Source organism: Frondihabitans sp. PhB188 (assembly GCF_003752365.1).
GTDB lineage: Bacteria > Actinomycetota > Actinomycetes > Actinomycetales > Microbacteriaceae > Frondihabitans.
Map to the genome: position 1 here is coordinate 1 of NZ_RJUO01000005.1, position 55,786 is coordinate 55,786.

Sequence of the window (55,786 nt, forward strand, 5' to 3'; positions counted from 1 at the left end):
GATCGGTGTTCGTTGGGCGTTTGCCCGATGTCATGTATTCGCCACCCTCCCCGGGAGGGTTTGGTCCGGGTGCCCTCCGTTACCCGTTCGTGACCATCGGCCCTCGACGTGGCAGGGTTGACGGACAGCCACACCGAATCGAGGACGATATGACGACGCTGCCCACCCCGACCGACACGACGGAGCTCCGAGTGGGGGTGGTGGGGCTCGGCTTCGCGGGCACCACCCACCTCGACGCCTACACGGCCCTGCCGGGAGCGCGCGTCGTCGCCCTCGCCGGCCAGGAGGCCGGCCGCCTGGCCGAGCTCGCCGAGACCCGCGGCGTGGAGGCGACGTACGCCGACTGGCAGGACCTCGTGGCGCGCGACGACCTCGACATCGTGTCGATCGGCGTGCCCAACGACCTCCACCATCCGATCGCCATGGCCGCGCTCGAATCGGGCAAGCACGTCTTCTGCGAGAAGCCGCTGGCCACGACGGGCGACCTCGCCGCCGAGATGGTGGCGGCGGCCCGGGCGGCCGACCGCGTGCTGGAGGTGGCGTACAACCACCGGAGGCGCGCCGACGTGCAGTTCCTGCGCCGCGAGCTCGACGAGAACCCCATCGGACGCGTCTACCACGCGCGGGCCAGCTGGCTGCGGCGGTCGGGGGTACCCGGCATCGACTCGTGGTTCACCAGCAAGGCCGCGGCGGGCGGCGGGCCCCTGATCGACCTCGGGTCGCACGTGCTCGACATCGCGCTCTACCTGATGGGCGAGCCGACGGTCACCGCGGTCTCGGCCGTGGCCTACAACGAGCTCGGCCGCGCCGGCCGGGGCGGCAGCACGCGCGGCGGGCCCGTCTCGGCGCGCGGAGGGCACGCGTTCGACGTCGAGGACTTCGCGAACGCGCTGCTCCGCTTCGCCGACGGCTCGAGCCTGCAGCTGCAGGCGTCGTGGGCGTCGTACTCGAAGGCCCACGAGGACATCGAGGTCGAGCTGCTCGGCGCCGAGGGCGGCGTGCGGCTGCACGTCGACGACTACAGCACCGACGGGACGGTGACGCTGTACTCGGACGTCGCGGGCGCTCCGACGGTGTCGCGGCCCGACGTGCACGTTCCTGCGGGGCACCACCAGAGCGTGATCGAGGAGTTCCTGGCGACCATCCGCGAGGGTGCGGACGGTGCGGCTCCCCGGTACGCCGGCCACCACGGCGAGTACGCGCTGCACCGCTCGCGGGTGGTCGACGCCGTGTACGAGTCGGCGGCCGCCGGTCGCGAAGTGTCGGTCGAGAGCACCGAGGCGGTGGCCCGATGACCCGGATCGTGGTGTGGAACGAGTACGTCCACGAGACACGCGGCGACGAGGTGGTGCTCGGCAACTACCCCGACGGCATCCACGCGGTCGTCGCCGACGGGCTCCGCGAGCTGCTCGGCGCCGACGCCGACGTCACGACGGCGACCCTGCAGGAGCCCGAGCACGGCCTCACCGAGGAGCGCCTCGCGGCCACCGACGTGCTGTTCTGGTGGGGGCACATCGCGCACGACCAGGTCTCGGACGAGGTCGTCGACCGCGTGGTACGCCACGTGCACGCGGGCATGGGGCTCGTGGTGCTGCACTCCGGGCACTACTCGAAGCCGTTCACCCGGCTGATGGGCACGACCTGCTCGCTCAAGTGGCGCAACGACGGCGAGCGCGAGCTCGTCTGGACGATCGCGCCCGACCACCCCATCGCCCAGGGCGTGCCGCACCCGATCGTCATCGACCGCCAGGAGATGTACGGCGAGCAGTTCGACATCCCCCGGCCCGACGAGGAGGTGTTCCTGTCGACGTTCGACGGCGGCGAGGTCTTCCGCTCGGGCGTCGCGTATCGCCGCGGTCTCGGGAAGGTGTTCTACTTCTCGCCCGGCGATCAGGAGTACCCCGTCTACCACCACCCCGACATCCGCCGGGTGCTGGCCAACGCCGCCGAATGGGCCGCGCCGACCGCGCCGCGCCGCGACCTGACGGCCGATCAGCACCCGCGCGACTGGTTCCTGAACCGGTAGTCGCCCGGCGAGCCCGGTGAGGAGTCGCTCGTTGCTCGGGGCGGGCGGGGTCTCGACAACCAGCGACTCCTCACCGGGCTTTGGGGGGGGCTGGGGGAGGGGAGGGTAGGGAGGGAGGGAGGGAGGGACAGGGGGGCTAGAGGGCCTGGAGGTGGCGCTCGGCGAGGATGCCCCGGATGTTGGCGACGTCGGCGGCGATCTGCGCGACGAGCGCGTCGAGCCCCTCGAAGCGGACGTTGCCGCGGACGCGCCTCACGAAGTGCACCGAGATCTCGCGGTCGTACAGGTCGAGCGAGGCGTCGAGGATGTGCGCCTCGATCTGCCGCTCGGGGACGCCTTCGAACGTCGGGTTGTTGCCGACCGAGACGGCACCTCCGAAGACGCGGCCGTCGATGACGACCCAGGCGGCGTAGACGCCGTCGGCGGGCGTCACGCCCTCGGCCTTCGGGTCGAGGTTCGCGGTCGGGAACCCGAGTTCACGGCCGCGCATCTCGCCGTGCACGACCCGACCGGTGACCGTCGGGTACAGAGCGAGCCGCGCCGCCTCCGGGGAGTCGACGAGGGGCTCGCCGAGGAAGGCGGTTGCGGTGTTCGCGGGCAGTGCTCCCATTACGCGTCCTGTCAGTCGAATAGCTGTCTGTTCGAACGACCCCGGCGTCGTTCTCCTGACGCTAGTCAACGCGCGGCGTATTGCGCCTATTCGTACGCAGTGTTACGAGTTCATTGCGCCTGCGACGACGCCGCGACTCCCCCGGCGTTCCGGGGCAGTCGCGGCGTCACGCTGCCGATGAAGAGGCTGAGAGCGCCTAGACGGCGGAGTCGTTCTGCTTCAGCCAGGCGAGCGACGAGGCGATTCCCTCGAAGACGTCTCCGCTGTAGCCGTCGAACTCGACGACGCGGAGGGCCTGCGGGGCCGCCGCGAGGATGCCTGCGACGTCGACGTCGCCCTGGCCGGCGGGCGTCTGGTTCTCGAAGGCGGCCTTCAGCGCCTCGGGAACGACGAGAGCCGACTCGCTGCTGGGCAGCGCGTCGCGGATGTCGCCCGAGATCTTGCCGTCTTTCACGTGGATGGCGACGGCTCGGTCGCCGAGGGCCTTCAGCACGGCCGGGGTGTCGGCGCCGCCGACGGTCGCCCAGAACGTGTCGAGCTCGAGGACGACCGCGTCGGAGAGCTGCGAGACGAAGAGCTCGTAGACGGTCTGGCCGTCGACCTTGTTCGTGAACTCCCACTGGTGATTGTGGTAGCCGAAGCGCAGGCCGAACGACTTGGCGGCCTCGGCGAGCTCGTTGACGCGCGCCGAGAGGCGGGCCACGTCGTCGGCGGTCTGCCAGCGGTCGGTCGGGATGAACGGGTCGATCACCGTCTCGATGCCGAGGCGGGCCGCGGCGTCGAAGACCACGGAAGGGTCGTCGACGTCGATGACCGGAGCGTGGCCGGACGGCGCGGCGAGGCCCGTCGCGGCGAACGCGCGCTCGTAGTCGGCGACGCGCTCGGGGAAGGAGTACGGCTCGACGAGCTCGAAGCCGATCTCGCGGACCCGCGCCAGCGCCGAGTCGAGGTCGGCAGCGACGGCGTCGCGCAGGGTGTACAGCTGGACGGAAGGGGTCGTCATTGAGGGTCCTTTGAGTTGCCGAACGGTGGTAGGTTTCTCGATCAGCCTAGTCACGGCTGCTGTGCACGAGCCAACTCGCTCAGCCTAGAACCTCGAGCGACGCTGGAACCTCGATCGGCCTCAGACCCCGGGCCAGCTCCTCGCCTTGGCGAGCGGCGCGGCGAACGACTCGACCTTGCTCGTCGTCAGCCCCTGCCGAACGAGGGTCTCGACCATGGCGGCCGCGGCGGCGACCCCGTCGATGACCGGGACCGGCAGACGGTCGCGGACGTGCACCTCGAGACCGGCCATGCCCGCGCAGCCGAGGCAGATGACCTCGGCGCCCTTGGCGATAGCGCGCTGACCGGCCTCGACGAACGCCTCGGCTGTGGCGAAGGCGTCCTCCTCGAGCTCGAGCACGCCGAGCCCCGTGTCTTCGATGGCTGCGCACTTGGCGATGAGGCCGGCGTTCGTCAGGCTGTCCTCGATCTGCCCGACGGCACGCCGCACGGTCGTGACGACGCCGAAACGGCGGCCGAGCGGCATGGCCAGATGCGCGGCGGCCTCGGTGATGTCGACCACGGGTATGGACAGCAGCTCGCGCGCTCCCTCCCGGCCGTGCTCGCCGAAGCCGGCCATGACCACGCCGTCGATGTCGGCGGGCAGCGTCTCGAGCGTCTGCAGCACGGCGGCCGCGCTGATGAAGCTGTCGTACCAGCCCTCGGCCGATGCGACTCCCCAGCTCGGGGTGACCGCGACGATCTCGACGCCGGGCCCGACCGCCAGGCGGGCGCGCGCGGCGGCCGTCTCGGTCATCGACTCGGTGGTGTTGCAGTTGACGACGGCGATGCGGATCATGCGGGCACCGCCCCCGAGACGCGCGCGAGGGCGACGGCCTGGCCGACTCCGCGCTCGGCGGCGAGGTCGATCACTCGGGCGGCGACGGCGAGGTCCTGGGCGGCGAGCCCCACGGAGTCGAAGACCGTGATGTCGTCGGGTGCGGTGCGGCCGGCCGCAGTTCCTGCGATGACCTCGCCCAGCTCGCTGAATCGCGTGTCGGCCGACAGCGCCCCCTCGGCGATCGCCTCGAGCAGGTCGCCGGACTTCGAGAAGGCGGTGGCGCGGCTGTCGACGATCACCGTGCCGCGGGCCATGGCCTCGCCGTCGAGCTCGCGGTGCGTCGGACGGGGCCGGGCGCCGACCGCGTTGACGTGCTGGCCCTCGTGCAGCCAGGCGCCCAGGACGACGGGGTCGATCGACGGGGTCAGCGTGCAGAGCACGTCGGCCTGCTCGACGACCTCGCGGGGGCTCGACGCGATGACGCAGCCGCCGGGGAGGTCGAAGCCGACGCCCTCCAGGAAGGCGTCGACCGTGGACCTCGACCGCGACCAGACGACGATGCGCTCGAAGGGCATGGTCTCGGCGAACGCCCTGGCGTGCTCGATCGCGAGGTTGCCCGCGCCGATGAGGCCCAGGGTGCGGCCCCCGGGTGCGGCCAGGTGCCTCGTGGCGACGACCGAGGTCGCGGCCGTGCGGACGCGGGTGATGGAGGCGCCGTCGAGGATGGCGACGCACTCCCCCGTGACCGCCGACGACACGACGATGGTCGAGCGCTGCGTCGGCAGGCCGCGCTCGGCGTTGGCGGGGATGTCGGCCATCAGCTTCACGGCGACGAGGCCGAGGCGGTCGGAGCGCGAGGTCATCGGAAGGAAGATGGCCTCGTCGGCCCCGGTCAGGGCGCCCGGCGCGAGCTGCGTCATGGCACCCGAGCCGAGGTCGCGGTGGATGGCCTCGACGGCGTCGACGGCGTCGACCGAGGTGATCAGCGAGCCGATCTCGCTCGCACCGAGGACGACCGTCACGAGGCGGCGCCGACCGGAGCCGCGGCGCCCTGGAGCTCCTCGAGGGTGGGCACGTGCGCGAGCAGGCCGCCCTCGTCGAGGATGCGCATCCAGCGGTCCGACGCGTCGCGGTCGATGACTGCGGAGTCCCAGACGCCGCCCTCGGCCATCTCGGTCGCGGCGGAGCGGAGCAGCGCGTGGTCCTTGTCGGGCCAGCGGGCGGCCAGGACCGCGTCGATCTCGGCGTCGGCCTGCTTCGAGGTGATCTTCTCCATGGCTGTCGCGATGCCGTCCATGAAGCGGCCGAGGCGGTCGCCCAGCTCGTCGACGCGCTCGGAGAGGCAGTAGTAGACGCTGTTCGGCATGATGCCGCCGGCCTCGAGGTGCTGGAAGACGATGGTGCCGAAGCCGTCGGCGACGACCTCCTTGGCCGAGATCAGGTCGAGGATGATCGCGTCGCCGAGGCCGCCCTTGTAGAGCTCGATCAGCATGGCGGTCGAGAGGTCGCGGACGAAGCGGGTGGCCGAGACGTCGAAGCCGGCCTCGCGGATCAGGCCCGCGGTGAACTCGTAGGGGGCGCTGCCGCCGGCCCCGGGTGCCAGGACGACCTTGCCGGCGAGCTGGCCGAGGCTGATCGGAGCGGTCTCGGTGCGCGACACGATCGTCATCGGGAACCTGTGGTTGAGCTGGCCCACGACCGACAAACTGCGGTCCATGCCGGCGTACATGGCCGGGACCCAGAGTCCGCCGAGGGCCACGTCGGCTGCGCCCGACTCGATGTCGTCGAGGACGCCCGTCCACGGGTCGCGGGCCACGGCGGTGACCTGGAGGTCGTTCGCGGCGAAGATGCCGCCCTGCGCCGCGACGTACTCGGGCAGGTAGTTGAGGCCGTTGGCGGTCGCGGTGATCTTCAGGGTGTCCATGTGTTCCTCCAGGGAATCGGTTGCGGTGGGGCGGAGGCGGGGCCGGTGGTCACCGGCCCCGCCGGGTGGTCAGGAAGCGAGCACGTTCTCGTTGACGTCTTCGAGCGAGCGGCCGCGGGACTCCGGGGCGAAGCGCGAGGCGATGACGAGGATGGCGTACATGACTGCGGCGAGGCCGAAGACGCCGGCGAAGGCGAAGTGGCCGTAGAGGGCGATCGCGAGGAACGGCATGACCGCTCCGGCGATGTTGCCGATGCCGTTGACGATCGAGGCGCCGGAGGCGCGGATCGCGGTCGGGTAGACCTCGGCGGTCCAGGCGGCGAGCGTGGTGTTGGTCACCATGGTGAAGAACTGGAACAGGGCGCCGAGCACCAGGATCGCGCCGGTCGCGTTGCCGAAGCCGGCGAAGGCGAGGGCGGTGAGGCAGCCGAGGATCCCGGCCGTCGTGACCAGGGGTCGGCGGCCGACGCGGTTGGCGAGCAGCGCGGCCGCTGTGCAGCCGAGGAGCGAGCCCACGTTCATGATCATCGTGTACAGGAGGCTCTGCGAGACGGTGTAGCCGCGCTCGACGAGCAGGGTCGGCATGAGGAAGTTCAGCGTGACCTGCGAGCCGAAGGCCATCCACGAGGCGATGCCGATCGAGATGGTGCGACGGAGCACGAGCGGGTGGAAGACGGCGGCCGGCGACGAGTGCAGCGCGACCGGGGGCAGGTCGGCGGCGGTCAGCGTGAGGGGCGGCTTGACGTCGGCCGAGGGGCGGAGCGAGTTCGAGGCGAGGATGGCCAGCGAGCGGTTCGCCTCGTCGATGCGGCCCTTGGAGAGCAGCCAGCGCGGGGTCTCGGGCAGACGGCGGCGGTAGAGCACGACCAGCAGGGCCGGGAGGGCGAGGATCACGAAGGTCCAGCGCCAGACGTGGTCGTCGCCGCCCAGCGGGATGGCCAGGGGGCCGAGGAGCAGCAGGAAGAGGCCGTACGAGATGAAGTTGCCGATGCCTCCGGCGCCCACGTTGATCGTGGCGATGAGCCCGCCCCGGAAGCGGGTCGCGACCATCTCGGAGAGCATCGCGATGCCGATCATGAACTCGCCGCCGACGCCGATGCCGACGATGAAGCGGCTGACGAGGAGCATGTCGTAGTTGAACGAGATCGCCGACAGCAGGCCGCCGAGCGTGTAGATGAGGAGGTTGAGGCCGAGCGAGAAGCGGCGGCCGTACCGGTCGGCGAGGAAGCCGGCGAGGAGGCGGCCGACGAGGCCGCCCAGCACGGTGGCGGTGTTGATCGTGGTCAGCTGCACGTCGCCGATCTGGAGCGACGCCTTGATGTTGGTGGCCATGGCGCCGACCGAGTTCTGCTCGAGCGTGTCGAAGAACTCGCCGGCGAGGATCAGCATGAGCACCCAGAACTGGGCGCGGGTGAAGCCGATCGAGTCGAGGGCGGAGGCGACGCCGTTGCCGGTGGCGGACTTCGTGGGAGGGGTCGTGGTGCCGGTGGAAGCTGTGGAGCGGGTTACAGCAGTCATTCGAGACTCCAGCGGGAAAAGAGGTGGCGGCGCCAGATTCATTCTGCACCGTGCGGACACTCTTTTGTATACGAAAACGTGTTTCCGGCTGGTTTCGGGGAAGAAACGCTTGATTACGGGCGCCTGAGTAGCCCGACAATTAAACGATTTCAGCGCCTGACACGCCCGAAAAATCTACTTTTCGTATACGTTCAGTCGCGAAATGCAGGCTCGAGGGCAGCGAAGATCGCCTCGTCGCGCCGCAGGTGCTCCTCCATCAGGAGCCCGGCCTGAACCACTGAGCCGCGCAGGATCGCGTTGGCGACGGCCGCATGGTCGCCGCCGCTGGACGCCACCTCGTCCTGCGTCACCCGCTCGAACGCCCACGATGTCTGGTGCACGAGGCGCTCGATCATCTGGTCGAGCCGGGCGTTGCCCGAGGCGGCTGCCACCAGGCGGTGGAAGGTGAACCGCGGCGACTGCACCTCGACCTCCTGGTCGGAGCGCTCCTCGTTCACCACTGCGCGCAGCAGGTCGGCGCTCTCGCCGCCGCGACGCCCGGCGGCGAGCTGAGCCGCAAGCACCTCGAGACCGCGGCGGATCTGCATCAGCTCCACGACGGCCTCCGGCGACGAGTCGGCGACGCTGACGCCCTTGAACTTCTCGGCGACGACGAAGCCCTCGGTCTCCAGCTGGCGCAGGGCCTCGCGCACCGGCACCCGCGAGACGCCGAAGCGCTCCGCGAGCTGGTCTTCCTTCAGGCGCGTGCCCCGGGGCAGCGTGCCGGCGATGATCTCGGCGCGAAGGGCTCGGAGGACGGACGCGGGCTTGGACTCCACGAGGCCGATCGTATCGGTCGGGGCGCAGGAACTCCTGGCGGGCGCCTCAGTCGACCCAGACGACCGTGCCGTTGAGCTCGTTCACGAGAGCCGCCACCCCGGCCCGCAGGGCGCGTCCGGCCCGCTCCGGCGTGAACGAGTCGGGGTCGTAGTGCGTCGGCGGCAGTCACGTTCGCGGTCGGGTCCGGTGAGGAGTCGCTCGTTGTCGCCCAGCTCGCTGGCCGGGACAACGAGCGACTTCTCACCATCCCGGCCGGAGCAGTTGACTTCAAGCGCTCGAGGTGTGGTTCTGTGACGACATGACCACGATGACCATTCAGGACGCATCGCGCCGGACCAGGCTCAGCGAGCCGACCCTGCGCTATTACGAGGAGGTCGGGCTCGTCGGCCCGATCCTCCGCGACGACCGCAGCGGGCACCGCCGCTACCGAGAGACCGACGTCGACGACCTGCAGATTCTCGCCTGCCTGCGCGCCATGGGGATGGGCATCGACGAGATGCGCACGTACCTGGCCAACCGAGCCCTCGGAAATGCCGCGGCCGGCGAGCAGCGCGACATCCTGACGAAGCACGCCACGCGGATCGAGGGCGAGATCGCGACCCTGCACATCCACCTCGAGTACCTGAGCGCGAAGGCGGCCCTGTGGGATGCCCGCGACAAGGGCGACGTCGCGCTCGAGGCCGAGGCCAAGACCCGCGTCGACGCGATCCTGCCGCAGCTCGAGGGGGCGCTCCGATGACGCGGGTGCTGGTGACCGGCGGCTCGGGCTACCTCGGCAGCCGGCTCGTCGCCGACCTGCTGCGCGCGGGGGTCGAGGTCCGCACCACGGTCCGCTCGCTCGACAGCGAACCCGAGCTGCGCGAGGCCGTGCGCTGCGGTGGGGCCGACGACTCGGGGCTGGAGGTCGTGACCGCGACGCTCACCGAAGACGACGGCTGGGCCGCGGCCGCCACCGGCATGGACGGCGTCTACCACGTCGCCTCGCCGATGATCCTCGCGACCGAGCCCGACGAGGTCGTGATCCCAGCGCGCGACGGCAGCCTGCGGGTGCTCCGCGCCGCCCGCGACGCCGGCGTGCCCCGGGTCGTCCTGACGTCGTCGTTCGCCGCTGTCGGCTACTCGCCCAAGCGCGTCCGCGACTACACCGAAGACGACTGGACCGACCCTTCGACCCCCGGGCTCCCGGCGTACCCGCTGTCGAAGGCGGTGGCCGAGCGTGCGGCCTGGGACTTCATCGAGGCAGAAGGTGCAGGAACTGAGCTGGTCACCGTCAACCCCACCTGGATCGCCGGACCCACCCTCACCCGCACCGCCCGCTCGTCGCTCCAGGTGTTCACGGCGATGATCGGCGGACACATGCCCGTGACGCCCCGTCAGCTGTTCGGGATCGCCGACGTGCGCGACGTGTCGCAGCTGCACATCGCCGCGATGACGACCGCGGCCGCTGCGGGCCGCCGCTACCTCGCCCTGGCCGACGGCCCGACGACGACGTTCCTCGCGGTTGCGACCGTGCTCCGCGAGCACTTCCCGGTGCTCGCCGAGAAGGCGCCGACCGAGGAGGCCCCGGGCGACGACCTCCCGCCGCTCGTGATCCACAACGAGCGGGCCAAGGCCGAGCTGGGCTTCCACCCGCGGCCCGTCGAGGCGACTCTGGTCGAGACCGTCTAGAGCCTGGTCGAGCTCGGACTCGTCGGCTAGGGCCGGCGGGTGTAGCTCGTCACGGTCACGCCCGAGGGCAGCACGCGCACCTCGCCCTGGGCCAGCCTGGTGACGGGGAAGCCGTCGGAGAAGAGCCGCTTGCCGGTGCCCAGCACGACGGGGTAGGTCACGAGGCGGTACTCGTCGACCAGGTCGTGCTCGGCCAGGGTGCGGATGAGGCGGGTGCTGCCCCACACACGCAGCTCCCCGTCGGTCTCGTCGCGGACCCGGCGCACCTCGGCGGGCAGGTCGGCGCCGAGAAGGTGAGAGTTGGTCCAGCCCAGCTCGGTGAGGGTCGTCGAAGCGACGTACTTCGGCACGCGGTTGTAGCGGCGCGTGAACTCGCCCATGAACCCGGGGGCGTCCTCGGGCCAGACTCCCCACGCGCCCGCCCAGATGTCGTACGTCTTGCGCCCGAGCAGCAGGGCCGCTGTCTTGGCCTCCCAGTCGGTGACGACGTCTCCCAGGTCGGCGTCGTCCTGCCAGCCGCCATGGCTGAAGCCGCCCTCGGTGTCCTCGTCCGAGCCGCCCGGCCCCTGCGCGACGCCATCGAGGGTGAGGAAGGTCTGCACGACGAGGGGGCTCATGCGCGCGAGGCTACGCCGTGCACCGGCTCTTCCGTGCGAATCCGACGATTTGCCGCTACTGTCGCGGAAGTCATCGATACTCCGCCCGGCGCCTCACCAGGCCGTGCGCAGCATCGCCGCCCGAGGGCGGCGCCGACCGGATCAGGACCACGCATGCTCGACTCCCTCCGCCGACTCCTCGCGCGCCCCCTCGTCGCGCTCTGGCTCGCCTTCAGCCGCCACTCCTGGCGACGCCGCGTCCTCCCCCGTGACTCGCCGCACGTGCGCGCGCCGGGCACGAACCCCGATCGAGTCCTGATCGTGGGCGACGGCGCCGCCGCGGGGCGCGGCGTCCTGACTCACGATCTCGGTCTTCCCGGCTTCCTGGCCCGCAGCCTGACGGAGCGGACCGGCCGCGCCACCGACGTCGACGTCCTCGTCGACGACGAGATGGACACCGTCGCCTGTGTCGACGCACTGGCCGACGTCGACCTCTCCCAGTACGACATCGTGCTGCTCTCGACCGGCGCCCACGAGGCGCTCACACTTCTGGCGCCCGCCGAGTGGGAGGCATCGGTCGCGGCCCTCGTCGGCTTCGTACGGCAGCGGACACCGAGCGCCTCGCTCGTCTTCGTGCTGGCGGTGCCCCAGTTCGGCGTGAACCCGCACTTCCCGAGACGACTGGCCGACATCGTCGACTTCCACGTCGGACTGATGAACACCATCACCGAAGACCTGGCCACCCCGCGGTCGGGCATCGTCTTCGTGCCCGAGTCGAAGGGGCACGTCTACGAGACGGCCGAGGCCCGCGTCTACGAGCGCTGGGCCGACTCGATCGCCCAGCGCATCCACGAGAACCTCGATCCGAGCCGCCCCGCCGCTGCCGACACCTCGGAGGCCGATGAGCAGGAACGCCAGCACGCGTTCGAGGAGGTCGAGGCCGCGCTGCAGGCCGCCGACCCCGATCCCGTCCTCGACGGCCTCGCCGCCGACACCCGGCGCGCGCTGGGCACCGAGTTCGCCGCAGTCACCCTCGTCGGGCGCGACACGCAGAGCACGATGGCCAGCAGCGGCATCGATCTGGCGACCGTGCCGCGTGGGCAGTCGCTGTGCGACCTGACCGTGCGGCGAAGCAGCCACTTCGCCGTCGAGGACGCCAGCCGGGACTCCCGCTACGCCTGGTACTCGATGATCGCCGGGGAGCCGGGCATCCGCTTCTACGCCGGCTACCCGCTCGAGTCGCCGACGGGCCAGCGAATCGGCGCCCTCTGCGTCATGGACTCGAAGCCGCGGCGCTTCACCCCCGACGACGCAGCGGCCCTCCGCACGCTGGCGTCGAAGGTGCAGCAGCGCATCTACGAGGTCGCGTCATAGGGAGCGCTCACTCGTCGGGAGACGCTGCTCCCAGGGCGGAGGCGATGACGCGGAAGTCGGCCTCGGGGAGGGACGTCTCGCCGCGGGCTACGCCGGGTAGTCGCCCGCCCGCAGGTCGTCGAGCAGCACGGGGTGCGACGGCGCCCAGCCGAAGGTGTCGCGCGTCCAGGCGCTCGACGCGGGCTGGTCGATGCCGAAGATGATGCCGAGAGGACCGAAGCTCTCGACCGGGACCTGCTGCACGGGAACGCCGAGCTGCTCGCCGATGACCGTGGCGATCTCGAGCATGGTGTCGCCCTCGGAGCTGACGGCGTTCACCGCGGTCCCGGCCTCCGCGGTCTCGAGCGCGAGGCGGAACAGCGAGGCGGCGTCGCGGCGGTGCACCGCGGGCCAGCGCTGGCTGCCGTCGCCGACGTACGCCGAGAACCCCGACTGGCGTGCCGCACCGATCAGGATGCCCGCGAACCCGTAGGCCGCGTACCGCTCGTGGACGGAGCGCGGCAGGCGGACGGCCGACGTGCGGACTCCCTGATCGGAGAGCGCCAGGATGCGGTCGACGTTGATGCCGCGGCCGCCGACGGGGCCGTCGTGCGGCAGAGGGTCGTGCTCCGTCGCGAGCCGGCCTTCGACCCAGGTCGTGCCCGAGACGATGGTGAACGGCTTGCCCGTGCCTACGAGGGCGGCGCCGATGGCGTCCATGGCGAGGCCCTCCTCGGCGATGCTGGCCTCGAGGTCGCCGAAGTCGTTGCTGAACGCGAGGTGGATCGCGCCGTCGGCCTCCGTGGCCGCGTTCGTCAGCACGTCGAGGTCGCCGAGACCGCCGAGCATGGGCGTGCCCCCGGCGGCGACGACCTTCTGCGCCGACGACTCCGAACGGGCGAGGCCGAGCACCTCGTGGCCGTGGGCGACGAGCTCCTCTGTGACGACGGCACCGATGTGGCCGGATGCTCCGGTGATGAATACGCGCATTGCATGCTCCCTGGGTCGATGATGATGCGACTGATGTCCCATCACCGTAGCACCGTGATGGGACTCGTGTCGCATCGCTAGGATGAACCCATGCCTCGATGGGAACCAGACGCACGCGAGCGCTTTGTGACGGCAGCCCTCGAGCTCTTCACCGACCAGGGCTACGACGAGACCACGGTCGCCCAGATCGCCGACCGGGCAGGGTTGACGCGCAGCACGTTCTTCCGCCACTTCTCCGACAAGCGCGAGGTGCTCGCCGCAGGCCAGGCCACCCTGTCGCGCCTCTTCGCGGAGGGCATCGCGTCAGCCCCCGCCGAGGCGACGCCCCTCGAGGCCGTCGCCTCAGGGCTCGCCACCGCCGCCGCGTCGATGACCCCGTTCAACCGCGAGCTCGGCCCGCGGCTCGAGGCCGTCATCGCGACCAGCGCCGAGCTGCGCGACCGGGCCCTCCTCAAGCAGGTGGGCATGGCCGCCGCGATGGCCGACGCCCTCCGCGCCCGCGGAGTCGTCGACCCCGTCGCGGCCACCGCGGCCGAGCTCGGCGTGCTCGCCTTCCACGACGCGTTCTCGGAGTGGATCGCCGACGCCGACGCCCCGCCCCTCGCCGACCTGCTGCAGACGGCTCTCGGTCGGCTCCGCGCCGCGGTGGCCCAGCTGGGCTGATCGGCGGCCACCCGCCGCCGGGCCCCACCGGGGGCTCCCGCCACGCTCGGCCCCCGCGTTAGGAAACCGTCAGGATCCTGCGAGCGCCCGCACGGGTCCTGTTAGGACCGCCGTCGCAGCCCCGCAGCGGGTGTCTGATCGGATCCGTGATCGTCTTCAGCCTCATCGCGGCCGCCCTCGGGGTCGCCGCCCTCGTCTATCTCGTCGTCGCGCTCGTGAAACCCGAGCGGTTCTGATGACGATGCCCGACTCCGTCGCCGGCCTGCTCCAGATCATGACCGTCCTGGTCGTTCTGGTCGCCCTCCACCGTCCGATGGGCGCCTACCTCGCCTGGGTCTACAGCGCCCGTCGCGACTGGCGCCTCGAGCGCGGCTTCTACCGCGTGATCGGAGTCGACCCGTCGCGCGAGCAGTCGAGCGGCGCCTACCTGCGCGGCATCCTCGTCTTCTCGACCGTCGGCATCGCCTTCGTGTTCGCGTTGCAGAAGCTGCAGGCGCTCCTCCCCTACTCGCTCGGCTTCGGCTCGATCCCGAACGCGCTCAGCTTCAACACGGCGGTGTCGTTCGTGACGAACACGAACTGGCAGTCGTACTCCCCCGACGTCACCATGGGCTACGCCGTGCAGCTCGGCGGGCTGGTCGTGCAGAACTTCGTGTCGGCCGCCGTCGGCATGGCCGTCGCGGTCGCGCTGATCCGGGGCCTCGCGCGGGTCCGCTCGGGCACGCTCGGCAACTTCTGGGTCGACCTGACCCGCGGCCTCGCCCGCGTGCTGGTGCCGATGGCCGTCGTCGCGGCGGTGGTGCTCCTCGCGGGTGGCGTGATCCAGAACTTCGGCGGCTTCGAGCACGTCACGACCCTCACCGGCGGCAGCGCCGTGATCCCGGGCGGACCGGTGGCGTCCCAGGAGGCCATCAAGATGCTCGGTACGAACGGCGGCGGCTTCTTCAACGCGAACTCCGCCCACCCGTTCGAGAACCCGAACGCCTTCACCAACCTGTTCGAGATCGTCCTGATGCTGATCATCCCGTTCTCGATGCCGCGCCTGTTCGGCCGCCTGGTCGGCGACACCCGCCAGGGCACCGCGATCGCGGCCGTCATGGCGACGATCTTCGCCGCCTCCCTCACCGCGATGACCATCTTCGAGACGCACGGCGCGACGGGCGCGATGGAGGGCAAGGAGACCCGCTTCGGCGTCTGGTCGTCGACCCTGTTCGCGACCGCGACGACCTCGACGTCGACCGGCGCGGTGAACTCGGCGCACGACTCGTACTCCGCGCTCGGCGGCATGATGGCGCTGCTCGACATGATGTTCGGCGAGATCTCGCCGGGCGGCGTCGGCTCGGGCCTCTACGGCATGCTCGTGCTCGCGATCATCACCGTGTTCATCGCGGGCCTGCTCGTCGGCCGCACGCCCGAGTACCTCGGCAAGAAGATCGGCCCGCGCCAGATCACGCTCGCCTCCCTCTACATCCTGGTCACGCCGACGCTCGCCCTGGCCGGCACGGCCCTGAGCTTCGCGCTGCCGGGAGTCCGCGACAGCGTCATCTCGACATCGATCTTCAACCCGGGCCTGCACGGGGTCACCGAGGTGCTCTACGCGTACACCTCCGCCGCCAACAACAACGGCTCGGCGTTCGCCGGCCTGACTGCGAACACCGACTGGATGAACATCTCGCTCGCCGTGGTCATGCTGCTCGGCCGCTTCGTGCCCATCGCGTTCGTCCTGGCGCTCGCGTCGTCGTTCGCGGCTCAAGACAAGGTGCCCGCCACGGCCGGCACGCTCCCCACCCACCGGCCGCAGTTCGTCGGCCTCCTCCTCGGCGTGTCGATCGTCGTGACCGCCCTCACCTACTTCCCCGTGCTCGCACTGGGACCCCTCGCCGAAGGACTCAACTGACATGACCACCCTCGAGACCCCCGATCGGGCGCAGGAACTCGCGCCCACCCCGTCGAAGAAGACCGCCTTCTCCGCCGCCCAGCTCGTCGAGGCCCTCCCCGGCGCCCTCCGCAAGCTCGATCCCCGCCTGATGTGGCGCAACCCGGTCATGTTCCTCGTCGAGGTCGGCGCCGCGTACACGACCGTCCTCGCCGTCGCCGAGCCGTTCACCGGCGGGCCCGGCGAGTCCGGCGGCTCGGTCGTCCCCGGCTCGTTCACCTGGGCGATCGCGGCGTGGCTGTGGCTGACCGTCGTCTTCGCCAACCTCGCCGAGTCGGTGGCGGAGGGCCGCGGCAAGGCGCAGGCCGAGACGCTCCGCAAGACCAGGACCTCGACGAGCGCCGTCCGGGTGCTCGACTACGACGCGTCGGGCGACCCGGACGCGTCGACGTCGGCCACCGACGAGATCTCGTCGGCCGACCTCACCCTCGGCGACACGGTCGTCGTGGTGGCCGGCGAGCTGGTCCCCGGCGACGGCGACATCGTCTGGGGCATCGCCAGCGTCGACGAGTCGGCCATCACGGGCGAGTCGGCCCCGGTCATCCGCGAGTCGGGAGGCGACCGCTCGGCCGTCACCGGCGGCACGCGGGTGCTGTCCGACAGGATCGTCGTCCGCATCACGTCAAAGCCCGGCGAGACCTTCGTCGACCGGATGATCTCGCTGGTCGAGGGGGCCGCCCGGCAGAAGACCCCGAACGAGATCGCGCTGAACATCCTGCTCGCGTCTCTCTCGATCGTGTTCGTCGTCGTGGTGCTCACGCTCAACCCGATCGCCTCGCTCAGCGATGCCGCGGCGTCGATCCCGGTTCTGATCGCCCTGCTCGTCTGCCTGATCCCGACGACGATCGGCGCCCTGCTCTCGGCCATCGGCATCGCCGGGATGGACCGCCTCGTGCAGCGGAACGTGCTCGCCATGTCGGGGCGTGCCGTGGAGGCCGCGGGCGACGTGACGACGCTGCTGCTCGACAAGACGGGCACCATCACCTACGGCAACCGCCGCGCCAGCGAGTTCCTGCCCCTGGGCTCGGCGACCGAGGCCGAGCTGACGGAGGCCGCGGCCACGTCGTCGCTGGCCGACCCGACGCCCGAGGGACGCTCGATCGTCGACCTCGCCGTCGAGAACGGGTTCGCCGTGCCGTCGGCCCCGGCGGGCGCCGTCGTGCCGTTCACCGCCCAGACGCGCATGAGCGGCGTCGACTTCGCCGACGGCTCCGCCGTGAGGAAGGGCGCAGGAACCGCCCTCGCCGCCTGGGTCGCCGCCGCCCGCGAGCAGTCCGCCGCCTCCCTCGCGGGGACCGCCGCCGAGCGCGACGCCCTCGACCGGCTGGTCACCGGCGTCTCGAACGCGGGCGGGACCCCGCTCGTCGTGGCCACGCGCTCCGTCGACGGGGCCACCCGCATCCTCGGCGTCGTGCACCTGAAGGACGTCGTGAAGGACGGCCTCGCCGAGCGCTTCGCCGAGCTGCGCCTCATGGGCATCCGCACGGTGATGATCACCGGCGACAACCCGCTGACGGCCCGAGCCATCGCGGCCGAGGCCGGGGTCGACGACTTCCTCGCCGAGGCCACGCCCGAGGACAAGCTCGCTCTGATCAGGAAGGAGCAGGAGGGCGGCAACCTCGTGGCGATGACCGGCGACGGCACCAACGACGCTCCCGCTCTCGCCCAGGCCGACGTCGGCGTCGCCATGAACACCGGCACGTCGGCGGCGAAGGAGGCCGGCAACATGGTCGACCTCGACTCCGATCCGACCAAGCTCATCGACATCGTCCGGATCGGCAAGCAGCTGCTCATCACGCGCGGCGCCCTGACCACGTTCTCGATCGCGAACGACGTGGCCAAGTACTTCGCCATCATCCCGGCCATGTTCGCCGGCATCTTCCCCGGGCTCGGGCTGCTCAACATCATGCAGCTGCACTCGCCCGCGTCGGCGATCCTCTCGGCGATCGTGTTCAATGCGCTCGTCATCGTCGCGCTGATCCCGCTGGCGCTGCGCGGCGTGAAGTACCGCGCGGCGTCGGCATCGTCGATCCTGTCGCGCAACCTCCTGATCTACGGGCTCGGCGGCATCGTCGCCCCGTTCGTCGGGATCAAGCTCATCGACCTCATCGTCTCCTTCCTCCCCGGTTTCTAAGGACCCGTCTCATGTCTGTTCGCACCTCCGCGCGCCCCTGGTGGGTCGCACTCCGCGCCATGCTCGTCTTCACCGTCGTGCTCGGCGTCGCCTACACGGCCCTCCTCACCGGAGTGGGGCAGCTCGTGCTGCCGCACCAGGCGAACGGGTCGACCGTGAGCTCGGGCGGCTCGGTCGTCGGGTCGTCGCTCATCGGGCAGTCGTTCGCCGACGAGGACGGCAAGCCGCTGGCCCGGTGGTTCCAGTCGCGGCCCTCCGCCGCCGGCGACGGGTACGACGCGTCGGCGTCGAGCGCCAGCAACCTGGGGCCGTCGAACGCCGACCTCGCGTCGTCGATCAAGGATCGTCGCGCGGCGATCGCCGCCTTCGAGGGGGTCGCGCCGGCCGCTGTCCCCGACGACGCGCTCACCGCGTCGGGCTCCGGACTCGACCCGGCGATCAGCCCGGCGTACGCGCTGCTCCAGGTGAAGCGGGTCGCGGCCGCCACCGGACTCTCCGACGCGGTTGTCCACAGGCTGGTCGAATCGAGGATCAGCGGCCGCGAGGCCGGATACCTTGGGGAGCCCACGGTAAACGTGCTGGAGCTCAACGTCGCTCTGGCCGCACTGACGAAAGACTGACGCAATGGTTCGAGGGCGGCTCCGCGTGCTGCTCGGCGCCGCGCCCGGGGTGGGCAAGACGTACACGATGCTCGAAGAGGGCGCGCGACTGAAGGCCGAGGGGCGCGATGTCGTCGTGGCCGTCGTCGAGACCCACGGGCGCGCGGCCACGGCGGCCCTCGTGGGCGGCCTCGAGGTGCTGCCGCGGCTGGCCTCGCAGCACCGGGGCGTCGAGCTCACCGAGATGGACGCCGACGGGGTCGTCGCCCGGCGACCCGACATCGCCCTCGTCGACGAGCTCGCCCACACCAACGCGCCCGGCAGCCGCAACGAGAAGCGCTGGCAAGACGTGCTCGACCTGCTCGAGGCCGGGGTCGACGTGATCTCGACGGTCAACGTGCAGCACATCGAGTCGCTGAGCGATGTCGTCGAGCAGATCACCGGCGCTCCCCAGCGCGAGACGATCCCCGACGCGATCCTCCGATCGGCCGACCAGATCGAGGTCGTCGACCTCGCCCCGCAGGCCCTCCGCGACCGGCTGGCCGAGGGCAACGTCTACCCCGCCGCCCGCATCGACGCCGCGCTCTCGAACTACTTCCGCCTGGGCAACCTGACCGCGCTCCGCGAGCTGGCGCTGCTGTGGCTGGCCGACGAGGTCGAGTCGGCGCTCAAGGCCTATCGGGCCGAGAAGGGCATCGACTCGACGTGGGAGGCCCGCGAGCGCGTCGTCGTCGCCCTGACCGGCGGCCCCGAGGGCGAGACGCTCATCAAGCGCGGTGCCCGGATCGCGGCCCGCTCGGCCGGCGGCGACCTGATCGCCGTGCACGTCAGCCGACAGGACGGCCTCGCCGACTCGCACCCCGGCGCCCTCGCAGCCCAGCGCGCGCTCGTCGAGAAGCTCGGCGGCAGCTACCACCAGGTCGTCGGCGACGACGTGCCGCGCTCGCTCGTCGCGTTCGCCAAGTCGATGAACGCCACGCAGCTCGTCCTCGGCGTCAGCCGCCGCTCGCGGCTCGCCGCCCTGCTGACCGGGCCGGGCATCGGGGCGACGGTGATCCGCGAGTCGGGCTCCATCGACGTGCACATCGTGTCGCACTCGCGCGCCGGCGGCCGCTTCACCCTGCCTCGCCCCGGCGGAGCCCTCACGCTCCGCCGGCGAATCGTCGGCCTGGTGCTCGCGCTCGTGCTCGGCCCGCTCGTCACGCTGCTGCTGACGGCCGTCCGCTCGGACGACACCCTCACCAGCGACGTGCTCGTCTACCAGCTGCTGGTCGTGATCGTCGCCCTCGTCGGCGGAATCTGGCCGGCGCTCATCGCGGCCGTCCTCTCGGGGCTCACCCTCGACTTCTTCTTCGTGCAGCCGATCCACAGCGTCACGATCGACCGGCCGCTGCACCTGCTCGCCCTGGCCCTGTACGTGGTCAACGGCCTGCTGGTGTCGTACGTCGTCGACCAGGCCGCACGCCGGTCGCGGTCGGCGGCCCGCGCCCTGGCCGAGTCGGAGCTGCTGGCGACCGTCGCCGGCAGCGTTCTCCGCGGGCAGGACGCCCTGGCGGCGCTGGTGTCGCGCACCCGCGAGGTCTTCGGCCTGACGAGCGTGCGCGTGCTCGCCGAGGGGCGAGTCGTCACCGAGGTGGGTCAGGCCGACCGCGACGACCGGGTGACCACCCTGCCGACGGGCACGCACGGAACGCTCGAGCTGCGCGGCCCCGACCTCGCGGCCGCCGAGCAGCGGCTGCTCGCCGTCATCGCCGCCCAGGTCGACGCGGCGCTCGAGCGCTCCGCCCTGCGGCAGGCCGCCGACGAGGTCGAGCCGCTCGCGCAGGCCGACCAGATGCGCACGGCGCTGCTAGCGGCCGTCGGCCACGACCTCCGCCGCCCGCTCGCCGCGGCCACCGCCGCCGTGACCGGCCTGCGCTCCCCCGGCGTCGAGTGGACCCCCGCCGACCGAGACGAGCTGCTGGCCACCGCCAGCGAGAGCCTCGAGTCGCTCGCGACCCTCGTCACGAACCTCCTCGACGTGTCGCGCGTGCAGGCCGGCGTGCTCGCCGTCTCGCTCGCCGCCGTCGACGTCGACGACGTCATCCTCGGCTCGCTCGACGAGCTCGGCCTCGGGCCCGACGAGGTCGAGCTCGGCCTCGCCTACGCGCTGCCCGCCGCCCTCGCCGACGGCGTGCTGCTGCAGCGCGTCGTCGTGAACCTGCTCGACAACGCGGTGCGGCACTCCCCCGCCGACGTGCGGGTCCGCGTCGCGGCCAGCCACTTCGACGGGCGTGTCGAGCTCCGCGTCGCCGACCACGGTCCCGGGATCGTTGCCGACCGCCGCGACGAGGTGTTCGTGCCGTTCCAGCGGCTCGGCGACACCGACAACACGACGGGTCTCGGCCTCGGCCTCGCTCTGTCGCGCGGCTTCACCGAGGGAATGGGCGGCACGCTCGACGCCGAGGACACCCCGGGCGGCGGGCTGACCATGGTGGTGTCGCTGCCGGTGGCGGGGGTTTCGGTGGCGGGGGTTTCGGTGGCGGGGGCGCCAGTGGCGGCTTCGCCTGATCCTGCGCCGCCCGAGGGGGCCGCCTCGTGAAGATCCTGGTGGCCGACGACGACCCGCAGATCGTCCGCGCCCTGCGCATCACCCTGGGTGCGGCAGGCTATGAGGTCGTGACGGCCGCGGACGGAGCCGCCGCCCTCGCCCAGGCCATCTCGCAGCACCCCGACGTCGTGATGCTCGACCTCGGCATGCCCCACCTCGACGGAGTCCAGGTGGTGCAGGCCCTGCGCGGCTGGTCGCAGGTGCCGATCCTCGTCGTGTCGGGCCGCACCGGAGCCGCCGACAAGGTCGACGCCCTCGACGCCGGCGCCGACGACTACGTCACCAAGCCCTTCGCGATGGACGAGCTGCTCGCCCGCATCCGCGCCCTCACCCGTCGCACCGCCCCGGCGGCCGAGTCGCCCGCCGTCCGCCTCGGCGACGTGACCGTCGACCTGGCCGCGCGCGTCGTCACCGGCCCCGGCGGTCCTGTGCGGCTGACCCCGACGGAGTGGCGCCTCCTCGAGCTCCTCCTCGCCAACCCCGGCCGGCTCATCACGCGCGAGGCGATGCTGACCCAGGTGTGGGGCCCCGCGCACGCCCGCGACACCGGCTACCTCCGCCTCTACCTGGCGCAGCTCCGCAAGAAGCTCGAGCCCGTGCCCGGCGCCCCGCGCTACCTCGTCACCGAGCAGGGCATGGGTTACCGCTACGTCCCCTAGCGCGCCGGCCCGCTTATCCGGGCGCCGCGGACGCCCGCCCCGGGCGGCCGGCGGGCTGGCCCGAACCGGAGGGACTGCGCCGAACCCAAGGGTTCCCCTCTTCGGCGCCGGCGAGGTCTGCGGCTGGGCCCGCCGAATCGGCTCGGCCCCGCCGTCGCGTCGGCGGGTCCGAGCCGAAACGGCGGGGGCCGGGCCCGGGTCGGCGGGGCCGAGCCGAAACGGAGGGCCGCCCGAGCCCGCACTGCCGCAACCTCGCCCACACACCCCGCGTGGGCGGGTGCTGGTCGGTTCGGGCGCGCCCCCGGAGACCCACCCGAACCGACCAGCCCCCGCCCATACACCCCGCCGCCCGCGCCGCGCGAGCCCCGCCGGTACGCTGGCCCCATGACCGACGTCGAGATCCGCACCGTCCAGCTCCGCCGCTACGCCCTGCGCGCCGGAGTGATGGCGGAGTTCCTGCCGTGGTGGCACTCCAAGCTCGTGCCCGTCCGAGAGAAGGCCGGGTTCGCCATCGAGTTCGCCTACGCGATCCCCGAGAGCAACGAGTTCGTCTGGGCCGTCAGCGCTCCCGGCGACGCCGCCGCGTTCGCGCAGATCGAGGCCGCGTACGTGGGCTCGCCCGAGCGCGCCGAGGCCTTCGAGGGCATCGACGGGTGGACCGACTCGCAGGTCATCACGCTCGTGAACGTCGAGGCGTAGACCCGCGCCAGAAGGCCCGGCGCGCACGCGACCGAACCCCGGCAGGGCACTGGGGCGCAGCTGCGACGAGCCCGCCGGGCGCTCCCGCGCGCCCCGGACTCCGCGAGCACGCCGCCGACCTCCGGGGCTACGGCTCGACCCGCGCCCGGAGCTCGTCGCGCTCGGCCCTCGACGTCGCTCCGCCGGTCAGCGTCGGCGCCGAGCCGACGAGCAGGCGGGTGTAGGCGTGCTGCGGCGTGTTGATGATCGACTCGGTGGAGCCCTCCTCGACGATGCGCCCGCGGTAGAGCACGACGACGCGGTCGGTGATGCCGGCCACGGAGCCCAGGTCGTGCGAGATGAACAGGAGCGAGACGGCCGGGCCCGCGAGTTCCTGCATCAGCTCGAGGATCTGCACGCGGTTCGCGGAGTCGAGCGCGCTCACGGGCTCGTCGAGGATCAGCAGCCGGGGCTCCGTGATCAGCGCACGCGCGATGGCGGCCCGCTGGCGCTGGCCTCCCGAGACCTGGCCCGGAAGCCGTGACAGGAGCCCCTCGTCGAGGTGCACCCTGGCGAGGTACGTGCGCACTCGGCGGGCGATCTCGTCGGCGGCCAGCCCTCCCCCGGTGACGAGCGGCTCGGCGATCGACTGCTCGATCGTGAACTCCGGATCGAGGCTCCGCATCGGGTCCTGGAAGACGTACTGCACCTGGCCCGTCCGCCGAAACGCCCGCAGCTGAGCCGGCTTCAGGGTCGTCAGCTCGGTACCGCCGAACCGGACGCTGCCGTCGGAGGGCTCCACGAGTCCGAGGATCGCGCGAGCGAGGGTGGACTTGCCCGATCCGGTCTCGCCGATGAGCCCGACGACCTCGCCGGCTCGGATCCTGAGATCCGCGTCGAAGAGCACCTGCTTCTGCCGTGCGCCGCGGCCGTACGCGACCTGCAGCTTCTCGACGGTGAGGATCGTCTCGGCGGTCATTCGGCGGCTCCTGCCGGTCGGAGGAACCGCTCCAGTCCGAAGCGGTGGTGCTCGTCGAGGAGCAGGCGCGTGTACTCGTGCTCGGGGTCGTGGAGCACGCGCTCGGTCGGCCCCTGCTCGACCACGGCGCCGGAGCGCATCACGAGAACGTCGTCGCAGATCTGCGCGACGACGGCCAGGTCGTGCGAGACGACGATGAGGGCCAGGCCGAGGCGGTCCTTCAGGTCGGTGAGCAGGTCGAGGATCTCGGCCTGGACCGTCACGTCGAGCGCTGTGGTCGCCTCGTCGGCGATGAGCACCGCCGGCTCGCACGCGACGGCGGCCGCGATCAGGACACGCTGCAGCATGCCGCCGGAGAGCTCGAACGGGTACTGGAAGAAGACGTACTCGGCATCGCGGATCCGCACCGTCTCGAGAAGCGAGACGGCGGCCGCTCTCGCCTCGCGGCGCGGCAGCCCCTTCTTGACGCGCAGGATCTCCTCGATCTGCCGCCCGACCGGGATGGACGGGTTGAGGTAGGTCGCGGGGTCCTGGAAGACCGCCGAGATGGTGGTGCCCCGGAGGGCCGTCCACTGCCTGCGGCTGAGCGCCGCCGTGTCGCGGCCGTCGATCTCGATGCGTCCGGCCGTGACCTCGAACAGCTCGGGCAGGACCCCCAGGAGGGCGCGGCACGTGATGGTCTTGCCGCTTCCCGACTCGCCGACGATGCCGAGCGCCTGCCCGGGTCGCAGCGAGAACGAGACGCTCTCGACGGCGACGTCGTCGTGCAGGTGGTTGTAGATGCTGAGGCCGTCCACGGTGATGACGGTACGATCCGCGGTCATTCGACCCTCCCGGCGAGCTGCGGCTGAAGTCGGCGCCCACGGCGCCGGGCCTTGGCGAGCGCGCGCTTCTTCAGCAGGATCCGACCCGCCTCTCCGGAGGTGTCGCGGAGCACGTCGGCGAGCAGGTTGAACGCCCACACGGTGAGCATGATGAGGACGATCGGGTAGGCCGGCGCGTACGGCTGATAGGCCAGGTAGCCGAGGTCGGAGGCGAGCATGCCTCCCCAGGTGGGAGCCGGGGGCTGCACGCCGATGCCGAGGAACGTCAGGCTGGCGACGATGACGAGGCCCACTCCCGCGGCGTTGGCGAAGGCGATGCCGATCGGGGCAAGCACCTTGGGCCCGATGTGGCGGCGCAGGACCCACCCCGTCGAGCCGCCGCTCAGGACCGCCGCTTCGACGTACTGCGAGCTCGACACCGTGAGGGCGGCGGCGCGCGACACCCGGTAGAACATGGGCGACAGCAGGATGCCGACGCTCAGCATGGCCTGGGTGAGGCCGTTGCCGAGAAGAGCGGTCAGCGCCACCGCGAAGACGAGAAAGGGCAGAGCGATCAGCGTGTCCATGATGCGGAGGGTGAGCCACTCGAAGACCCGGCCGAGGTAGACGGACAGCAGGCCGGGGATGGTCCCGACGACCAGCGCGATGGCGGCGACCTCGAAGGCTCCGAGGATCGAGACGCGGGAGCCGGCGAGGAGTCGGCTGAGGACGTCTCGACCGAGGTAGTCGGTTCCCAGCAGGTGCGTCGCCGAGGGTGCCTGGAGGAGCGCGGAGCCGCCCGCGAGCGGGTCGTGCGGCGCGAGGGCCGAGCCGAGGATCCCGAGCAGGAGGACGAGCACCAGGAGCACGGACGCGATCCAGAAGGACGGCAGCCGGCGCAGTCGCGAGTACATGTCAGACGCCTCTCTTCGCGCTCGGCTCGATGCGGTTGAGCGCGATGTTGACGATCAGGTTGAAGGCGACGACGAGGACGATCGACACGACCAGCACGCCCTGGACCGCGGGGACGTCGCCGTGGAGGGCCGACGAGCTGGCGAACACGCCGTAGCCCGCGAGGCCGAACACGGTCTCCGTGACGACGGCGCCGCCGAGCAGGTTCGGCAGGCTCAGGCCCACGAGGGCCAGCGCCGGACCGCCGCCGTTGCGCAGCACGTGGACGAAGAAGATGCGCCTCGGGCTCAGGCCGTGCACGGTGGCTCCGAGCACGTAGTTCTGGCCGTAGGCCGAGACGAGGCCGGCCCGCAGCTGGCGCGCGACGCCCGCGACCATGTCGAAGCTGAGGGCGATGGCGGGGAGGATCACGTGACTGAACCATGGCCAGAGCCCCTGGCTGAGCGAGATGTACCCGGCCGACGGCAGCACCTTGAGCTGCACCGCGAAGATCGCCACGAGGATGATCCCGACCGTGAACGGCGGCATGACCGACATCAGCGAGGTGAATCCCGTGATGGCGCGGTCGACCCAGGTGGTCTGCAGGATCGCGGCCACGCCGCCGAGAGCGGCGCCGACGACGATGCCGATCACGAGGGCGAGCGCGGCGACCGACAGGCTGATGACGATCCGCTGGCCGATGAGGGTCGAGATCGAGATCCCGTCGATCCAGCTCGATCCGAGCGAGCCGTGGAGGAGCGCGCTGAACCAGGTCCAGTACTGAACCAGGAAGGGCTGGTCGAGCCCGTACTGGTGGTTCAGACGGGCCACGGCATCCGGTGTCGCGGCCTCGCCGAGCTGCACGTACGCGGGGTTGAGCCCCGTCAGCGTCCCGAGTAGGAAGGTGATGAACGTGCCGAAGAGGAACACCGGAACGAATACGGCGAAGGGGCGCAGGATCGCGAGTCCGATCCGCTTCCAGCGGAGCGACCCGGCCGTCCGCGCCTCGGTCGGACGCGCCACGCGGGTGCGTCCGACCTCGATCTCGGTTGCGGTGGCCATGCCGTTAGCGTCCGGTGATGGTGACGCCGGTCCAGGTGATGTACGCCGGTATCCTCGGGAGGTCCGAGACCGCCTTCGTCTTGACGAGGATGTTCGGCAGACTGTCCGTGAAGATCAGCCCGGTCGTGGCGAGACCGGCCGCGGTCGCGGCCTGGATGTTCTTCTCGTAGTCGTCCGAGTCGAGCGGCGTGGCGAGGGCGGTGGCGACGGCCTCGTCGAAGGCGCTGCCGGGCTCGGTGCCGGCGGAGTTGAGCGCGCCTGCTGGTCCGAAGTGGGCCTGCAGGGTCTGGATCGGCGAGTCGCGGCCGGTCGTCCCGTAGGTGGTCAGGGCGAGCTTCTTGGCGAAGAACGAGGTGGCCCAGTTCGTGTCGACCTTGAGGGCGGCCGTGATGCCCACCTTCTTCAGCTGCGCCTGGATGAGCTCGTTCGTCGGGGTGTCGGCCGAGACGACGAACTCGACCTCGAGGCCGTCGGCGTAGCCCGCGTCGGCGAGCAGCTGCCTGGCCTTCGTCGGGTCGTACGCGTAGCGCGCCGCCGACGACGGGTCGTAGGCGATGTACCCCTTCGGGAAGGGCTCCGTGGCAGCCGTCCCGTAGCCGAAGTCGATCTGCTTGACGATCGCCTCGCGGTCGATGGCGTAGTTGAGCGCCTGAAGCACCTCCGGCTTGTCGAACGGGGCGATCGTCGTGTTGACGCTGAGGTTGTTGGCGTTGAAGCCCGGCTGCAGCACCACGTCGAGATTGGCGGCCTTCGCCGCCTTGACCTGGCTCGGCGTCAGGTCGGAGAAGTTGTAGACCCCGCTCTGCAGGCCGGAGACGATGCTGGACGCGTCGGCGCCGAACGACACCGTGACGTTCGCGATATGGATGTTGTCGGCGTCCCAGTAGTCCGGGTTCTTGACGAACGTCGCCTTCGATCCTGCGACGATCGTGACAGGGGTGAACGGCCCCGCCCCGTCGGGCTTCTCGTTGAGCTCGGCCGCCGACCTGCTCGGGTTGGTGATCTGCCCCACCCGCTGGGCGAGCACGAGCGGCAGCTGGAAGTCGGGCTGGCTCAGGTTTAGCCTGACGTCGGTGGCGCTCGGCGTCTCCACCGACTCGATCACCGAGATGCCCTCGCCGACCAGCGACGAGTTCTCCTGCGTCTGGGCACGCTCGATGTACTTCTTCACTGCGGTCGAGTCGAGGGCGGTCCCGTCGGCGAACGTGAGTCCCGGACGCAGGTGGAAGGTGACCTTCGTGCCCGCGTCGTTATAGGTCCAGCTCTCGGCGAGCCCGGGCGCCGCCTTGCCGTCCTCGTCGGTGTTGGTGAGCGACGCGTAGGCGAGCGCGGTGATGCGGAACGCCGCCCCGCTGCCGTTGACCACCGGGTCCCAGCTCGACGGGGCGTACGACGAGGCCCAGCTGAGCGTGCCGGTCGCCGCTCCGGCGGCAGTCGACGCGCCGGTTCCGGTCGACGTCGTCGAGCAGCCGGCCAGCACCAGGGCGAGTGAGGCGGCTCCCGTCGTCAGCAGGGTCCTGCGGCCGACGACGTGGTCGAGAATCGGTGGTGTCACGGGTGTTCTCCTGGGGGTTCGGTCGTGAAGGAGCGAGAAGCGAGGTGAGGTCGGGAAGCGGCGGGTCAGGCGTCGACGAGAGCTCCGGAGTAGCGGTTCCGGGGCACCGGGATGCCGAGGTTGCCGCGGAGCGTGGTCGACTCGTAGTCGCGGCGGAACACGCCTCGCTCCTGCAGCAGCGGCACCACCTCGGCGACGAAGCGCCGGAACTGCGAGGGGTGGTCGACGTGGAGGTTGTAGCCGTCGGTGCCGCCGCCCTCGAACCACTCGACGAGCAGATCGGCGACGGTCTCGGAGGATCCGACGAACACCCCGGGCCTGGGCGCCGAGACGCGCTCGACGACCTGACGCAGCGTGAGGCCCTCCGAGAGGGCCGTCTCGGTGATTCGGTCCGCCTGCGTCTTGAAGCTGAGCGCGGCGACGGCGCGGACGTCCGGGAACGCCGCGTCGGCGTCGTACTGCGAGAAGTCGTGCCAGCCGAACGGCCGACCCAGTTCTTTCACCGCCCGGTCGAAGTCGTACTCGATGGCCTGGTACTCGCGCTCGATGCGCCGGGCGTCCGCGTCGGTGTCGCCGAGGTAGACGCTGATGCCGGGCAGGATCTTCACCGAATCGGGGTCGCGGCCCTTCTCGACGGCCCGGCTCCGGATGTCGTCGCGGAAGGCCCTGGCCTGCTCGAGCGAGGAGGCGTGGGTGAAGATGCCCTCGCCGATCGTCGCGCCCAGATCGCGGCCCTGCTCCGAGTCGCCGGCCTGGAAGACGACGGGCTGACCCTGCGGGCTGCGCTCGATGTTCAACGGCCCGACGACGGAGAAGTGCTCGCCGCGGTGGTCGAGCCGGTGCTGCTTCGAGGGGTCGAGGAAGACGCCCGAGGCTCGGTCGCGCGGGAAGGCGTCGTCTTCGTACGAGTCCCAGAGCCCGCGGATCACCTCGACGGACTCCCGCGCCCGCCCGTAGCGCGTGTCGTAGTCGTAGTGCTCGTCGCGACCGTAGTTGCCGGCGGTGCCCGCGTCGCCCGAGGTGACGACGTTCCATCCGGCACGACCTCGGCTGATGAGGTCGAGCGACGCGAAGCGACGGGCGAGGTTGTACGGGTCGTTGTAGGAGGTCGTCGCGGTGCCGACGAGTCCGATGTGCGACGTCGTGACGGCGAGCGCCGAGAGCAGCGTCAGCGGCTCCAGGCGGTTGAGGTAGTGGGGCGGCGAGTCGGGCGTGATGAACTGGCTGTCGACGATGAAGACCAGGTCGAACTTCGCCCGCTCGGCCAGACGCGCGTACTCGATGTACCAGTCGACGTCGACGCTGGAGTCGAGCGGCAGATCGTCGTCGAGCCACGTCTTGGGGTGACCGGGGCCGCCGGCGCCGGTGAGGATGACGCCGAGGTGAAGCTTCGTCGAATCGGTCATCAGATGCTCCTGAGTCCGTGGTCGGGGGTGCGGAGCCGCTCGGCGAACTGCACGATCTGCGCAGCCACCGACCGGTGAGAGAGGTCGTTCAAGACGTCGTGCAGTCCGCCCTCGAGGCCGAACGCGCGCACGTCGGGCAGGGCCCGGTAGACCGCCACGGCCGCATCGATGTCGCTCACGCCGTCGACCTCGCCGTGGAAGGCGAGCACGGGCGCAGGAACTCGCCCGGCCAGCGCCGCATCCACCTCGTCGGCGGCGCCGTGGCTCGCCAGGGCACCCCTCTCGAGGACGCCGTCGATGCCGAGGCGGCCGCGGTGCACCGGGCATGCGGTCCGCTCCGCGATCTCGGCGTCGCCCCCGACGTCATGGGAGCCCGAGGCGGTCAGCGCTCCGGCGACGACGAGACCGTCGACGACCAGGTCGCCGTCGGCCACGGCACGCCAGGCGGCGGCCACGCCCGAGTCGGAGGCGACGACGATGCGCGGCCCGGCCTCGGTGCGGTCGAGCTCGGCTCGTGCGGCCTCGACGGTCCCGGGCTCGACAGCGCCGAACGCGACCACCCGGTAGCCGTCGGCGGCGAGCCGGTCGGCGAGCCGGCGATAGACCTCGGGGGTCTCGCCGCGGCCGCCGAAGACGACCGCGGTTCCTCGGGCCGCTGCCACTGGCAGGGCTTCGATTCGGGCGGTGGTGGTTGATGTGGGCATGGTCCGATGCTCGTGCGGATCAGCCGAACGAACCAGTTCGTGACGTCGTTCGACAGTGTGTTACGTCGCGAGTCAGGCCTCTTCGGCAGACTCGAAAGGTGAGTTCATCAGCCGAGTCCCCCAAGCCCCGCACCGCCACGACGCAGATCCACGGAGGCGTTCTGCCGCCGGTGGCGCAGAACACCGTCGCGACGCCGATCTACCAGACGGCGGCCTACGAGTTCGACGACCTGGCGAGCGCTCAGGCGATCTTCGCCCTCGAGAAGACGGGCAACCTGTACAGCCGCAACGGCAACCCGACGCAGTCGGTCTTCGAGCGTCGGCTCGCCGCCCTCGAGGGCGGCGTCGCGGCGCTCGGCACCGCGTCCGGGCAGGCGGCGGTCGCCATCACGCTGCTGTCGCTGGTCCGCACCGGGCAGCACGTCGTCGCGCCCGCCCAGCTCTACGGCGGCACGATCGACCTCCTCACCGACGCCTTCGCCGACTTCGGCATCGAGGTTACCCTCGTCGATCAAGACGACCTCGACGCCTGGCGCGCCGCCGTGCGCCCGACGACGCGCGCGTTCTTCGCCGAGGGGATCGGCAACCCGACCGCCACGGTGCTCCCGATGGCCGAGGTGGCGGCGATCGCGCACGAGGCCGGGGTGCCTCTCGTCATCGACTCGACGCTGGCGACCCCGGTGCTGCAGCGGCCGAAGGAGTTCGGGGCGGACTTCGTGGTGCACTCGGCCACGAAGTTCCTGGGCGGTCACGGCTCGTCTCTCGCGGGCGTCATCGTCGACCTCGGCACCTTCGACTTCGGCGCCGAGCCCGAGAAGTGGCCGCAGTTCACCCAGCCGTACAAGCGGGTCGGCGGCGTCGTGCTGTGGGAGCGGTTCGGCCGTGAGGGCAGCGCCTTCCTGGTCTACGCGAAGACGAAGTGGGTGCACGACCTGGGGCCGTCGCTGTCGCCGTTCAACAGCTTCCAGATCTTGCAGGGGGTCGAGACGCTCGAGCTGCGGGTCGCTCGGCAGACGCAGAGCGCGCTGGCGGTCGCGGAGTTCCTGAGCGCGCATCCCGCGGTGTCGAGGGTCAACCACCCGGGCCTCGCCTCGAGCCCATACCACGAGCTCGCCCGGCGGTACCTTCCCGACGGCGCCGGCGCCGTCTTCTCGTTCGACCTCGCTGCGGGCGAGAGCGCGGTCGCCCGGGTGATCGACTCGCTCGAGGTCTTCTCGCTCGTCGCCAACATCGGCGACGTCCGGAGCCTCGTCATCCAGCCGGCGACCACGACGCACAGCCACCTGAAGCCGCAGCAGCTCGAGGAGGCCGGATTCTCGCGGGCCACGATCCGCCTCTCGATCGGCCTCGAGGACGTCCGCGACCTGATCGCCGACCTCGACAGCTCGCTCACCGCCGTCATCCCCGCGGACGCGCTCGCGACGGAGGCGATCTGACCGTGCACTTCGGCTACTGGACACCGGTCTACGGCGGCTTCCTCCGCAACGTCGGCGACGAGGGCATGCCCGCCGCCTGGGACTACATCAAGCGGATCTCTACCCAGGCCGACCGCCTCGGCTTCCACACGACGCTCGTGCCCGAGCTGTACCTCAACGACCGCAAGGGCATCGACGCCCCGTCGCTCGAAGCCTGGTCGCTGTCCACGGCGATCCTCGCCGTCACCGAGCGGCTCCGGGTGATGACCGCCGTGAGGCCCGGTTTCCACTACCCGGGCGTCATCGCGAAGGCGACCGCGACGATCACTGACATCGCCGGGCTCGGCCCGGACGCCGCCTCCCGGTTCGCCCTCAACGTCGTCGCCGCCTGGTGGGCGGAGGAGGCGAAGCAGTACGGCGGGGTCTTCACCACGCATGACCGCCGCTACGACCAGGCGACGGAGTTCGTCGAGATCCTCCGCGGGATGTGGACCGAGGAGCGCTTCACGCGGGCAGGCGACTTCTACAGCGTGGCCGACGCCATCCTGTCGCCCAAGCCCGAGGCGCTCCCCGCGATCTTCGCCGGCGGCGAGAGCGACGCTGGCCGCGAGGCCATCGCCGGGTTCGCCGACTCGTACGTTCTCCACGGCGGCACCGTCGACGAGGTGCGCGCGAAGGTCGCCGACATGAACGGGCGCCGCCTCCGCCTGCACGGCGAGCCGTTCCGCGAGTTCGGCATGGCCGCCTACGTCATCGTCCGCGACACCGAGGCCGAGGCGCAGCTCGAGCTGGAGAGGATCACGACGGTCGACCCCGACTCCCCCGGGTACGCGTCGTTCGAGGAGTTCCGCGCCCACTCGAACCTCGACGTCGAGCTCTCGAAGCGCGAGTACTCCGTCGGCACCCGAGGGCTCCGTCCGAATCTGGTGGGCACGCCCGAGCAGGTCGCCGGGCGCATTCGCGAGTACCAGGACGCCGGGCTCACGCTCCTGCTGATCCAGTCGTCGCCGCTTCACGAGGAGCTCGAGCGGATCGCGCGCGACGTGTTCCCGCTGGTTCCTGCCCTGCAGTTCCGTTAGGCGGCGGCGGTCGCAGGAACTCCCAGCCGCGCGGCGATCTTCGACGCCATCAGCCGCACCTCGCCGATCGCCACGGTCTCCCACAGCGCGCCCTTGAGCGAGGCGCCGATGCCGAACAGCCGCCCTGAGGCCAGGCCCTCGGCGCCGAGCAGGGCACCGTCGGGGTCGGCGTCGAAGCCGAGGCCGGTGGGGTCGCCGGCCACCAGGCCGCGGTCGAGCAGGCGGTCGACGAGGGGGCTCCAGCCGCGTGATGCGACGGAGGCGGGGCCGGTGCAGTTGACGGCCACGTCGAATCCCGACGTGTCGACGTCGGCGGCGATGGTCAGGGTCTCGGCGTCGAGCAGGCCCGACAGCTCGGCCCACACGGCCTGCGCCATGCGGTGGCGGTGGACGTCCCAGCGCCGCGCCCCGTGGGCGAGGAACCGCTCGCGGTCGGCCTGGTCGAGCGCCAGCCACAGCGCCTGGGTCTGCGGGCGCACGCCGTCGACGACGGCCTGCCACGGGGTCCCCTCCGCCTCGGCCCGGTGCAGCCGCGCCGAGAAGGCCGACATCATGCCGCCGAGGGTCGAGAGGCCGTCGCCGAGGCCCGGGCCGGGAGCGGCCGGGACGCTCGGGTGCACCGCCGGGAGGAGCAGGTGCCGGCTCGTCGCGGTCATCCGGATGCCCGGCAGGCGCCGAGCCAGCGAGGTCGCGACGTCGATCATGGTGAGGCCTGTGCCGATCAGCAGCACATGGTCGGAGGCGTCGATGCCGTCGAGCGCCCCGACGGCCCACGGGTCGTCGATCGCACGGGCTGCCCCGGTCGGGACGCGCCCGGGCGCGGGATTGCCGAGTGCGAGCACGACGGCGTCCGCGGCGAGCGCCGTGCCGTCGGCGAGCGTCACGAAGGGGCCCGTGCCCGAGTCGTCGACGTCGGCGACCTCACCCTGCTCGAAGGCCACGCCCGAGGCCGGGTCGTCGACCAGCGCGCGGAAGGCCGCCTCGACGTAGTCGCCGAAGACCTCCCGGGGCACGAACGCGCCCGGAGTCGCGGACGACCCGTCGACGTCGCGCCACCCGGTCTCGTCGAGGTGGCGGAGGAAGCCGTCGGCGTCAGACGCCGTGAGGCTCATCTTGCCGGCCGGACTGTTCAACCGGTGGTGCGCGTCGGCGCGCCCGTAGGCGAGGCCGCGCCCCACGACCTCCTCGCGGCCGACGACCGTGATGCGGGGCGGCTCCACGCCGTCCGCGACGGCCCGCTCGCGCAAGGCGACGGTGGCGAAGACGGCCGAGGCGCCGCCTCCGACGATGATCACGGAGGAGGGCTTGGACGTCATGGGTTCACCGTAGCGACGGCGGCCGCGAGCGGCCCGCACGCGGCTCCGCCTCGGCCTCCGACTCCGCGTCCGCGTCCGTGTCCGCCTCGGCGTCCGACTCCGCCTCCGCGAGATGGCCCTCGTCGTCGGCCGCGCCGCGTCGTGCCGACCGGCACGGCCATCTCGCGAGGGCTACCCGACGGGCACGGCCATCTCGCGGACCGGCAGAGCCCGGCCTCAGCCGACGAAGCCGCGCACCAGGCCGAGCGTCGCGGCCGGCTGCTCCAGGTGCGGCAGATGCCCCGCGTCTGCGACGACCTCGAACCGGGCGCCGGGGATCGCACTCGCCAGCGCTCGCCCGTAGGCCGGCGTGACGATGCGGTCGGCCTCGCCCCAGAGGACGAGGGTGTCGGCCGCGACGCCGCCGAGCCGCACGAGCAGGGTCGAGTCGCGCATCTCCGGGCCGCCGGAGTACGCCTGCAGCGAGGCCATGTTGCCGCGGGTCGCGGCGAGCTGCTCGGGCGTTCGCGTCGCCGGATCGACGTAGCCGCGATCGGGGTCGGCCCAGGCGAGCTCGGCGAGCCCGCGGGCGTCGAGGCCCGAGACGTCACGCGCGGGCTCCCCCGCGACGTCGACGCCCACCGAGTCGATCAGCACGAGCCGGCCGACGACCCGCTCGGCCTCGGGCACGGCTCCGTCCTGCACGGCGACCTCGGCCGCGATCCAGCCGCCGATCGACGAGCCGACCACGACGGCGTCGCGCACGCCGCGATCCCGCAGCTCGGCGAGGTAGCGGCCGGCGAGTGCGGCGATCGTGTCGCCCGGCACGCTCGGCGTGCCCTCCCACCCCGGGTGCACCGGCGCGTCGACGGAGAACCCCTCGCCGAGGGAGGCGACGATCGGGGTCATCGTGGCGGGGCCTCCGCCGCCGTGAAGGACGAGGGCGGTGCGGGTGCTGCTCATGGGGTCTCCTGACGCCGGATGCCAATTGTAAACATATTGATATCAACATCCTGATACGCTGACGCCATGCCTGTCAAGCTCGATCTCCTCGGACTCGCCATCAAGCGCGCCCAGGACCGCGACCACCGCGCCATGGACTCCGCCCTCCGCGCCATCGGCGTCACCCTCGTCCAGTGGGACGCCCTCCGCGCCATCGACGCCGCCCCGGCGGCATCCGCGCACGACCTGGCGGTGACGACGTTCCAGAGCGACCAGGCGTTCGGCACCCTCGGCACCCGGCTCGTCGCGGCCGGCTGGGTCGAGCGCTCCCCCGGCGTCGGGCGTCGCCTCGAGCACCGCCTCACCGACGCCGGCCGCAGCATGCTCGCCGACGGGCGCGCCGTCACCGCCCGCGTCCTGCCCGAGCTGTTCGCGCCCCTCGTCGAGACGGAGCGCGCCGTGCTGCTCGAACTCCTGGCGAGGCTGACGGGCGGTGCGTCCCGGCCGTGATCCCGGGGGCGCGGCTGCGGCGTGGCAGGCCGGGCGCTCCCGCGCGGCCCGGCGCTCGGCACGCACCCCGCTTCGACTGAGGGAAAGTACTTGCCGAATTGGCAAGTCCATGAGAGGCTCGAGTCGACGAAAGGGGACACCATGACCGACCGAACCGACATCACCCCCGCCGCGGCTCGCCGCCTGCTCAGCCACGCCGACTCGCTGAGCCGGCGCACGCACGACGCCGTGCGCTGGCCCTACATCGCCTTCCTGCTCGGGCTCGGCTCGACCACGTCGTTCGGCACAGCCGCCATGACCCTCACCGAGGGTCGCGCGTTCGGCCTCGTCTACGTCGGGACGCTCGCCGCGACCTTCGCGCTGCTGCTGTTCTTCCTCGTGACGACGCAGGGCCGCCGCGCCTTCGCGTGGAGCCGGCGCTGGACCGTCTACATGGCGTGCTGGTCGACCGCCTACGCGGGCGCGATCGCCGCCGTCGCCCTCGCGCACGGATCAGTCGCGTGGGCCGGCACGACATCGGGGCTGGTCCTTCTCGTGACGCTCGTGTGCGCCGCCGTCGAGGCCCGGCGATGACCATGACGGAGCATCCCCGCCACCGCCTGGCCGACCCCCTCCTGAATCCCGTGCGCTTCTCGATCGTCGCGGCCCTCGACCGGGCCGAGAAGCTCAGCTTCGGCGAGGTGCGCGACGCCGTCGAGATCACCGACTCCGCACTGAGCAAGCAGGTGTCGCTGCTCGAGGCGGCGGGGTTCCTCGCCGTCGGCAAGGGGTTCGTCGGCAAGACGCCGCGCACGACGCTCTCGCTGACGCGTCGCGGCCGCGCGGCTTGGCGGGGGCACCTCGACGCGCTCCGGGAGATCGCCGGCGAGGGCTGAGCCCGCTCGGCCCCGCGCGAGCGCGGCGCCCCCGCCGCGAGATGGCCGTGCCGGTAGGCGCGCCGGGGCGGCAGCGACGACGCGGGCCACCTCGCGGCGGGCCGCGACCGGCCCGCAGCGGGTGCACCACCGGCACTCCCGCCCTAGACTCTCCGGGCATGAGGACTCTCCGGGCATGAGCGCGAATTCGTCCGGACTCGATCGTCCCGCTCCGAAGACGCCCTCGGGCTGGTACCCCGACGAGGATCCCGGACGGCTCCGCTGGTGGGACGGCGACGCCTGGACCGAGCGGACGCGCACCGGCGACGAGCCGCCGGCACCGACGGGGCCCCTCGCCGTGCGCGGGACGACGGGCGTGGCCGAGCTCGACGGGTGGATCCTGCGCTACCGGCAGAAGCCGGATCGGCCGGCCCTTCAGGAGATCGATCTGCGCGAGGTCGACGGCCTCGTGGTCTCGCGGAACGGCGACGCGTTCGACGTGACCCTGGCCGGAGCGCGCCCGAGGTCACGGCCGAGCTTCTTCTCGGAGACGAGCCTGCGGCGCAGCTCCAAGACCAGCGCCGCAGACTGGCGGGTCTTCCTCGACGCCCTGGGATCAGCCATCCGGGCCGCCCGCCACCCCGCGTAGCCCGCCTCAGCGCCTCGCCGAGAAGGCCCGTTACCGAAACGAGACAGTCCTAGCTTGCGATTCGCTGAGCGATGCCTAGTATTGACCCCGGATTGTGAACGTTCACACTCTCGAAACGCCAGAAGACATCGGAGTCCACATCGACGCTCCGAGCCTTTGCACCTCACGATCACCACACGAAAAAGGAACACCATGAAGACAAAGAAGTTCTTCGTCGGCGCAGCAGCCATCGGCCTCGCCTTCAGCCTCGCGGCCTGCTCGGGAGGCCGCGCTGGCGGCTCGAGCGACGACGCCGGCAGCAACAAGGGCGCCCTCGTCGGCGTCGCGATGCCGACCAAGGTGTCGGAGCGCTGGATCAAGGACGGCAACGCCGTCAAGAGCGACCTCGAGAAGAAGGGCTACAAGGTCGACCTCGAGTACGCCGACAACAAGATCCCGACGCAGGCCCAGCAGGTCAGCAACATGATCACCAAGGGCGCGAAGGTCCTCATCGTCGCCTCGATCGACGGCGGGTCGCTCAGCGACCAGCTCGACGCCGCCGCCAAGGCCGGCATCAAGGTCATCTCGTACGACCGCCTCCTCACCGGCTCGAAGAACGTCGACTACTACGTGTCGTTCGACAACTACAAGGTCGGCGTCGACCAGGCCACCAGCCTGCTGACGGGCCTCGGCGTCCTCGACGCCGACGGCAAGAAGACGGGATCGAAGAAGGGCCTCAACATCGAGCTCTTCGCCGGAAGCCCCGACGACAACAACGCCACCTTCTTCTTCAACGGCGCCATGGCGACCCTCAAGCCCTACATCGCCGACGGCACGCTCGTCGTGGGCTCGGGACAGACCGGCTTCACGCAGGCCGCGACGCTGCAGTGGGACCCGGCTACCGCCAAGGCCCGCATGCAGAACCTGATCGCCAAGTCGTACTCGGCCGGCAAGAACGTCGACGGCGTCCTCTCGCCCTACGACGGCATGTCGATCGGCATCATCTCCGCTCTCCAGGGTGCCGGCTACGGCACCTCGTCGAAGCCGCTCCCGACCATCACCGGACAGGACGCCGAAGCGGCGTCGGTCAAGTCGATCATCGCGGGTGAGCAGTACTCCACCATCTACAAGGACACCCGCCAGCTGGCGACCGAGTCCGTCACGATGGCCGACGACCTGCTCAACGGCAAGAAGCCCGAGGTCAACGACACGAAGAGCTACAACAACAAGGTTAAGGTCGTCCCGACCTACCTGTTCCAGCCGACCGTCGTCACCAAGGACAACTACAAGAAGGTCCTGATCGACAGCGGCTACTACACGGCAGCCGACCTCAAGTAGCACCGGCACCATCGCGGCGGCGGCCCCAGCGGGCCGCCGCCCCCTTTTCCCGACCATCCACGGAAGTAAGGACCCACTGTGTCCAACACCATCCTCGAGATGCGTGACATCACCAAGACGTTCCCCGGGGTGAAGGCCCTGCAAGACGTCACGCTGGAAGTCGAGCGCGGGCAGGTCCACGCGATCTGCGGCGAGAACGGCGCCGGCAAGTCGACGCTCATGAAGGTGCTCTCCGGCGTCTACCCCGCGAGCACGTTCGACGGGCAGATCCTTCTCGACGGCCAGCCGGTCGAGTTCAAGAACATCAACGACTCCGAGGCGGCCGGCGTCGTGATCATCCACCAGGAGCTGGCGCTCAGCCCGTTCCTGTCGATCGCCGAGAACATCTTCCTGGGCAACGAGCGCTCGAAGCGCGGCTTCATCAACTGGAACGACACCAACCTCGAGGCCGCGAAGCTGCTCGCCCGGGTCGGTCTCCGCGACAACCCGGTCACCAAGATCGTGGACATCGGGGTCGGCAAGCAGCAGCTCGTCGAGATCGCCAAGGCCCTCTCCAAGAAGGTCAAGATCCTGATCCTGGATGAGCCGACCGCCGCTCTGAACGACGACGACTCGGCGCACCTGCTCGACCTCATCAAGAGCCTGCAGAGCCAGGGCATCACGTCGATCATCATCAGCCACAAGCTGAACGAGATCAAGGCGATCGCCGACAAGGTCACGATCATCCGCGACGGCAAGACCATCGAGACGCTCGACATGCACGCCGACGAGGTGTCGGAAGACCGGATCATCAAGGCGATGGTGGGGCGCGACCTCGAGAGCCGCTACCCCGAGCACGAGTCCACGATCGGCGAGGAGCTCCTCCGGATCGAGGACTGGACCGTCCACCACCCCCTCGACGCCTCCCGCGAGATCGTCCACCAGGCCAATCTCAGCGTGAAGGCCGGCGAGATCGTGGGCATCGCCGGGCTCATGGGCGCCGGGCGCACCGAGCTGGCGATGAGCGTCTTCGGTCACAGCTACGGGACGCGGATCTCCGGAACCGTCTACAAGCGCGGCGTGCCGATTCAGACCAACACCGTCTCGAACGCGATCAAGAACGGCCTCGCCTACGCGACCGAGGACCGCAAGCGCTACGGCCTCAACCTCATCGACGACATCAAGCGCAACGTCTCCGGCGCCGCGCTCGGCAAGCTCGAGCACCTCGGATTCGTCGACGCGTCGAAAGAGACGACCGTCGCCGAGGGCTACCGCAAGAGCATGAACATCAAGGCTCCGAACGTCTCGGTGCTCACGGGAAAGCTCTCCGGCGGCAACCAGCAGAAGGTCGTCCTGTCGAAGTGGATGTACTCCGACCCGGAGGTCCTCATCCTCGACGAGCCGACCCGCGGCATCGACGTCGGTGCGAAGTACGAGATCTACACGATCATCAATGCGCTCGCCGACCAGGGGAAGGGCGTCATCGTCATCTCCTCCGAGCTGCCCGAGCTCCTCGGCATCTGCGACCGCATCTACACGCTCTCGGAAGGGCGCATCACGGCGGACGTCCCCCGTGACCAGGCGACCCCCGAGTACCTGCTCAAATACATGACTCAAGAACGAGAGGCCCCCGTCAATGAGCGCGACATCTGACCTCAAGAACCCCCGCCAGGACCTCGTGCCCGGCAAGCAGCCCGGACCCCTCGGGTCCGCAGCGACCTATCTCGCGGGCCAGCTCCGCCAGATCGGCCTGTTCATAGCCCTCCTGGTGATCGTGATCTTCTTCCAGATCGCGACGAACGGCATCACGCTGCGTCCGATCAACGTGTCGAACCTGGTCATCCAGAACAGCTACATCCTCATCCTGGCCATCGGCATGGTCATGATCATCATCGCCGGCCACATCGACCTGTCGGTCGGATCGGTGGTCGCCTTCATCGGCGCGATGTCCGGTGTGATGATCACGCAGTGGGGCCTCCCCTGGTGGGTGGCGATCATCCTGTGCCTGATCCTGGGTGCTCTGGTCGGAGCCTGGCAGGGCTTCTGGGTGGCCTACTTCGGGATACCGGCGTTCATCGTGACGCTGGCCGGAATGCTGGCATTCCGTGGAGCGGCTCAGATCGCGCTCCAGAACCAGCAGATCTCGCCGTTCCCGTCGCAGTTCCGCGCCCTCGGCTCCGGATTCCTGCCGGCGTTCGGCACGTCGGGCTACGAGCCGCTGACCCTGATCATCGGAGCCGTGGCCGCTATCGCCATCGTGCTCAGCGGGTTCCGCGGGCGCGCGGTCCGCCGCAAGTACGAGCTCGAGGACGAGCCCTTCGCGTGGTTCATCGTCAAGATGGCCTTCACCGTGGCGCTCGTCGTCTACGTGGCCTTCCTTCTCGCGAGCTACAGCGGCACGCCCATCGTCCTGGTGGTCCTCGGTGCGCTCGTCGTGATCTACGCGTCCGTCATGCGCAACTCGGTCTTCGGCCGCCACACCTACGCCATCGGCGGCAACCTGCAGGCGGCGTCCCTGTCGGGCGTCAAGACCAAGCGCGTGACCTTCCTGCTGTTCGTCAACATGGGCGTCATCTCGGCTCTGGCCGGCCTGGTCTTCACCGGCCAGCTCAACCTCGCCAGCCCCAGCGCTGGCACCGGGTTCGAGCTCGACGCCATCGCGGCCGTCTTCATCGGCGGCGCCGCCGTCACCGGCGGCATCGGAACCGTCCCCGGGGCGATCGTCGGCGGTCTCATCATCGGTATCCTGAACAACGGAATGTCGATCCTGGGTGTGGGCACGGAGTACCAGTCGCTCATCAAGGGCCTGGTCCTGCTCGCGGCTGTCGCCTTCGACGTCTTCAACAAGCGTCGCGCGGCCAGCTCGATCAAGTAGCACTCGACACGCAGCGTCGAGCAGACGGCGGGGCCCGCGGGATCATTCCCGCGGGCCTCCGTCGTCACTACCCGACGGCTCCCCGACTCGGCTCGGCGCCCCAGCGGCTGGCGCGATAATGAGCCACGGCGCCTCCCCCACCCCGCCGCCATCCACCTCATCGAACGGGCACGCCATGGTCACGGGCAGCAGCACCCGAGCAGCGACGATCCTCGACGTCGCGCGACTCGCGGGCGTCTCGTACCAGACCGTCTCGCGGGTCCTGAACGACATGCCCAACGTCGCGGACAAGACGCGGGAGAAGGTCGAGAAGGCCATCGAGGAGCTCCAGTACACCCCCTCGGTCGCCGCCCGGGCTCTCGTGACCCGCCGTTCGCGCACCATCGGCGTCATCAACACCGGGGCGACGGACTTCGGGCCGGCGAGCATCGCCAACGGCTTCAGCGTCGCGGCCGACGCCGCGAACTACGCCGTGACCCTCGCCTCCGTCGCGGACGCCAGCGCCGACGCCGTCCGGGCCGCCTTCGCCCTCCTGATGCGGCAGAACGTCGAGGCGATCGTGCTGATCGCCGTCCGCACCAGCGCCTACGAGGCCATCGCCGGAGTCGACCTCGCGGTTCCCCTCGTCTCGATCGACCCGGTCGGGCACTCCGGCTTCCACAGCCTCTCCCTCGACCAGTACCACGGTGCTCGACGCGCCGTCGGCCATCTGGTGGCGCTCGGCCATCGCGAGATCCTGCACGTCAGCGGACCGCCGGACTCCCTCGACGCGACCGAGCGCGCGCGCGGCTGGCGGGACGAGCTCGCCGCCCACGGCCTCACCGCACGCGACGTGGTCTGCGGAGCCTGGACTCCGCAGAGCGGGTTCGAGGCGGGGAAGATCGTCGTCCCCCTCATCCGCGACGTCACCGCGGTGTTCGTCGCCAACGATCAGATGGCGCTCGGCCTCCTCCATGCGTTCGAGGACGCCGGCATCAGCGTGCCCGAGGACATCTCCCTGGTCGGCTTCGACGACATCCCCGAGGCCGCCCACTACACGCCTCCCCTCACGACGATGCGGCAGGACTTCGACGCGCTCGGGCGTCAGCTGATGGACGACCTCGTCGGGATCCTGGCGGGAGGTCCGGCCTCGGAGCGCGAGCGGACGATCCCGGCGCTCGTGGCCCGCTCGTCGTCGACCGCGCCCCGGACTCATCCGGTCGGGCGCAACGGCTGAGCCCGCCCCGTCGCCGGCCGTGATCGGCACCGGCCGAGACCGCGAGATGGCCGTGCCGGTCGGCGTACGAGGGCGGGGCCGACGACGCGGGCCATCTCGCGACAGGGGGGCAAGCCGCCGGCGCACCCGGCGCCGGGCTCCCGCCTGCCCCGGAGGCCGTCCGGCACGGCGCGCGACGCCGTCGAGCAATAGCCTGGGGGCAGGAGGTCCGCATGGCAGTCGACACGGCGACGACGGCGATCCCGGTCGGCGAGTCGTCGTCGGCGAGGGTGCGCCGGGCGGTGACGCGTCCGCTGCGCCGGGCCGTGCGGTTCGTCGCGACGTCCGACCCCGACCTGTCGAGGCTGCGGCACGCCGGCACGACGATCACCTGCCTCATCGTGGTCGCGATCATCCTGTTCGGGCTCGCGGCGCTGACCGGGCTGTCGGCCGCGGGGGCGATCCCCGGGCTGATCCTGACGATGCTCGCCTGCAACGCGGTGCGCGACACCCGGCCGAAGCCGCGCGCGGTGTCGATCCTGCTGATGATCCCGTCGTCGCTGGTCGCCGTGACCCTGGCGGCACTCACGCACGACGTCACACTGGTGGCCGACATCGTGTTCGTCGCCGTGGCCATGGCGGCGGTGTTCGCCCGCGTCATCGGCCAGCGGGGCGTGCCGATCGGCATGGTCGCGTTCATGTCGTACTTCATCGCGATCTTCACGCGCGTGACCCCGGCCGAGATCCCGGTCGTCGCGGTCGCCGTGAGCATCGCCGCCATCGTCGTGATCGCGCTCCGCTGGCTGCTGCGGCCGAAGCACCCGGACCGCGACCTGCGCCGGCTGATCCGCGCGCTGGGAGTCCGGGCGGGGCGAGTGCTCGACGTCGTCGACGACGGGGTGCGCGAGGGCGTCATCGACGAGCGCCTGCACCGCACGGCGACGTCGCGCCTGGCGGCCTCGAGCTCGACCGCCGTCGGAGCCGAGCAGGCCCTGGCGAGTGCCGACCACCCGCTCGTCGAGGGGCTCGCGAACGACGAGCTCAGCGTGCGCATCTTCGACTTCCAGCTGACGCTCGAGCGCCTGCACAGCATCGTGCGGCGCGTGCTGCTCGACGGGAGCATGACCGACGAGCAGCGCGAGCAGCTCTCGGGGCGGCTCCGCGAGCTGCGCCGGGCGGTCCACGCGCCCGTGGAGCTCAGCCGCGAGAGCGCGCCGCCGCATCCCGCTGAAGCCGCTCCCGACGCCGACGCGGCCGTCGCGCTCGACACGACGGCGACGCCGATCGTCAGCGGTCACGGCGCGCACGTGTCGCCCGGCGGGGTCTCCGACAGCGACGACCGGCTCGAGGCCCTCGCGCGCGTCGTGCGCTTCGGCTTCACGTCGTGGCAGGGCATCGTCGCGCGCGGCGGCGACGCCGCGCCGAGCCACGCCGACCCGGCCGACGTCGATCCCGCCGGCGATCTCCCGCCCGGGCCCGACGACGCGGCGGTTCCGGCTGGGCCGCCCACAGGACGCTCCGCGCTCCCCCAGCTGGCGCGGACCGCCGTGCAGGTGGGCCTCGCGGCGGCACTGTCGATCGCGGCGGGCACGGCGCTCTCGTCGACGCGCTGGTTCTGGGCCGTCATCGCGGCGTTCGTCGTCTACGTCGGCACCTCGACGCGCGGCGAGATCCTCACGAAGGGCTGGCAGCGCGTGGTGGGCACGCTCGGCGGCGTGGTCCTCGGCGTCCTGATCGCCGGGCTTGTCGGCGGCAACCTCGTCGTCTCCCTGATACTGATCCTGCTGTCGCTGTTCCTCGGCTTCTACTTCATGCAGGTGTCGTCAGCGTGGATGATCTTCGGCATCACGACGATGCTCGCGCTCCTGTACGGGCTGCTCGGCGAGTTCAGCGTCGACCTCCTGCTGGTCCGCCTCGAAGAGACGGCGGCCGGGGCCGCGATCGGCATCCTGGTCTCGTACGTGGTGTTCCCCAACAGCACTCGCGACGCGATGCGGTCGGCGACGCGGGTGTTCCTCGGCGAGCTGGCTGCGACGCTCCGGACCGCCGAGCAGCGGCTCGCGATCCCCACTCCCCGTGCCGGGGCCGCAGCCGCCGCACCCGACGACGCCCGCGCCCTCCGCGACGCCTACGTGGCGCTGACGACGACGAGCAAGCCGATCACGCAGGGCTGGGCCGGCGTCTCGAACCGGTCGGGGTCGCGGCGGACGCTCGTGATCCTCGGCGCCTGCGAGTACCACGGCCGCGCCCTCATGAGACGCGCCGACGGAGCCCTCGGCGCCGCCGACACCGCGGGGCTCCGCGAAGCGCTCGACCGGGCCATGCGGGCGGTGCAGGCTGACATCGACACCTTCCGCGGTGCCCTCGACGGCGGGATCGCCGACATCGTGTTCCACCCGGCCGGCGACGTGATCGACCAGCTCGAGAACCACCCCGACCTCACCGGATCACGCCGCCACCGCTCGCTCATCGGCGTCGCGCGCCACCTCCACGCGATCGACCAGTCGCTGTGCGGGCGCGGGGCCGAGCTGGGGGCGGCGCAGGAGCCGCTCGCCGCCGACGTTCGCCCGACCCGCTGATTCGGCAGGATCCCGCCCGAACTGCGGCGGGGCCGAGCCGATCCGGCGGGGCCGAGCCGGCGGAGCCGAACTGATCCGGCGGGCCGAGCCGATCCGGCGGGGCCGAGCCGGCGGGGCCGAGCCGAGCCCGAACCGCCGCACCCGCGACGGCTCAGCGCCAGGCCCAGACGCGCGACGGGGTGCCCCGCGCCGGCACCGTCTCGTCGGTCTGGACCACGCCGCTCGCCGGTGCGAGCAGCTGCCGCCGCAGGCTGGCCGTATGCGGGGCCGAGCCGGTGAGCGCCGCCGAGAGGTCGCTGGCCCCGGCGAGCGTGAAGGTGTCGCCGGTCAGCGCCCGCGTCACGCCGTGATCGTGCCAGAGCCGGGCGGCCATCCACTCGCGCGCGAAGTCGATGATCGCCTCGTGGTCGAACGGCAGGTTGAGGTTCCGGACACTCGCGAGCTTCCAGTCGGCGGGCGACGCCAGGGCCGGCCCGGGTGCGACGACCGCCAGGTACGCGACGCTCACCGAGTGCTCGCGCGACTCCCGCCCGGGCTCGTCGAACGTGTGGAGCTGCGCGAGCGTGCGCACGGCGTCGGCGGCGATCCCCGCTTTGACCTCCAGTGCCCGGTGGGCCGCCTCGCGCAGGCGCTCGCCCTCGCCGAGCAGGACGCCCGGCAGCGCGAGCTGGCCCTTCGCGGGGTCCGCCGCGCGCACGGCCGTGCCGAAGTGGAGCCCCGTCGCCGCGTCGAAGAACGCCGGCACCACGTCGACCGCGATCAGCGGCTGTCGCGGCCGGCCGCCGGGGCCGGGCGCACCGACCCCGGCCCCTCCTGCGGGTGCACCCATCATCATGCCCCGGCGCGGGCCGCCCGAGCCGTGCGCTCGGCGGCCAGCGTGGCCCGGACGTCGGCGAACGACTGGAGCGTCGTGAACGCCCCGTCGATCCACACCGTCTGCAGCAGGCTGTCGGCCTCCTGCTCCGGCGTCGCCTGGTCGGTCTGGACGATCTCGCCGCTCGCGTCGCGGTGGAGGGCGATGCGGCCCTTGGCGCTCTTCTTGCCGCCGCCGGTCTTCGGGTCCTTCTGGATGTCGACCGGCTCTCCGTCGACGAGCGCCCAGGTGGCCTTGACGGCCGAGCCGAGGTTGTCGCGGGTGAGGTACTGGTACGTGAACGACCCGACGCCGAGCACGATGTTGTCGCTCGAGTAGCCCTTCGCCGCGAGGCGCTCGAAGATGCGGGTCGCGCGGTCGATCGTGATGCTGTCGCCGTAGATGACTCCGACGTGGCTGTCGAGGACCTTGAAGCCGGCCTCGTTCACGGTGTGGCCGAACTCCTCGTCGAGCAGCTCGACGACGCCCTTCTCCTCCGGGCTGCGGTCGCGGTCGCCCGCGGCCGCGAGCTCGTCGCCGAAGTGGCTGCCGGTGACGATGTCGACGGGGTCGCCCGAGTCGGGGCGGATGACGAGCTTGCCGTCGCGACCCAGGATCCGTGCTCTGAGCGCCGGCTCGGTCAGCACGTCGGTGAGCACCTTGAACAGGTCGTAGCCGTCGCTGACCGCCGACACGATGCCGGTCGGGAACTCGTCCAGGATCGCGTTGAACGTCTCGAGCTCGCCCTGCTCGCCGCGGATGCACATGACCGAGTGCTCCGTCGCCGGGACCGACGCCCCGAGCAGTCCGTTCTCGCCGGGGTAGTAGCGGCGGATCCAGTCGAACGTCGGCATCGAGTCGGTGCCGAGGAACGACAGCAGGTGCCCGGCGCCCGACGCGGTGGCCGATCCGAGCGACGACTGGCCGCGCATCGAGAAGTCGTGCGCCTGGAAGTCGATTCCGGCCACGGCGCCCCCGGTGGCCGCGGCCCACTTCTCGATGAGGTCGCGGTACTCGAGGGCGATGGTCGCGACTGTGCCGGGGTGCCAGACGCTGGCCGACAGGGCGGTCTCGATGTAGTTCGGCAGCCAGTAGAACTCGTCGACGGTGTTCTCGATCGTGAGGGTCGCGACGCCGATGGGGGCGAGGGTGCCCTCGGGCAGGGCCTTGATGTCGAGCGGCAGGTAGCCGAGGCGGTGGAGCGCGCGGACGTGCTCGCTGCCGATCGCGTTCGGCCCGAAGTAGTCGCGCAGTTCCTGCTCGAACAGCTCTGCGACCTCGTCTTCGGAAGCGGCGAAGAAGGGAGCCCACGCCTCGGTGAGGTACTCCTGCGCGAATGCCTGGAGGCCGAACACGACGGCGTGGCTCGAGCCCGGCAGGAGGCGGTTGCTGCGGTTGGTCCAGTTGATCAGGATCCGCGTGGTGCCGGCGGGGTAGAGCTGGCGGTGCGACTGCTTGTAGCCGTCGGTCGTGAGGAGCGCCTGGATCGGGCTGGCCGTGGTGAGGCGCGGGGCGATGGTGGTCACGGGGTGTGCGGCGGTCGCTGGGTGTGCGGAAGTCACTGGATTGCTCCTGTCAGGGCGGGGTGGAGGTCGATGACGCGCAGGCCGGGGATCTCGGTCTGGGCGGGGTAGCTGTCGGTGGTGACGATCTCGCCGAAGTGGTCGGCGAGGGCGGGCGCACGCCCCGAGAAGACGCCGTGGCTGACGAAGAGGCCGAGGCGCTCCCTGGGGAGGCCGGTCGACTCGGCGAGGCCCATGAAGGTGCCGCCGCCGTCGCAGATGTCGTCGACCACGAGGAACCTCCCGGTCTCGGGGAGCTCTTCGCAGGTGAAGCCGTCGAGCTTGCCGGTGTCGGGGTTGCGGTGCTTCTCGGCCCGGAAGACGGGGAGGTGGCAGATCGTCGCGACCTCGGTGGCCCGGGCGATCGCGCCCTTGTCGGGGGCGATGATGCCGGCGTAGCGCTGCGGGGCCGTGTCGCGGTCGGCTCGGCCGACCACGTGCTGGCGGACGAGGTGCGCCGGGTCGACGATGGTGAGCCGATCGATCAGCGACGGCATGACCGGCGAGTGCGGGTCGAGGCACACGATCTGGTCGATGCCGAAGCCGTTGATGATCGTCGCGTAGACGTTGGCCCCGAACGGGAGTCCGCGGTCTTGGCGGGCACCGGGCAGGTACGGGATGAGGGCGACGGTGCGGGCGGCGCGCTGCTTGGCGGCGTCGGCCCACATGCCCAGGAGCACGAGATCGTTGGCGTCGGCGCCGGTGAGGGTCGCGACCTCGGTGAGGTCGCCCTTGCCGGTGTTGTCGTGCGCGACCTTGACGTGGCCTTCGCCGGCCGGGAAGCGCATGCTCTCGAATGTCGGCGTGGTGACGAAGCCCGGTCCGATCCGGGTAGCGAATGTGATTGCCATACCCCGACCATACAACTAACTGTGCACATTGCACAATTATTATTTAGAGAGCACGTGCTGGACGCCGCGATTCGACTGAGCACACTCCGCCGGCGCCCGCTACCCCCTGGCGCTCAGCCGCGCCACCCGCCAGGATTGGTGCATGTATCTGGTCGAAGTGCAGGCCCGGCTGGCCAACGGCGCGATCGTCCCGGTGTCGGCGACGAGCCACGACCGGTCGATCGCCATCCGTCGCGCGCTCGACTCGATGCCGCTGAGCAGCGTCGCGGTCCGGACCGTCGTGACCGCCTCGGCACCCGCGCCGGCTTCGGCCTCGCAGAGCGTCTCGGCGTGAGGGCCGAGAACGTCCAGCGCCACTTCGACGAAGCGCACGCACGTGACGACGACCCGTGGGGCGTCGCGACGCGCTGGTACGAGGTGCGCAAGCGCGCCATCCTGCTCGCCGCGCTGCCCCGCGAGCGGTTCGGCAGCGCACTCGAGGTGGGCTGCTCCAACGGCGTCCTGACAGCCGAGCTCGCCGAGCGCTGCGATCGGGTCACCGCCGTCGACTTCTCCGCCGAGGCGGTGCGCCTCGCACGCCGCCGCACGGCCGGCCAGGGCAACGTCGCCGTGCTCGAGGGCGACGCCGTCGACGGCTTCCCGACGGGCCATCACGACCTGGTCGTCGTGTCGGAGGTCGGCTACTACCTCGAACCGGACCGCCTGGGCCGCCTGCTCGACCTGATCGCCGGATCGCTCACGCCGCAGGGCACCGTCGTCGCCTGCCACTGGCGACACCCCGAGGGCGACTTCGCGCAGCCCGGAGACACCGTGAACGCGGTGTTCCGACGGCGGCCCGGCTGGTACCTGCTGGCGCATCACGCCGAAGACGACTTCGTGCTCGACGTGCTCTCGCCCGACGGCCGGTCGATAGCGGCCCGAACGGGGCTCCGGTGACCGCGGACCCGACGGCGAACGGGATCCAGGTCGAAGGCACAGGCTATATCGGACGGGTGCTCGTCGTGATCCCCGCCCGCGACGAGGAGGCGCTGATCGGCCGGGCGCTCGAGGCCGTCGGCCGCGCCCGCGCGGCTCTCCGGGGCGCCTGCCCCGACGTCGGGGTCGACGTGGTCGTCGTGGCGGATGCCTCGACGGACGCGACCGCGGCGACGGCGGCGGGATTCGAGGGGGTCCGCGTGCTCGAGTCGACGGCCGGGCGCGTGGGAGCGGCGCGCGCGCACGGAATCCGGGTGCTGCTGGGCGGCGTGGGGCCCGTTCCTGCGCCCGAGTCCATCTGGATCGCCAACACCGACGCCGACTCGGTGGTCCCCGAGCGATGGCTCGCCGACCAGGTGTCGATGGCGGATCGCGGCGTCGACGTGATGGTCGGCACCGTCCGGCCCGACCCCGACGACCTGACCGACGAGCAGAACGCCGCGTGGCTCGAGACCCACGTGCTGGGGCGGCCCAACGGACACGTGCACGGTGCGAACCTCGGGCTGCGCGCCTCCGCCTACCTCGCGGCCGGCGGCTTCGACCCGGTCGACGAGCACGAGGACAACCGGCTCGTCGACCGGCTGCGGCGCGGTCCGTGGGTCATCGCGGCCTCCGACGTCTGCCAGGTCGTGACCTCGGGCCGCCGAGTCGGCCGCACGCCGGGCGGGTACGCCGGCTACCTGGCGGAGACCCTGTGAGGCGCGTGGCCCTCGGGGACGTCGTCGGTCCCGTCACCGCACGGGTTCTGGACGACTCCCCCGCGACGGTCGACGAGGCCCTCCGAACTGCTGTCGCCCTCGGCGAACTCGCACCCTACGTCGGCGAGGGCACGACCCCCGACGTCTTCCCGACGGCCGCCGGCAGCACGACCCTCGACGTGTGGGAGGCGCTCGCCACCCTGGGAGCCGCCGACGTCGCCCTCGCGCGTGCCGTCGAGCCCCATCTCGACGCGGTCACGATCCTGCACCAGGCCGAGCGGGCCGTGCGCGACGGCTCGACCTGGGGCGTGTTCGCCGCCGAGGGTCCGGGCGTGAGGTTGGAGGCCGAATCGACCCCGACCGGATGGACGCTCACGGGCACCAAGCCCTGGTGCTCTCTCGCCGGGACCGTCTCGCACGCCCTCGTCACAGCCTGGGTCGACGACGCCCGCCGCGGGCTCTTCGCCGTCGAGCTGGCCGACCCGCGCACGACCGTCGAGCCCGCGTGGGCGGCGCGCGGCCTCCAGGAGATCCCGAGCGGCCCGGTCTCGTTCGCCGCCTCGCCCGCTCTGCCCATCGGCGACCCCGGCTGGTACCTGCACCGCCCCGGATTCGCGTGGGGCGGCATCAGCGTCGCCGCCTGCTGGCTCGGCGGGGCCACCGGCGTCGCGCGGACCCTGCTCGCCGCCGCCCGCGAACCCGCCCGGGCCGACGACGCCATCCTGCTGATGCACCTCGGCCAGGTCGACGCCCGCCTCGCCGAAGGCCGTGCCGCCCTCGTCACGGCCGCAGCGCAGATCGACACGGGCGGGCCCGGCTCGACCGGAACCGCGGCATCCCTGCTGGCCAAGCGCGTGCGCACCACGATCGCCGACGCCGCCGAAGCCGTGCTGCGATCGGTCGGCCACGCGCTCGGACCCGCACCCCTGGTCAACGATCCGGCCCACGCCAAGCGGGTCGCCGACCTCGAGCTCTACCTGCGCCAGCACCACGGCGAGCGCGACGCCGTCTCGGAGGGTCGGGCGGTCCGCGACTCCGAGGCGCAATGGTGAAGACGGCGCAGTGGTGAAGACGGCGCAATGGTGACGACGACGTCGTGGTGAGCTTCGACTCGAGCGACCCGGGCACCGCGAACAGCGACTGGGCGCAGGAACTCCGCCTCACCGCCGCCCCTCCCCTGACCCCGCCCGCCGACCTCCCCCTCGTCGTGCTCGCTGCGCATCCCGACGACGAGACGCTCGGCGCCGGCGGGCTCCTCCACGGTGCGGCCGCCGCGGGTCGGCCGGTGACGGTGGTGCTGGTCACCGACGGCCGCGCGTCGCACGCGTCCGACTCGATCGCCGCCGTCCGGGCGGCCGAGTTCGACGCCGCCCTGGCCGCGCTGGGAGTGGTCGGCTCGCACTCGCTCGGGTACCCCGACGGCACGGTCCGCGAGGCCCGCGACGCGGTGCTCGCCGACGTCGCCGCGATCCTGCGCCCCCTGCCTCGGGCTCAGCTCGTCGCCCCGTGGCGCGGCGACGGCCACCGCGACCACCGCGTGCTCGGCGAGGTCGCAGCGGAGCTGGCCGATGCCCGGGGCGACGTGCTCTGGGAGTACCCGATCTGGCTGTGGCACTGGGGGTCGCCCGCCCACCCCGATGTGCCATGGGACCGTCTGGGGCGGCTGCCCCTCGCGCCGGCGGCGCAGGCGGCGAAACGGGACGCGCTCGACGCCTACGGATCGCAGACGACACCGCGGGGCGATGAGCCGCCGCAGCTGCACGCGCGATTCCTCGAGAACTTCGACCGCGCGTTCGAGACGTTCGTGGTGTGACCGGCTCGCCCGACGCCCAGCAGGAACCCCGTACGCTCGTCCAGATGTCCCGTTCCGCCCTCGCGCCGGCCTGGCGCACGGCCACCGCCCGGCCGCGCCTTCTGCTCGCCGCCAAGACCGCGGTCGCCGTCGGGATCGCCTGGGCCGTCGGCCCGCACATGCCCGGCACCACCGACGACTATCCGTACTACGCGCCCCTCGGCGCCCTGATCAGCATGTATCCGACGCTGATGGGCTCGGCGCGCACGGGCCTGCAGACGCTCCTCGGGCTCGTCGCCGGGATCGGCCTCGCCGCCGTCGCGATGCTGACGGTGGGCCCGACCTGGTGGAGCATCCCGCTCGTCGTCGGGATCGGCGTGCTCCTCTCGGGCACGGGGTGGTTCGGCGCCGGACGCGAGTACGTGCCGATGGCCGCCCTGTTCGTGCTGATCATCGGCGGGAGCCGGGCCGAGAGCTTCTCGCTCGGCTACCTCGCGCAGATGGGCGTGGGGGTCGCCATCGGCCTGGCCGTCAACTTCGTGGTCGCGCCGGCCGTGACGAGCCGGGCCGCCGAGGCGCGCGTCGGCGAGCTCGAGCGCGAGATCGCCGAGCACCTGCACGACGTCGGGCAGGCGCTGTCGGAGCCCTGGCCGCCGGAGCACGAGGCGTGGTCGCGCGGCTCGGACCGCCTGGCGGCCACGTCGGCGTCGGTGCGTCAGGCCCTGGCCGACGGGGCCGAGAGCCGCAAGGGCAACCCGCGGGCGCTCTGGCGGAAGCACGACCCGAGCGACGGGGCAGAGCGGCTCGAGGTGCTCGACACGGTGCTGTTCCACGTGCGCGACATCACCGGCGCTCTCACCGACACCATCTGGGGCCGTCACGGGGCGCTCACATTCGACCCCGTGCTCGCCGCGCCCCTCGCTGAGGCGTGCCACGGGGTCGCCGACACCGTCGACCGGGGCGACGCGACCGAGGCCGAGCGGCACCGGGCGGTGGGCCGAGCGGCGCGCTCGGTGCGTCAGCTGGTGACGATCGTGGACGCCCGCACGCTGGCCGACGGCTCGTCGATGGGGCCCGGGGTGCTCTGCGCGATGCACCTTCGCAGGATCCTGCTGCACCTGCAGCCCGTCGGCCCCACCCGCTTCTAGCGGCGGCGGCTCGCCAGCGTCTCGCTCGGGTACTGGCCGTGGCGCTGGGCGTAGGCCGCGGCGAAGCGCCCGGCGTGGGCCATGCCCCACTTCTGGGCGATGCCGGCGACGGTCGCCGTGGAGGGATCCGACAGGAGGAGCTCCTCGTGGATGCTGTCGAGGCGGATCTGCCTGAGGTAGCTGTTGGGGCTCATGTCGAAGTGGCGGACGAAGGCCTGCTGCAGAGTGCGGAGGCTGACGTTGGCGATGCGGGCGAGGTCGGCCGTCGTGATCGGCAGGTGCGCGTGCTCGTGGGCGTACTCGACGGCACGGCGCACGTGGGCGTACCGCGGAAGCAGCAGCTCGGCGGGCAGCTCGGCCGCGGTCAGCGGATACAGCTCGATGAGCGACACCGCGGCGATCCGCCCCATCTCGGCCTGGAGCAGTGGGCTGGCGTGCCGGTCGAGCACGGTCGCCGAGATGAGCGAGACCGTCTGCCGCCAGCGCTGGAGCGCCTGGTCGGTGGGCCGCGCGGTGTGGTCGAAGGCGAGGTGGCCGGTGTACACGCCCCGCTCGCCGAGGATCGTCTCGACGGTGGTCCGGTTGACCTGGACGAGGCGCTGATCCCACTGCTCGAAGCCGAAGGTGAACGGGTCGGTCGGCCACAGCTGCGGGACACCCGGCTCGGCCACGACCTCGCGACGCCCGTCGTCGAATCGACCCGTTCCGCGACTGAGCGAGGTGACGACGAAATCGTCGCCGGCGGGCATCTCGCCCTCCATGTGCCCCTCGAAGCGCAGCGCCCGGACGGTCATCGACGAATCGCCGGCCGCCGCGTACCGGAAGGAGAAGGGCGCGTCGCACTCTCCGGCTCGCCACTCGACGCCGTTGTAGGCGCTCGCAAGCATCTCGCGGGCTTCGACGATGTCGGTGCCGCTCGTGTCGACCTCGAGACGGTCCGGATTCTCTCTCAACTGTTCACCGTGAGAACAGTCGCACGGCGGTACCTCGACGAGGCTGGCCTATCCGGAATACGTCGGAGTCAGAATCGGTCGTCGACCGTCTCGCCGTTCTGGTAGACCGACATCAGCATCGCGGCAGCGAGACGGGCGGAGCGCGCGGGCTTGGCCGTGTGGTGGATCCCGGCCTCGGCGCGAGCGCCCTGGATCAGGATCGTGAGGGCGTCCGACACGTAGTCGGGCAGCCCCGCGCGAGCGCAGAGCACCGACATGTGACGCTCGACCTCCTCGAAGTGCTGCACGGCCAGTGCGGCGATCCCCTCGTCTTCGCGGCCGACCTCGGCGTACGCGTTGACGAAGCAGCAGCCGCGCCACGTGGTGTCGGCGAAGCACTCCTCCATGTACGAGAAGACCTCGAGGATCTCGTCGCGGGGGTCGTCGACACGCGTGCCGTTCTTCTCGAGCCGAGCCACCCAGCCCTGGTGCTTGTAGGCGAGGACGGCGACGAGGATCTCGCGCTTGGTCGCGTAGCGGCGCGTGATCTCGCCGACCGACGACTCCGCCCTGTCGGCGATGGCATCGAGGGTCACCCAGTCGATGCTGTGCTCGGTGAAGAGGGAGTCTGCGGCTCGGAGGATCGCGCGCTCGGCGTCGGTGTCGATGACGACGGACGTCAGGGAGAGAGAGGAGGCCATGAACCGTTTCTTATCGGGTGACACTCACGATAGGTCTGCCCGGGCACGGCTGCACCCCGGCTGTCCCGTTTCCGCACGCGGACCGGGTGCGGTTATCCGATTTGCGCACGCTCCGTGAGGATGAACGACTCAGCCGGTCTCCGGGCCGTCACGGCGATCTAGATTCATGCCATCGAGCCGCACGGCCGACCGAAGAAGGACCGGGGCACACACCCCGAGGAGGAGCAACCAGCATGGACATCACCACCGACCTCAAGCAGGGCCGCTCGGCGACCACGGCCTCATCGCGGCTCGTGCCGCGCGGACGCTCCTCCTACCGCCCCAAGGGCCGGGAGACGCTCAAGGCCATTCCGGGGCACCGCCACGCGAAGACGACGAGCACCATCGGCACAGCCGGCAGCGTCATGGCCCTCGCCGGCACGTCGGCCGCCGCGATCGCCCTCATGCTCGGCCTCGGTCAGTGAGCCTGTACGTGCGGCACGCCTCGGCGATGCCCGCCCGCATCGAGGTCTACCCGAAGCGTCGTCGCACCCTCGTGGTGGACGTCTTCGCGGCGACCCCGACCAGGCGCGACGAACCGACGGCTCCCGACGTCTGCTACGCCGACTTCTTCGTCGACGCCGCCGGCCTGATCGCGTCCTGAGCCCTGGGGGCCGGTCGCTCTTCGGGGCCGGTCGGTTTTCAGGGCCGGTCGGTCTTCCGGGTCAGTCGCTCTTCAGCTTCCGGAGCGCCGAGCCCTTGTGGGCGGCCTCCGCGGACGACTTCTCGGACTCGACGATGTAGGTCGGCTCGTCGTCCGACGCCGTGAACTTCTGCCCGTCGAACTCGAAGTCCTTGACGCGTCGTTCCTTGACGACGCCGGTCGTCCGGCCCTGCGGGGTGTTCCACGACACGCGGTCGCCCTTCTCAATGGAGTCGCTCATGGACGACACCGTAGGCCGGGCTGCCTGACGGGGGACAAAGCGTGGCGACCGGGGGCACACTCGGGCGAGTGACCATCACTTCTCAACTCACCTCCCACGAATATGGCGGCCGCTCGTGAAGAAGCCTGTCGCCGTCCTGTTCGACATCGACGAGACCCTCGTCCACACCGGCGGAGCGGGCGGTCGCAGCTGGAAGGCCGCGTTCCTCGACCTGCACGGCGTCCCCGCCGACATCGGCGAGCACACCTCGTCGGGCGAGACCGACCCCGCAGTCGGTCGCGAGACGTTCCAGGGCGTCCTCCACCGCGAGCCGACCCCGGATGAGCTCGCCCGCCTCTACGCGCGCTACCTCTGGCACCTCGCCGCCGACATCCGCACGTCGCCCGGCTACCGGGTCGAGGCCGGAGCTGACGATCTGCTCCACCGCCTTGCGGACGAGGGCGTCGTGCTGGGCGTCATCTCCGGCGCGATGGAGGGGGCCGCCCGCGCCAAGATGGAGCCCGGCGACCTCGGCCGCTACTTCGTGTTCGGCGGCTACGGCTCCGACTCCCCGGATCGCGACGAGGCGACCCGCGCCGCGATCCGCAAGGCGTCGCTCATCGTCGGCCACGACCTGGAGCCCGACGAGGTCCTCGTCGTCGGCGACACCCCGCGCGATATCGCGTCGGCGCACGCCG

Annotated in this window: 57 protein-coding genes (1 of these 57 cut by a window edge); 33 read left to right on the forward strand and 24 right to left on the reverse strand. The window is 71.4% G+C overall.

All coding sequences use genetic code 11. The features are described 5' to 3' along the window. Positions 1-149 precede the first annotated feature (149 nt). Both EDF46_RS14980 and EDF46_RS14985 read left to right on the forward strand, forming a co-directional pair. The gene (locus EDF46_RS14980; RefSeq protein WP_123507132.1) at positions 150-1,295 is read left to right on the forward strand and encodes a Gfo/Idh/MocA family protein; all 1,146 of its coding nucleotides are present in this window, start codon (positions 150-152) and stop codon (positions 1,293-1,295) included. After that, positions 1,292-2,026 (forward strand): ThuA domain-containing protein, encoded by a 735-nt coding sequence (locus EDF46_RS14985; protein WP_123507133.1) that lies wholly within the window; start codon positions 1,292-1,294, stop codon positions 2,024-2,026. The genes EDF46_RS14980 and EDF46_RS14985 overlap by 4 nt, the downstream gene beginning before the upstream one ends. A gap of 136 nt (positions 2,027-2,162) precedes the next feature. Here EDF46_RS14985 and EDF46_RS14990 read toward each other — a convergent pair whose 3' ends face one another. The 7 genes from EDF46_RS14990 to EDF46_RS15020 form a co-directional block, all read right to left on the reverse strand. Further along, positions 2,163-2,636, reverse strand: coding sequence for a riboflavin kinase (locus tag EDF46_RS14990; protein WP_123507134.1), 474 nt, complete (start codon positions 2,634-2,636; stop codon positions 2,163-2,165). 196 nt (positions 2,637-2,832) lie between these two features. Then, positions 2,833-3,639, reverse strand: a complete 807-nt coding sequence (locus EDF46_RS14995) for a sugar phosphate isomerase/epimerase (RefSeq protein WP_123507135.1) — start codon at positions 3,637-3,639, stop codon at positions 2,833-2,835. A gap of 120 nt (positions 3,640-3,759) precedes the next feature. Beyond that, positions 3,760-4,476, reverse strand: coding sequence for an aspartate/glutamate racemase family protein (locus tag EDF46_RS15000; RefSeq protein ID WP_370454123.1), 717 nt, complete (start codon positions 4,474-4,476; stop codon positions 3,760-3,762). Next, positions 4,473-5,480 carry an ornithine cyclodeaminase family protein gene (locus EDF46_RS15005; protein ID WP_123507136.1) on the reverse strand — a complete coding sequence of 336 codons (1,008 nt, stop codon included), beginning with the start codon at positions 5,478-5,480 and terminating at the stop codon, positions 4,473-4,475. The genes EDF46_RS15000 and EDF46_RS15005 overlap by 4 nt, the downstream gene beginning before the upstream one ends. Continuing rightward, positions 5,477-6,382, reverse strand: a complete 906-nt coding sequence (locus tag EDF46_RS15010) for an ABC transporter substrate-binding protein (protein WP_123507137.1) — start codon at positions 6,380-6,382, stop codon at positions 5,477-5,479. Before EDF46_RS15010 ends, EDF46_RS15005 begins: the two co-directional genes overlap by 4 nt. 69 nt (positions 6,383-6,451) lie before the next feature. After that, positions 6,452-7,900, reverse strand: coding sequence for an MFS transporter (locus EDF46_RS15015; protein WP_233580063.1), 1,449 nt, complete (start codon positions 7,898-7,900; stop codon positions 6,452-6,454). A gap of 191 nt (positions 7,901-8,091) precedes the next feature. Then, on the reverse strand, positions 8,092-8,718 hold the full coding sequence (locus EDF46_RS15020; protein ID WP_123507138.1) for a GntR family transcriptional regulator: 627 nt from the start codon (positions 8,716-8,718) through the stop codon (positions 8,092-8,094). A 299-nt stretch (positions 8,719-9,017) separates the two neighbouring features. Between EDF46_RS15020 and EDF46_RS15025 the strand changes: the two genes are divergently transcribed. Continuing rightward, positions 9,018-9,458 carry a MerR family transcriptional regulator gene (locus EDF46_RS15025; RefSeq protein ID WP_123507139.1) on the forward strand — a complete coding sequence of 147 codons (441 nt, stop codon included), beginning with the start codon at positions 9,018-9,020 and terminating at the stop codon, positions 9,456-9,458. Further along, positions 9,455-10,387, forward strand: coding sequence for an NAD-dependent epimerase/dehydratase family protein (locus tag EDF46_RS15030; RefSeq protein ID WP_123507140.1), 933 nt, complete (start codon positions 9,455-9,457; stop codon positions 10,385-10,387). The genes EDF46_RS15025 and EDF46_RS15030 overlap by 4 nt, the downstream gene beginning before the upstream one ends. A gap of 26 nt (positions 10,388-10,413) precedes the next feature. Here the strand turns inward: EDF46_RS15030 and EDF46_RS15035 are convergent, their stop codons facing one another. Continuing rightward, positions 10,414-11,004 carry a dihydrofolate reductase family protein gene (locus EDF46_RS15035; RefSeq protein WP_123507141.1) on the reverse strand — a complete coding sequence of 197 codons (591 nt, stop codon included), beginning with the start codon at positions 11,002-11,004 and terminating at the stop codon, positions 10,414-10,416. Positions 11,005-11,157: 153 nt separating this feature from the next. On the opposite strand from EDF46_RS15035, the gene EDF46_RS15040 reads away from it, so the two are divergent. Continuing rightward, positions 11,158-12,357 (forward strand): GAF domain-containing protein, encoded by a 1,200-nt coding sequence (locus EDF46_RS15040; protein WP_123507142.1) that lies wholly within the window; start codon positions 11,158-11,160, stop codon positions 12,355-12,357. 87 nt (positions 12,358-12,444) lie between these two features. On the opposite strand, the gene EDF46_RS15045 is transcribed toward EDF46_RS15040, so the two are convergent. Next, the gene (locus EDF46_RS15045) at positions 12,445-13,326 is read right to left on the reverse strand and encodes an SDR family oxidoreductase (protein WP_123507143.1); all 882 of its coding nucleotides are present in this window, start codon (positions 13,324-13,326) and stop codon (positions 12,445-12,447) included. A gap of 90 nt (positions 13,327-13,416) precedes the next feature. Here EDF46_RS15045 and EDF46_RS15050 point away from each other — a divergent pair, with 90 nt between their 5' ends. The 8 genes from EDF46_RS15050 (at position 13,417) to EDF46_RS15085 (ending at position 22,606) form a co-directional block, all read left to right on the forward strand. Next, the gene (locus tag EDF46_RS15050; RefSeq protein WP_123507144.1) at positions 13,417-13,989 is read left to right on the forward strand and encodes a TetR/AcrR family transcriptional regulator; all 573 of its coding nucleotides are present in this window, start codon (positions 13,417-13,419) and stop codon (positions 13,987-13,989) included. A gap of 146 nt (positions 13,990-14,135) precedes the next feature. Beyond that, entirely contained in the window at positions 14,136-14,225 is a 90-nt protein-coding gene (gene kdpF, locus EDF46_RS15055) for a K(+)-transporting ATPase subunit F (RefSeq protein ID WP_123507145.1), read from the forward strand. Between the two features lie 5 nt (positions 14,226-14,230). Next, a complete protein-coding gene (kdpA, locus tag EDF46_RS15060) occupies positions 14,231-15,886 on the forward strand; it encodes a potassium-transporting ATPase subunit KdpA (protein ID WP_123507522.1) in 1,656 nt (551 codons plus the stop codon). 1 nt (position 15,887) lies between these two features. Continuing rightward, positions 15,888-18,059: a potassium-transporting ATPase subunit KdpB gene (gene kdpB / locus EDF46_RS15065; RefSeq protein WP_123507146.1), complete on the forward strand. Its 2,172-nt coding sequence runs from the start codon at positions 15,888-15,890 to the stop codon at positions 18,057-18,059. An 11-nt stretch (positions 18,060-18,070) separates the two neighbouring features. Continuing rightward, positions 18,071-18,679, forward strand: a complete 609-nt coding sequence (gene kdpC, locus EDF46_RS15070) for a potassium-transporting ATPase subunit KdpC (RefSeq protein ID WP_123507147.1) — start codon at positions 18,071-18,073, stop codon at positions 18,677-18,679. 4 nt (positions 18,680-18,683) lie between these two features. Continuing rightward, positions 18,684-21,239, forward strand: coding sequence for a DUF4118 domain-containing protein (locus EDF46_RS15075; RefSeq protein WP_123507148.1), 2,556 nt, complete (start codon positions 18,684-18,686; stop codon positions 21,237-21,239). Then, complete coding sequence (locus EDF46_RS15080) at positions 21,236-21,907, forward strand: response regulator (protein WP_123507149.1); 672 nt, start codon at positions 21,236-21,238, stop codon at positions 21,905-21,907. The genes EDF46_RS15075 and EDF46_RS15080 overlap by 4 nt, the downstream gene beginning before the upstream one ends. A gap of 384 nt (positions 21,908-22,291) precedes the next feature. Continuing rightward, entirely contained in the window at positions 22,292-22,606 is a 315-nt protein-coding gene (locus tag EDF46_RS15085) for a hypothetical protein (RefSeq protein WP_233580064.1), read from the forward strand. Between the two features lie 127 nt (positions 22,607-22,733). Here EDF46_RS15085 and EDF46_RS15090 read toward each other — a convergent pair whose 3' ends face one another. The 7 genes from EDF46_RS15090 to EDF46_RS15120 form a co-directional block, all read right to left on the reverse strand. Continuing rightward, positions 22,734-23,564 carry an ABC transporter ATP-binding protein gene (locus EDF46_RS15090; protein WP_123507150.1) on the reverse strand — a complete coding sequence of 277 codons (831 nt, stop codon included), beginning with the start codon at positions 23,562-23,564 and terminating at the stop codon, positions 22,734-22,736. After that, positions 23,561-24,388 carry an ABC transporter ATP-binding protein gene (locus EDF46_RS15095; RefSeq protein WP_123507151.1) on the reverse strand — a complete coding sequence of 276 codons (828 nt, stop codon included), beginning with the start codon at positions 24,386-24,388 and terminating at the stop codon, positions 23,561-23,563. Before EDF46_RS15095 ends, EDF46_RS15090 begins: the two co-directional genes overlap by 4 nt. Beyond that, positions 24,385-25,281, reverse strand: coding sequence for an ABC transporter permease (locus tag EDF46_RS15100; RefSeq protein WP_123507152.1), 897 nt, complete (start codon positions 25,279-25,281; stop codon positions 24,385-24,387). Before EDF46_RS15100 ends, EDF46_RS15095 begins: the two co-directional genes overlap by 4 nt. 1 nt (position 25,282) lies before the next feature. Next, positions 25,283-26,320: an ABC transporter permease gene (locus EDF46_RS15105; protein ID WP_123507153.1), complete on the reverse strand. Its 1,038-nt coding sequence runs from the start codon at positions 26,318-26,320 to the stop codon at positions 25,283-25,285. Between the two features lie 4 nt (positions 26,321-26,324). Then, positions 26,325-27,875: an ABC transporter substrate-binding protein gene (locus tag EDF46_RS15110; protein ID WP_199738297.1), complete on the reverse strand. Its 1,551-nt coding sequence runs from the start codon at positions 27,873-27,875 to the stop codon at positions 26,325-26,327. A gap of 65 nt (positions 27,876-27,940) precedes the next feature. After that, positions 27,941-29,281, reverse strand: a complete 1,341-nt coding sequence (locus EDF46_RS15115; RefSeq protein ID WP_123507154.1) for an LLM class flavin-dependent oxidoreductase — start codon at positions 29,279-29,281, stop codon at positions 27,941-27,943. Next, entirely contained in the window at positions 29,281-29,985 is a 705-nt protein-coding gene (locus EDF46_RS15120; RefSeq protein WP_148061231.1) for an alpha/beta hydrolase, read from the reverse strand. Before EDF46_RS15120 ends, EDF46_RS15115 begins: the two co-directional genes overlap by 1 nt. A gap of 98 nt (positions 29,986-30,083) precedes the next feature. On the opposite strand from EDF46_RS15120, the gene EDF46_RS15125 reads away from it, so the two are divergent. Together EDF46_RS15125 and EDF46_RS15130 are read left to right on the forward strand one after the other, a co-directional pair. Then, positions 30,084-31,421, forward strand: coding sequence for an O-acetylhomoserine aminocarboxypropyltransferase/cysteine synthase family protein (locus EDF46_RS15125; protein ID WP_233580065.1), 1,338 nt, complete (start codon positions 30,084-30,086; stop codon positions 31,419-31,421). 2 nt (positions 31,422-31,423) lie between these two features. After that, positions 31,424-32,479, forward strand: a complete 1,056-nt coding sequence (locus EDF46_RS15130; RefSeq protein ID WP_123507157.1) for an LLM class flavin-dependent oxidoreductase — start codon at positions 31,424-31,426, stop codon at positions 32,477-32,479. Here the strand turns inward: EDF46_RS15130 and EDF46_RS15135 are convergent. Next, entirely contained in the window at positions 32,476-33,795 is a 1,320-nt protein-coding gene (locus EDF46_RS15135; RefSeq protein ID WP_123507158.1) for an FAD/NAD(P)-binding protein, read from the reverse strand. The two genes, EDF46_RS15130 and EDF46_RS15135, sit on opposite strands and share 4 nt — an antisense overlap. A gap of 216 nt (positions 33,796-34,011) precedes the next feature. Further along, positions 34,012-34,737 (reverse strand): alpha/beta fold hydrolase, encoded by a 726-nt coding sequence (locus tag EDF46_RS15140; RefSeq protein WP_123507159.1) that lies wholly within the window; start codon positions 34,735-34,737, stop codon positions 34,012-34,014. A 66-nt stretch (positions 34,738-34,803) separates the two neighbouring features. Here EDF46_RS15140 and EDF46_RS15145 point away from each other — a divergent pair, with 66 nt between their 5' ends. The 9 genes from EDF46_RS15145 (at position 34,804) to EDF46_RS15185 (ending at position 44,674) form a co-directional block, all read left to right on the forward strand. Further along, positions 34,804-35,226: a MarR family winged helix-turn-helix transcriptional regulator gene (locus EDF46_RS15145; RefSeq protein ID WP_123507160.1), complete on the forward strand. Its 423-nt coding sequence runs from the start codon at positions 34,804-34,806 to the stop codon at positions 35,224-35,226. A gap of 141 nt (positions 35,227-35,367) precedes the next feature. Further along, positions 35,368-35,799, forward strand: a complete 432-nt coding sequence (locus EDF46_RS15150) for a chemotaxis protein CheY (protein WP_123507161.1) — start codon at positions 35,368-35,370, stop codon at positions 35,797-35,799. Next, positions 35,796-36,101 carry a transcriptional regulator gene (locus EDF46_RS15155; RefSeq protein WP_123507162.1) on the forward strand — a complete coding sequence of 102 codons (306 nt, stop codon included), beginning with the start codon at positions 35,796-35,798 and terminating at the stop codon, positions 36,099-36,101. The genes EDF46_RS15150 and EDF46_RS15155 overlap by 4 nt, the downstream gene beginning before the upstream one ends. Positions 36,102-36,276: 175 nt before the next feature. Then, positions 36,277-36,729, forward strand: a complete 453-nt coding sequence (locus tag EDF46_RS15160; protein WP_123507163.1) for a DUF2510 domain-containing protein — start codon at positions 36,277-36,279, stop codon at positions 36,727-36,729. A gap of 192 nt (positions 36,730-36,921) precedes the next feature. Continuing rightward, a complete protein-coding gene (chvE, locus tag EDF46_RS15165; RefSeq protein ID WP_123507164.1) occupies positions 36,922-38,046 on the forward strand; it encodes a multiple monosaccharide ABC transporter substrate-binding protein in 1,125 nt (374 codons plus the stop codon). Between the two features lie 78 nt (positions 38,047-38,124). Further along, the gene (mmsA, locus tag EDF46_RS15170) at positions 38,125-39,678 is read left to right on the forward strand and encodes a multiple monosaccharide ABC transporter ATP-binding protein (RefSeq protein WP_123507165.1); all 1,554 of its coding nucleotides are present in this window, start codon (positions 38,125-38,127) and stop codon (positions 39,676-39,678) included. Continuing rightward, a complete protein-coding gene (gene mmsB, locus EDF46_RS15175) occupies positions 39,662-40,900 on the forward strand; it encodes a multiple monosaccharide ABC transporter permease (protein ID WP_123507166.1) in 1,239 nt (412 codons plus the stop codon). Before mmsA ends, mmsB begins: the two co-directional genes overlap by 17 nt. 175 nt (positions 40,901-41,075) lie before the next feature. Then, a complete protein-coding gene (locus tag EDF46_RS15180) occupies positions 41,076-42,116 on the forward strand; it encodes a LacI family DNA-binding transcriptional regulator (RefSeq protein WP_123507167.1) in 1,041 nt (346 codons plus the stop codon). A 212-nt stretch (positions 42,117-42,328) separates the two neighbouring features. After that, a complete protein-coding gene (locus tag EDF46_RS15185) occupies positions 42,329-44,674 on the forward strand; it encodes an FUSC family protein (RefSeq protein WP_123507168.1) in 2,346 nt (781 codons plus the stop codon). A 151-nt stretch (positions 44,675-44,825) separates the two neighbouring features. Here EDF46_RS15185 and EDF46_RS15190 read toward each other — a convergent pair whose 3' ends face one another. From EDF46_RS15190 to EDF46_RS15200, 3 genes are read right to left on the reverse strand one after another with little or no spacing between them, the layout of a single operon-like run. Then, a complete protein-coding gene (locus tag EDF46_RS15190; RefSeq protein WP_123507169.1) occupies positions 44,826-45,503 on the reverse strand; it encodes an NUDIX domain-containing protein in 678 nt (225 codons plus the stop codon). A gap of 2 nt (positions 45,504-45,505) precedes the next feature. Continuing rightward, positions 45,506-47,089: a nicotinate phosphoribosyltransferase gene (locus EDF46_RS15195; protein WP_123507170.1), complete on the reverse strand. Its 1,584-nt coding sequence runs from the start codon at positions 47,087-47,089 to the stop codon at positions 45,506-45,508. Next, positions 47,086-47,940 carry a ribose-phosphate pyrophosphokinase gene (locus EDF46_RS15200; RefSeq protein ID WP_123507171.1) on the reverse strand — a complete coding sequence of 285 codons (855 nt, stop codon included), beginning with the start codon at positions 47,938-47,940 and terminating at the stop codon, positions 47,086-47,088. The genes EDF46_RS15195 and EDF46_RS15200 overlap by 4 nt, the downstream gene beginning before the upstream one ends. 142 nt (positions 47,941-48,082) lie before the next feature. Between EDF46_RS15200 and EDF46_RS18390 the strand changes: the two genes are divergently transcribed. From EDF46_RS18390 to EDF46_RS15225, 6 genes are read left to right on the forward strand one after another with little or no spacing between them, the layout of a single operon-like run. Next, positions 48,083-48,274 carry a hypothetical protein gene (locus EDF46_RS18390; RefSeq protein ID WP_158614270.1) on the forward strand — a complete coding sequence of 64 codons (192 nt, stop codon included), beginning with the start codon at positions 48,083-48,085 and terminating at the stop codon, positions 48,272-48,274. Then, positions 48,271-48,876 carry a class I SAM-dependent methyltransferase gene (locus EDF46_RS18395; RefSeq protein WP_158614271.1) on the forward strand — a complete coding sequence of 202 codons (606 nt, stop codon included), beginning with the start codon at positions 48,271-48,273 and terminating at the stop codon, positions 48,874-48,876. Before EDF46_RS18390 ends, EDF46_RS18395 begins: the two co-directional genes overlap by 4 nt. Further along, entirely contained in the window at positions 48,873-49,613 is a 741-nt protein-coding gene (locus EDF46_RS15210) for a glycosyltransferase family 2 protein (protein ID WP_233580066.1), read from the forward strand. The genes EDF46_RS18395 and EDF46_RS15210 overlap by 4 nt, the downstream gene beginning before the upstream one ends. After that, complete coding sequence (locus EDF46_RS15215; protein WP_233580067.1) at positions 49,610-50,665, forward strand: acyl-CoA dehydrogenase family protein; 1,056 nt, start codon at positions 49,610-49,612, stop codon at positions 50,663-50,665. Before EDF46_RS15210 ends, EDF46_RS15215 begins: the two co-directional genes overlap by 4 nt. A gap of 47 nt (positions 50,666-50,712) precedes the next feature. After that, complete coding sequence (locus EDF46_RS15220; protein ID WP_158614272.1) at positions 50,713-51,426, forward strand: PIG-L deacetylase family protein; 714 nt, start codon at positions 50,713-50,715, stop codon at positions 51,424-51,426. Between the two features lie 44 nt (positions 51,427-51,470). Further along, positions 51,471-52,553 carry an aromatic acid exporter family protein gene (locus EDF46_RS15225; RefSeq protein ID WP_123507532.1) on the forward strand — a complete coding sequence of 361 codons (1,083 nt, stop codon included), beginning with the start codon at positions 51,471-51,473 and terminating at the stop codon, positions 52,551-52,553. Here the strand turns inward: EDF46_RS15225 and EDF46_RS15230 are convergent. Together EDF46_RS15230 and EDF46_RS15235 are read right to left on the reverse strand one after the other, a co-directional pair. After that, positions 52,550-53,506, reverse strand: coding sequence for an AraC family transcriptional regulator (locus tag EDF46_RS15230; protein ID WP_123507174.1), 957 nt, complete (start codon positions 53,504-53,506; stop codon positions 52,550-52,552). The genes EDF46_RS15225 and EDF46_RS15230 overlap by 4 nt on opposite strands. 68 nt (positions 53,507-53,574) lie before the next feature. Next, entirely contained in the window at positions 53,575-54,186 is a 612-nt protein-coding gene (locus tag EDF46_RS15235; protein ID WP_123507175.1) for a TetR/AcrR family transcriptional regulator, read from the reverse strand. Positions 54,187-54,419: 233 nt separating this feature from the next. Between EDF46_RS15235 and EDF46_RS15240 the strand changes: the two genes are divergently transcribed. Both EDF46_RS15240 and EDF46_RS15245 read left to right on the forward strand, forming a co-directional pair. Next, a complete protein-coding gene (locus tag EDF46_RS15240) occupies positions 54,420-54,650 on the forward strand; it encodes a hypothetical protein (RefSeq protein WP_123507176.1) in 231 nt (76 codons plus the stop codon). Then, complete coding sequence (locus EDF46_RS15245; protein WP_123507177.1) at positions 54,647-54,829, forward strand: hypothetical protein; 183 nt, start codon at positions 54,647-54,649, stop codon at positions 54,827-54,829. The genes EDF46_RS15240 and EDF46_RS15245 overlap by 4 nt, the downstream gene beginning before the upstream one ends. Before the next feature lie 61 nt (positions 54,830-54,890). On the opposite strand, the gene EDF46_RS15250 is transcribed toward EDF46_RS15245, so the two are convergent. Then, positions 54,891-55,109, reverse strand: a complete 219-nt coding sequence (locus EDF46_RS15250) for a DUF2945 domain-containing protein (RefSeq protein ID WP_123507178.1) — start codon at positions 55,107-55,109, stop codon at positions 54,891-54,893. 115 nt (positions 55,110-55,224) lie between these two features. On the opposite strand from EDF46_RS15250, the gene EDF46_RS15255 reads away from it, so the two are divergent. Further along, positions 55,225-55,786: the 5' portion of an HAD family hydrolase gene (locus EDF46_RS15255; protein ID WP_123507179.1), read on the forward strand. It continues 113 nt past the right edge of the window; 562 of the gene's 675 nt are visible here — the first part of the coding sequence; it begins with the start codon at positions 55,225-55,227; its stop codon lies off the right edge, out of view.

Coding starts and splice junctions, on each gene's coding strand:
- chvE (WP_123507164.1), top strand. CDS start 36,922: ATGAAGACAAAGAAGTTCTTCGTCGGCGCAGCAGCCATCGGCCTCGCC.
- EDF46_RS15180 (WP_123507167.1), top strand. CDS start 41,076: ATGGTCACGGGCAGCAGCACCCGAGCAGCGACGATCCTCGACGTCGCG.
- EDF46_RS15040 (WP_123507142.1), top strand. CDS start 11,158: ATGCTCGACTCCCTCCGCCGACTCCTCGCGCGCCCCCTCGTCGCGCTC.
- EDF46_RS15075 (WP_123507148.1), top strand. CDS start 18,684: ATGGTTCGAGGGCGGCTCCGCGTGCTGCTCGGCGCCGCGCCCGGGGTG.
- EDF46_RS15090 (WP_123507150.1), bottom strand. CDS start 23,564: ATGACCGCCGAGACGATCCTCACCGTCGAGAAGCTGCAGGTCGCGTAC.
- EDF46_RS15160 (WP_123507163.1), top strand. CDS start 36,277: ATGAGCGCGAATTCGTCCGGACTCGATCGTCCCGCTCCGAAGACGCCC.
- EDF46_RS15235 (WP_123507175.1), bottom strand. CDS start 54,186: ATGGCCTCCTCTCTCTCCCTGACGTCCGTCGTCATCGACACCGACGCC.
- EDF46_RS15150 (WP_123507161.1), top strand. CDS start 35,368: ATGACCGACCGAACCGACATCACCCCCGCCGCGGCTCGCCGCCTGCTC.
- EDF46_RS15000 (WP_370454123.1), bottom strand. CDS start 4,476: ATGATCCGCATCGCCGTCGTCAACTGCAACACCACCGAGTCGATGACC.
- EDF46_RS15085 (WP_233580064.1), top strand. CDS start 22,292: ATGACCGACGTCGAGATCCGCACCGTCCAGCTCCGCCGCTACGCCCTG.
- EDF46_RS15025 (WP_123507139.1), top strand. CDS start 9,018: ATGACCACGATGACCATTCAGGACGCATCGCGCCGGACCAGGCTCAGC.
- EDF46_RS15010 (WP_123507137.1), bottom strand. CDS start 6,382: ATGGACACCCTGAAGATCACCGCGACCGCCAACGGCCTCAACTACCTG.
- EDF46_RS15050 (WP_123507144.1), top strand. CDS start 13,417: ATGCCTCGATGGGAACCAGACGCACGCGAGCGCTTTGTGACGGCAGCC.
- EDF46_RS15155 (WP_123507162.1), top strand. CDS start 35,796: ATGACCATGACGGAGCATCCCCGCCACCGCCTGGCCGACCCCCTCCTG.
- EDF46_RS15045 (WP_123507143.1), bottom strand. CDS start 13,326: ATGCGCGTATTCATCACCGGAGCATCCGGCCACATCGGTGCCGTCGTC.
- EDF46_RS15145 (WP_123507160.1), top strand. CDS start 34,804: ATGCCTGTCAAGCTCGATCTCCTCGGACTCGCCATCAAGCGCGCCCAG.
- EDF46_RS15140 (WP_123507159.1), bottom strand. CDS start 34,737: ATGAGCAGCACCCGCACCGCCCTCGTCCTTCACGGCGGCGGAGGCCCC.
- EDF46_RS15105 (WP_123507153.1), bottom strand. CDS start 26,320: ATGGCCACCGCAACCGAGATCGAGGTCGGACGCACCCGCGTGGCGCGT.
- kdpC (WP_123507147.1), top strand. CDS start 18,071: ATGTCTGTTCGCACCTCCGCGCGCCCCTGGTGGGTCGCACTCCGCGCC.
- EDF46_RS15100 (WP_123507152.1), bottom strand. CDS start 25,281: ATGTACTCGCGACTGCGCCGGCTGCCGTCCTTCTGGATCGCGTCCGTG.
- EDF46_RS15035 (WP_123507141.1), bottom strand. CDS start 11,004: ATGAGCCCCCTCGTCGTGCAGACCTTCCTCACCCTCGATGGCGTCGCG.
- kdpA (WP_123507522.1), top strand. CDS start 14,231: ATGCCCGACTCCGTCGCCGGCCTGCTCCAGATCATGACCGTCCTGGTC.
- EDF46_RS18390 (WP_158614270.1), top strand. CDS start 48,083: ATGTATCTGGTCGAAGTGCAGGCCCGGCTGGCCAACGGCGCGATCGTC.
- EDF46_RS15135 (WP_123507158.1), bottom strand. CDS start 33,795: ATGACGTCCAAGCCCTCCTCCGTGATCATCGTCGGAGGCGGCGCCTCG.
- EDF46_RS15120 (WP_148061231.1), bottom strand. CDS start 29,985: ATGCCCACATCAACCACCACCGCCCGAATCGAAGCCCTGCCAGTGGCA.
- EDF46_RS15190 (WP_123507169.1), bottom strand. CDS start 45,503: ATGGGTGCACCCGCAGGAGGGGCCGGGGTCGGTGCGCCCGGCCCCGGC.
- EDF46_RS14985 (WP_123507133.1), top strand. CDS start 1,292: ATGACCCGGATCGTGGTGTGGAACGAGTACGTCCACGAGACACGCGGC.
- EDF46_RS15095 (WP_123507151.1), bottom strand. CDS start 24,388: ATGACCGCGGATCGTACCGTCATCACCGTGGACGGCCTCAGCATCTAC.
- EDF46_RS15240 (WP_123507176.1), top strand. CDS start 54,420: ATGGACATCACCACCGACCTCAAGCAGGGCCGCTCGGCGACCACGGCC.
- EDF46_RS15015 (WP_233580063.1), bottom strand. CDS start 7,900: ATGACTGCTGTAACCCGCTCCACAGCTTCCACCGGCACCACGACCCCT.
- EDF46_RS15030 (WP_123507140.1), top strand. CDS start 9,455: ATGACGCGGGTGCTGGTGACCGGCGGCTCGGGCTACCTCGGCAGCCGG.
- EDF46_RS15200 (WP_123507171.1), bottom strand. CDS start 47,940: ATGGCAATCACATTCGCTACCCGGATCGGACCGGGCTTCGTCACCACG.
- EDF46_RS15115 (WP_123507154.1), bottom strand. CDS start 29,281: ATGACCGATTCGACGAAGCTTCACCTCGGCGTCATCCTCACCGGCGCC.
- EDF46_RS15225 (WP_123507532.1), top strand. CDS start 51,471: ATGTCCCGTTCCGCCCTCGCGCCGGCCTGGCGCACGGCCACCGCCCGG.
- EDF46_RS14990 (WP_123507134.1), bottom strand. CDS start 2,636: ATGGGAGCACTGCCCGCGAACACCGCAACCGCCTTCCTCGGCGAGCCC.
- EDF46_RS14980 (WP_123507132.1), top strand. CDS start 150: ATGACGACGCTGCCCACCCCGACCGACACGACGGAGCTCCGAGTGGGG.
- kdpB (WP_123507146.1), top strand. CDS start 15,888: ATGACCACCCTCGAGACCCCCGATCGGGCGCAGGAACTCGCGCCCACC.
- EDF46_RS14995 (WP_123507135.1), bottom strand. CDS start 3,639: ATGACGACCCCTTCCGTCCAGCTGTACACCCTGCGCGACGCCGTCGCT.
- mmsB (WP_123507166.1), top strand. CDS start 39,662: ATGAGCGCGACATCTGACCTCAAGAACCCCCGCCAGGACCTCGTGCCC.
- EDF46_RS15185 (WP_123507168.1), top strand. CDS start 42,329: ATGGCAGTCGACACGGCGACGACGGCGATCCCGGTCGGCGAGTCGTCG.
- EDF46_RS15250 (WP_123507178.1), bottom strand. CDS start 55,109: ATGAGCGACTCCATTGAGAAGGGCGACCGCGTGTCGTGGAACACCCCG.